Below are 57,671 nucleotides of genomic sequence, written 5' to 3'. Positions count from 1 at the left end.
GGCGCGGACGTACTGCCGTTCGTCCGCGCAGATCCGGCAGAGCCCGGCCGGCGGTGCTTCGGTGTCCGGGTGCTCGACCCCGCACGTTCCGCAAATCCAGATGGTCATGCGCTCAGCCTCATCCCTCCACCATGCTGGAGGTCAAGAGGAGGGGAACGCCCGCAGCCAATGCTCGGCGGCGTCGACCATGTCCTGCCGGATGTGCTGAAGCCACTGACTGGTCGCGAGGAGCCGGGTGCCGACCAAGCTGTCCCCGCCGAACAGTTCCGCGCCTTGGCGGGTGAAATCGGCCCACTGGGCCATGCCTGCCATGCTGGCCAGCCAGGCCCGCTGCCACACGTGGTCGTCGATCAGGTAGCGCTCGCGCCGTCCGTCCCGCTCGCGCCGCAGCATCCCGCGTTCTTCCAGCCAGCCCACCGCTTTGGAGACCGACGCCGGGCTGACGCGCAGCCGGGCGGCGAGCTCGGTCGCGGTGCGGCTGCCCGACTCGGCGGTGAACAGGCAGATCAGCACCCGCGCCATCATCGACGGCATCCCGGTCTGGGTGGCCATCGTCGCGAAGCGCTCCTCGAAGTCGCTCCGGGTCCGCGGGTCAGCCGCCGCCCGGACCGGCGGTGCGGGCAGCGAAGCGGGGACGCGGCGCCGCGCCCGGCGGCGGGCGGCCTGCTCGGCGCGGTCGGCCCGGTAGTCGTGCGCGCCGCCGTTGCGGGCGACCTCGCGGATCACCGTCGACTTCGGCCTGCCCAGCCGCCGCCCGATCTCGGCGTAGCTCAACCCGTCCGCCAACCCGGCCGCGACGCGCTGTCGTTCCGGGTAGCTCAACCTGCCGGCTGGCATCTGATCGTCTCCGCCCTCGATGCGTTCACCAGCAGGCTAGTGCATCGATAATGTGGCTCTGTCCTGCGGATATGCAGATTCTGCGTTTGCGAAACAGTGAAACATCGCCCTACCGTTTCCCGCAAGAGGTTCACCGGAAGGGAGCTGGCGATGACGAGGACACTGCCGACGGAACGGCAGGCCGGACAGCCGTTCGACCCGCCTGAGGGGCTGGCCGAACTGCGCGAGAAGAGCCCGCTCAGCCGGCTGGACTACCCGGACGGGCACACCGGATGGCTGGTGACCGGGCACGCGCTCGCCCGCGAGGTGCTGGCCGACCGCCGTTTCAGCGCCCGGGTCGAACTGCGGCACCTGCCGATCCCCGGCGCTCCGACGAGCGATCAGCCCGCGCCGCCGGGAATGTTCGGCAGCATGGACGCTCCCGAGCACACCCGCTACCGGAAACTGCTCGCGGGCCAGTTCACCGTCCGCCGGATGCGCCGGCTCACCGAGCGGATCCAGGCCGTCGCGGACGAATGCCTGAACGCGATGGCCGACCAGGGCAGCCCGGCCGACGTGGTCCCGGCACTGGCGCAGCCGCTGCCCGCGCACACGATCTGCGAACTGCTCGGGGTCCCCTATGCCGAACGGGACCGGTTCCAGCAGCAGGCGCTCACCCTGTTCCGCCTGGACAACACCCCCGAAGAAACCGGCGCAGCCTACGCCGCTGTCCTCGGCGTCATCGGCGAACTGGTGCGCGCCAAGCGAAAAGCCCCCACTGACGACTTGCTCAGCGACCTGACCGCCAGCGATCTCACCGACACCGAGCTGGTCAACGTCGGCTTCAGCCTGCTGGGGGCCGGCCTGGACACCACCACCAACATGCTCGCGCTGGGCGTCTTCGCCCTGCTCGAACACCCCGACCAGCTAGCGCTGCTGCGCGCCGAGCCGCAACTGGCCGACCAAGCGGTCGAAGAACTGTTGCGCTACCTGAGCATCATCCCGTTCACCGTGCGCACCGCGCTGGAAGACCTGGAACTCCACGGCGAACACGTGACCGCCGGCGAGTCGGTCACCATCTCCGTGCCCGCGGCCAACCACGATCCCGAGCACTTCCCCGCGCCGGACAAACTCGACCTGCGCCGCAAAGCGAGCGGGCACGTCGCGTTCGGCCACGGCATCCACCAATGCCTCGGCCAGCAGCTCGCACGCTTCCAGCTGCGGGTCGCGCTGCCCGCCCTGCTGGCCAAATTCCCGTCGCTGCGCCTGGCCGTGCCCGCTGAAGACATCGCGATGCGCACCGACATGCTCATCTACGGCGTGCACCAGCTGCCCGTCGCCTGGGAGGACTGAACCGTGCCGAAAGTCTGCTTGATCACCGGAGCCTCCGCCGGAATCGGCCGCGCCACCGCACTGAACCTGCTGCAGGCCGGGCACATCGTGTACGGAGCCGCGCGCCGCCTGTCCAAAATGGACGACCTCCGCGAGGCAGGCGGGCATCCGCTGGCCATGGACGCCCGGAACGAGACCGACCTGGCCCGCACCGTCCGCACGGTCCTGGACGAACAGGGCCGGATCGACGTCCTGGTCAACAACGCCGGAACCGTGCTGCACGGAGCCGCCGAAGACGTCCCGCTCGACGCCGCCCGGGACCAGTTCGAGGTCAACGTCTTCGCGCCGGCCAGGCTGGTCCAGTTCGTCCTGCCCGCCATGCGCGCACAAGGATCGGGCCGCATCGTCAACGTCTCCTCGATCGGCGGAGAGATCAGCCTGCCGCTCGGTTCCTGGTACTACGCCTCGAAACACGCGCTGGAGGCGTACTCCGACACGCTGCGCATGGAGGTCCGCCCGTTCGGCGTCGAGGTGGTGATCATCCAGCCGGGCATCATCAAGACCGAATTCGAAGACCAGACCGCCGCGCAGCTGCGGCAGTACTCCGGCCAGGGCCCGTACCGGGAAATGGCGGAGAAGATGGCGAGCCAATCGGAAACCGGCCTCGCGGACGGCGCGGACCCGTCCGTCGTCGCCGAGGCGATCCGGCAGGCGGTGGAAGCGGATCCGCCGGAGACTCGCTACGCGGTGGGGCTGCACGCCGAGAAACTGCTGGAGCTGAACCGGACTCTGCCGGACCGGGAGTTCGACGAGCTGGTCAGCCGCCCGATCCAATGACCGGTTGATGCCCGCGTGACCGCATCCGAAGGTCCGTGAGGGGAACCCTGAGGGAATCAGAGTCCGTGAGGGTTCCCCTCACGGACAACCCAACCCCGCACCCACAACGCCGCATTAAGTCCCTGGCATTGGCCGCCCGATCCGGTAGGGGAGACCCTCCTGATCAGCTGGCGGACAGCGCACGCGTGCGCCGGAGGCGGATGCTCCTGGCGGAAAGGTACCGGCGGCGGTCGGTGACCAGGATTGAGACGAGACCGCCGACCAGCAGCCACGCGGCGAGTTGGGCGATGCCGGTGGCCAGTCCGGTCCCGTCGGTGGCGGCGGCTCGCAACGCGAGTACCGCGCCGTGGGTGGGCAGGTAGTCGGCGAGTGCGTACAGCGGTCCCGGAAGTGTCGAGACGACACCGGTCGCTCCGGCCAGGACCAGCACCGCCAAGGAGGCGATCCGGCCGGCGCGGCCGAAGATCGCTGTCGCCGCTTGGTTGAGGGCGACGAACGCGGACGCGGCCAGCAGCGCGATCAGCAGGAATCCGACGGTGCCGCCGAGGCCGAGTTTGAGCACCGGGACTGCGATCGCGGTGATGGCGACGGCGGCGAGTCCGGCGGCGGTGGCGCCGGGGATGGCGGCGCGCAGGATGATCCGCCAGGTGGGTTCGCGGGCGGTGAGCACCGCGTCGGGAACGGCGCGGGTGATGAGGTAAGTGGCCAGCGCGAGCGCCCAGAGACCCAAAGCGGCGAACAGCGTGAGGGCAAGGGTTCCGGTCGGGGTCCCGTCGGCGGCCGAGGTGCTCGGGGCGGCGGCGACGGTCTTGAGGTGCGCGCGTTCGGCGTCGGTGTAGCTGGGGACTTGATCGCGGCCCTTGTCGAGCTGGGTGGCCAGCTCGTGGGCGCCGCGGTCGGCTTTTTTGGCGCCGTCGGCCAGCTGTCCGGTGCCGGAGGCGAGCTTGTGGGCGCCGGAGTTCGTTTGCCGGACACCGCTGTCGAGCTGGCGGGCGCCGTCCGCGGCGGACGCGATTCCGGCGGCGAGCTGTCCGGATTTATCGGCCAGCTGGGCATTTCCGTCGGCGACCTTCCGGGCTCCGTTGGCCAGAGCCTGGATGGAGTCGCGAGCCTTGACGGCGTTGGCCCGGACCGCGGCCTTGGCGCCGTCGATCTTCTGCGCGTCAGCGGTGAATCGGTCCGCGGTCCGGCCCAGGTCGCTGCAGAAAGCAGCCGAGCCGCCGTTGGCGGGGCACTGGTCGGCCAGCCGCCGGAACTGCTTCGCGGCGCTGTCCGCCGAGGGGAGGGCGTCGATGGCGGCGATGATCCGGTTGGCCAGCGGCACGACGACGGCGGCGAGTTGTTCGTTGCCGTCGGCGACCTGATCGGCTCCGGCGGCCAGTTGACGGGTCAGCGCGGGCAGTTGCGCGGTGTCCCGTTCGGCTTGGGTGAGCCCGGAGGACAGCTTCCCGGACCCGGCGGCGAGCTGCTGGGTCCCGGTGGCGAGCTGGCCGGCGCCGTCGTTGAGCTGACCGGCGGCCTCGGCGAGCTGCCGGTTCCCGTCGGCCAGCTGGGCCGCGCCGTCGGCTGCCTGCCCGACTTGCTTGTGCAGTGTCGTGAACCCGACGTACACGTTGTCCAGGTAGGTTTCCACGACTTGCTGGTTGAGGGTGTCCTGTGTGGCCTGGGCGATGTGCGTGGCCAGGCTGGGGTCGGTGACTCCGGCGGCGTCGGACGTCTGCACCTGCAGCCGCGCCTGCCGGGCTTCGAGCGGTTTGCCGGTGGCGCTGGAGGTGGCGCGGGCGGAGAAGTCCTTCGGGATCGTGACGGTGGCCGCGTAGCTGCCGTCGGCCAGGCCGGACGCGGCGTCGTCGGCGTCGGTGAGCACCCAGGTGTAGGAGGAATCCTCGCTGTGGGTCAGGTATCCGGCGAGCTGACGGCCGAGCGGAATGGGCTGGCCGTTGACCTGCACCGGTTCGTCGTTGTTCACCACGGCGGCCTTGGCGGTGCCGTGATTGGCGTCCGGCGTCCAGAACGCCCAGGTGAGCAAGCCGGTGACGATCAGCGGCACGGCGATCAGGCCGGCCCAGGTGCGCCAGGTCAGCGGCCCGGTGGCCAGTGCGCGGGCGGAGTTGGCGAACGGCTTCAGCATCAGCGGACCTCGGCGGGCTGGGCGGCGGTGAGACCGTGCAGGCGGGTGGCTCCGGCGGGCAGCAGGTCCCGGATGCGGTCGGGATCCTGGCAGGCGAGCACGAAGGTGGCGGCTTCGCCGGAGCGGGTGCGGCGATCGCCGAGCAGGGCCCGCACCCGGTCGCGGACGTCGGTGCGGAGCACGAGGTCGACGTCGTCGACGACGACCAGCCCGGCGTCGCTTTCCAGCGCGTCCGCGATCTGGCGGGCCGGGTCTTTCTCGTCGCGGCAGGGAACGACGGCGACGTCCCGGCGAAGGGCGTGCGCGTGCTGCGGCAGGACACGCCCGAGCACCTTCAGGTCGCCGGTGAACTTCGTGACCCGTCCCGCGAGCGTGTACAGCAAAGCTGTTTTCCCGCACGCGCCCGCGCCGTGCAGCACAAGGACTTCTCCGCGCTGGAGGTGCAGGTCGATTCCGGAGTAGACCGGAGCGCCCCGGTCGTCTTCGAGCCGGAGCGCTCGGGCGCTGACCGCCTCGGTGCTGCCTGGCGCGGGCCAGTCGGCCAAGCGCAGTTCGCGGACGAGCGCGTCGCCTTCCGCGTCGAACACCGGCAGGGCGCGGTCGAGCTTCGGAGGCAGTCCCCAGGCGCGGCGGCCCAGCAGCGCGAGGACCGCGGGCACCAGCGTCATGCGCACGATGAAGGCGTCGATGAACACGCCGACCGCGAGGCTGAACGCGATCGGCTTGATCGTGGCGCTGCCCTCGGGCACGAACGCGGCGAAGACGGCGAGCATGATCACCGCGGCCGCGACGACCACCCGCGACGCGGAAACGAACCCGGATTCGATGGCGTGGTGCGGATCGCCTTCGTGGACGTAGTCCTCGCGGATCCGCGAGACGAGGAAGACCTCGTAGTCCATGGCCAGTCCGAAAAGGACACCCATGAGGATGATCGGCAGGAAGCTGATCACGCTTCCGACGTGAGTCACATTGAGGACGTCCGCGAGATGTCCCTCCACGAACACGAACGACGTCGCGCCGAACGCCGCGGCGACCGACAGCAGGTAGCCCGCGGTCGCTTTGATCGGCACCCAGATCGAGCGGAACACCATGGCCAGCAGGATCAGCGAGAGACCGACCACCAGGATTCCGAACGGCACCAGCGCGTCGCCGAGCTGCGCGGACACGTCGATCCCGACCGCGGTGATCCCGGTGACCGCGGTCTGCGCGCCGTAGGCGTCCCGGAAGTGCGGCTCCATCCCGCGCAGCCGGGCGACCAGGTCGTCGGTCTGCACGGAGTCCGGCGCGGTCGCGGGGATGACCTGCACGATTCCGGTGTCGCCCTTGGGGTTCGGCGTGGCCAGCGGGACCGAGGCGACGCCGGGCACGTGCCGGATGTCCTCGGCGAGCTTGTTCATCAGCCCGATCGGGTCGGTGCTGGTGATGATGTCCGCCGTGACGATCAGCGGACCGTTGTAGCCGGGCCCGAAATGCTCGCTGACGACGTCGTAGGTGTCGCGCGCGGGGCTGCCGTGCTCCTCGGTTCCGCTGTCCGGCAACGCCAGGCGCAACGACATCGCCGGGATCGCGCAGACCGCCAGACCGGCCACCACGACCAGCACGGTGACCAGCGGCGCCTTGGTCGCGAGCCGGACCCACCCGCGCGCGATCTGCGGCTTCTGGCGCCGCCGGGTCCGCCGCCGTGGTTTCTTGACCCGCGGCCGCAACCGCTTGCCGGCAAAGGACATCAGCGCGGGCACCAGCGTGACGGCGATCGCGACGGCCAGCGCGACCGCGACGGCGGCGGCAATGCCCATGGTGGTCAGGAACGGAATGCCCGCGACCGCCAGCCCGAGCAGCGCGATGACCACGGTGAGCCCGGCGAAGATCACGGCCGACCCGGCGGTGGCCGTGGCCCGGGCGATCGACTCCTCGGCGTCGAGGCCCTCCGCCAGCTGGTCGCGATGGCGGGAGAGCAGGAACAAGGCGTAGTCGATCCCGACGGCGAGCCCGATCATCACCGCCAGCATCGGCGCGGTCGAGGAGATCGGGGTGACCAGCGTGGCCAGGAAGATCAGGCCGCCCGCGACGCCGACCCCGAGGACCGCCGTGGCCAGCGGCATCGCCGCGGCGATCAGCGACCGGAACATCAGCACCAGCACCAGCAACGCGATGACCAGGCCGATGCCCTCGGTCGGGCTGAGCTTCGGGACCCGGTCGGAAAACGCGTCGCCGCCGGTGTGGACCTCCGTGCCGGTGGTCTTCGCGAGGTCGGCGGCGATCGCGGCGACCTGCGTCTTGGTGGCCGGGTCGACCTCGGCGATCTGCACCTTCAGCGGCACCGCGATGAGCGCGGCCCGCTCGTCCTTCGACACCGCGCCGTTGACGCCCTTGTCGAACGGGTTCACGACCGTGGCGACCTGGTCCAGCTTCCCGATCCGGTCCACCGCTTGGGCGACCGCGGCCCGGATCTGCGGGGTATCGGCCTTCGCGCCCTCCGGCGCCACGAGCACCAGCTGCGCGGACGTGCCGCTGACCTCCGGAAAGACGCGGCCGAGGTGGTCGAGCGCGTCCTGGGACTCCGAGCCCGGAATGGCGAAGGCGTCGTCGGTGCCCTGGTTGGCCAGGAGCGCCGCCCCGCCGGCCGCGGCCAGGATCACGACCCACAGCGCCACCACGAGCACGCGCGCCCGGGCGGCGGCGCGGCCCAGCCGGTAGAGGAAGGACGACACGGGCGCTCCCAACGTCGGATACAAGGTGTATCGTAATGCAGTGTGCATCCGATGCAACGTGTATCCGATCACCTGGTCGGGGGAGCTGCGGAGATAGGGTGAGCGACATGGCGACCACCGGCGCGAGCCTGGAAACCCCGAAGAGAATGACCCGCCGGCGTGCGGAAACGCGGCGGCGAGTCATGGCCGCCGCCTACGAGGTGTTCACCGAGACGGGCATCCGGGACGCCCCCGTCGAACTGATCTGCGAACGGGCCGGCTTCACCCGCGGCGCCTTCTACTCGAACTTCGCCAGCAAGGAAGAACTGTTCCTCGCGATCTACGAGGTAGAGATGCAGGAACGCGCCGACCGGCTGCGCGCGGCCGTCGACAAGGCAGTCGCCGCGGCCGATCTCGCCTCGCCGGACACCGCCGACCGCGTGATGCGCAGCGTCGGCGCCCTCTTCATGGAGTCGGTCACCGCAGACGAGACGTGGTACCTGCTCAACGCCGAGTTCCGCGCCCAGGCTCTCCGCCGTCCAGACCTGCGCGCCCCGACCGCGGCCGCCGATCTCCGCTTCCAGGACGCACTGGCCGAAATCCTGCAGAACATGCTGGGGCGGCTGGACCTGCGACTGGCGGTCGACGCGCGCAGCGCCGTGGTCACCGTCGTGGCGCTGTACACGGCCATGCTCGAACGCTCGCTCCTCGACGATGTGCCCGCCGAGGCGGACAGCCGCTATCTGACGGACGTGCTCCCTCGGCTGTTGACCGCGTTGACCACTGCGGGCCGGTGACCCTAGGACTCGACGGCCTGCGCTAGCCGGGGCAACTCGCGCAAGCCGTTGGCCCGCTCGATCTGAAGCCGGTCGCCGGCGGTGAACGTCTGGTCGAGTTCGGGCTGCGGATCTCCGGAACCGGTGAGGGTCAGCTGGGAGAACGGCCAGTCGCTGCCGAAGACGACGCGGGATTGCTGCCCGGCCGCGAGCACGCTGCGCAGGTCTGTTGCCGCGGGGCTCAACGCGGTGTCGTAGAAGAAAGTCCTGACCAGTTCGGCGATGTCGAACGCCGACGGCCGCGGCACGCCGGGCGGGAACAACTCGGCGGCTCCGGTTTTCGAGAGCACGCCCAAGCGGTGGGTCAGGAAAGGGACAGTGCCGCCCGCGTGCGCCAGCTGGAACCTGATGCGGGGGTATCGGCGCATCGTTCCGGTGTACATCAGCATCGTCGCGGCGCGGGTGGTGTCGAAGGTGAACTCGTAGAGGAAGTCCGGGAGAGGAAGCTCTGGCTTCGCGTCCCGGGAAACGGAGGCGGGGTGGACGAAAACGTACGCCTGGCGCCGGTCGAGAGCGGCCATCAACGGCTCGAAGCGCGGGTCGCCGAGATATACGCCGTCGTATGAGGACAGCAACACGACGCCGTCGAGCTTCAGCACGGTCAGCGCGTATTCGAGTTCGGCGATCGACGCTGCCACGTCAGGCATGGGGAGCACCGCGAAGCCGCCGAAGCGAGTCGGGTGGGACTTGAACAAGCCTGCGGCGTAGGTGTTGCAGTACCGGGCCATGTCCCGCGCCTCCGCGCCGCGGAGGAAGGAAACGCCGGGGTCCGAAATGGACAGTGCTTGGGCGGCGATCCCGTAGCGGCTCATGAAGTCCAGTGCCGACTCCGGAGACCAGTCGGGAGTGGGGTAGCCGCCGATGGTGAAGTAGCCGTGGCTCAGCAGGGCAGCCCGGTAGTCGGGCGGCAGGAAGTGCGCGTGCAAGTCGATCCGATAGGCACCGGACGGCATCGCGGCCGCCGTGCCGAACAAACCAGCGCTGGCCAGGGCGGCGGCAGCGCCGACAGCCCGGCGCCGGGTGAACTTTCGGTTCATGGGGGAGGTCCTTCCCAGTGCAGCGGGCGATCAGTGCCGGAGTCGGGCGGGCGGCGGGGAAAGCGCGGCGTCCGCGTAGACGAAGCCGTCCGGCCGCAGAGCCAAGGTGTGTGCCTGATGCGTCCGCATCCAGGCGAGGAGGGTGCCGTCGAGGTCGACCACGGCTCCGTTTTCCGGCTGTGCTCCGGGAGGCAGGACCGTCAGGCGAACGGCCGCGGTCCACGCCGGGTCCGGGCTGGCGGCGCGGGTGCTCAGCACCGTCCACTTGCCCGCGAGGACGTCGTCGAGCCTGCTGCGGGCGCCGTCGCTGTCGAGCACCCACGGCTGGGGCACTTTGCGGCCGACAGCGGGGGTTCCGCTGCCGAGGAATCCGCGTGGGTAGCGCGCCGCGGGCACCCAGGACACCTTGACGAGGAGACGCCGGACCAGCGATAGCCGGGCCATCGGGCGCATCAGGGTGTCGCGGATCCGGCAGACCGGGCGGCGGCGTTCGGTGATGATCCGGCCCACCAGCACGGCGCGGCGCGTCACCTCGCGTACGTGCGGTTTGCGTTCGGTCTCGTAGGAATCCAGCACGGTTTCGGGCAGCTCGCCGCGGATGACGGCGGCGAGCTTCCAGCACAGGTTGGCCGCGTCGCGGACGCCGGCGGCCATGCCCTGGCCGATCCACGGCGGCATGGCGTGGGCCGCGTCGCCGGCGAGGAAGACGCGGCTGGCGCGCCAGCGGGCGGCGGCGCGCACGTGGTGGCTGTAGACCACCGCCCGCAGCACGGTCACCTCCTCGCGGGTGATGCCTTGGCGGGCCAGCAGGCGCCACACGGCCGCGTCGGTGACGAGTTCGTTTTCGTCCTCGCCGGGAAGGACGGGGAATTCCCAGCGGTGGTGGCCCAGCGGGGTGGGGCAGTCCACCGCCGGGCGGAGCGGATCGCAGTGGAAGCGCAGCCGGTCGTGCCCGGGCCACTCGCGATGGACCTCGGTGTCGATGACCACCCAGCGGGTTTCGGAGGTGCGGCCGTCGAAGCCGATGCCGAGCTGGCCGCGAGTGGGGCTCGAACCGCCGTCCGCGGCGACGACCCAGGAAGCGCGCACCCGTTTGACGTGCTCGCCGCCGTCCTCCGCCAGCAGCAGTTCGGCGCCGCTGGCGTCTTGGCGCACGCGCAGGCACTCATGGGCCAGCAGCAGATCGACGTTCGGGAACCGGGCGACGCCCTTGCGCAGCGTGTCTTCCACGGCCGGTTGGTAGAGGAACAGCTGCGGGGGATAGCCGTGGCCCGCCGGGTCGAAGGAAGCGGACAGGAACGGCTGCCCTCGATGATCGACGAACTCGATCGGCAACTCGGCCAGCATGTCTCGCCGCAGCTCGTCGGCCAGGCCGATCTGTTGCCAGATGCGCAGTACTTCCTCGTCGGTGGAGATGGCGCGGGCGCGGGGGTAGACCTCGGCGTCGCGTTCGACGACGACCACCTTCAATCCTTGCGCACCAAGCAGGTTGGCGGCAGTGACCCCGGTGGGCCCGTACCCGATGACGGCCACGTCGTAGCGGGGGATTTCGGACACTTCCTGGTGCCTCCTCGGCTGGGGATGTCAGCGACGGGAACCCAGCGCGGCGGAGGACAGCGCCGGGACGGTCTCCTCCTGCTCGCGCAGCGACCGGACCGCGGCTTGGAAACGCGCCATGAGGGCGGCGACGCCTGCGCCGACCGGGGTGTGTCCCCAGAGCGAAATGCCTTGGTAGGTCGCGGGTTCCCAGGTCTCCTCCCGTTCGGGGGTGACGACGACCGGGTTCCAGCCGACCTCGAGTTCGAACCCGGACGGAGTGACGCAGTAGTAGGACAGCTCGCGGTCGTTGGTGTGCTGGCCGACCGACCAGGCCATGGCGAAGCCGAGTTCGGTGACCCGGTGGAAGCCGGCGAGAAGGTCTTCGAGGGTGGCGATCTCGATGTTGACGTGCTGCACGGAGGTGCGGACCGGGTCGATGCGCAGCCCGGCGACGTCGGCGAGCGCGATGGAGTGGTGGCGCTGCCCGCTGCGCAGGAACCGGATGTTCAGCTTCGCCGGGCCGATGCGCTCGACGATCCGGTCCGACAGGCGCAGGTCCAGCAGGTTGTTCCAGTAGGTGTGCAGCTGCTCGGGCCGGGTGGTGGTGATCGCCAGATGCCCCATGCCGGAGCGGCCGGTGACGAACGCGGTGTTGCGCATCCGCAAGGGCGCGGCGGTCGTGCGGGCCCGGGTGAAGACCTCGGTGGCGATGCCTTTCGGGCCGGGGAACCGCCACAGCCGCTCGACCCCGCGCAGGGCGGCCTCCTCCGCGGAGCCTTCGGTGACGGGAAGACCGGCGGCGGTGACCCGTCCCAGCACGACCTCGAAGGTTTCGTGGTCGTCGATTTCCCAGCCGGCGGCCGTGACGTCCTCGGCCGGGCCGCGCTGGACGAGGAACCGGCATTCGCGGTCGTCGAGGCGGAAACGCAGGGTGTCGCGGGTGAGTTCGTCGACGTGCAGGCCGATCGCGTCGGCCCCGAAACGGTTCCAGTCGGTCAGCCGCCGCGACTCGACGACGAGGTACCCCAGCCGCGCGGCACCGAAGACGTCCGGGCGGCTGGGAGTGTCCACAGTGTCCACAGTGGTCACTTCGCCGCCCCCAGCCAGTCGAGCAGCAGCCGGTTGAACCGCGGGGCCTGCTCGTATTGGGCCCAGTGGCCGGTGCGGGCGAACAGGTGCAGGTCGCAGTGCGGCATGGTGCGCGCCAGCCACGGCCCGCCGGACGGGCGGTTGACCTTGTCGTGGGCGCCCCACACGACCAGCGTGGGCACCTGGCAGCGCGCGAGCCGGTCGCGGTCGCGGGTGAAGTCCATGCGCCACAACGTGCGCAGCGCTCCGCGCCCGGACGGGCGGCGCAGCGGCGGGTTCGCTACCACCTCCGGGTCGATGCTGGCCTGGTAGCGCAGTTCAATCAGTTCTTCGGGCACTTCGGACGCGTCGAAGACCAAGTGGTCGCGGATGAACGACGTGATTTTCGCCCGGGAAGGGCCCTCGCCGCCGTAGTACCCCAGCAGTGCGTTCAACCCCTTGGTAGGCGGCCGACGCGTCGTGCCGATGCCGCCGGGCCCCATCAGCACGAGCGTCTCCACCCGGTCCGGCCGGTCGAGCGCCAGCCGCAGTGCCGCCGCCCCGCCGTAGGAGTTGCCCACCACGTGCGCCTTCTCCACGTCCAGCGCGTCGAGCAGGCCGCGCACGAAGATCGCAAGGTCGCCGAACGGGTCGGCGTGGTCCAACTCCTTCGCCGACCGTCCGTATCCGGGCATGTCCGGAACCAGCACCCGGTACCCGGCCGCGGCGAGCGCGTCGGCGTTGCGGGCGTAGTTGGACGCGCCGGTCGCGCCCGGGCCGCCGCCGTGGAGCAGGACCACCGGCGTCGCGTCAGCCGCGGCCGTGATCTCGGTGAGGAAGATGTCACGGGCACCCGCCCGGACGGTGCTTTCCTTGCGCCGCAACCGGTCTTCGGGCACGGCGGGCGATGGTGAGCCGGTCGGCGGCACGGGGCCTCCACGTGGAGTCGGGAACATTCCTGTAGTCATCGCTACAATTGGATCGATCGCTACGGTAAGTCGCGCCGACGGCGTGGTCAACCCCTTCCTGTAGTGACCGATACGGTAAGATGCGGGAGTGAACGCGAACGAACGAGGTACGCGACGCCGGCGGGCGAACGGCGAGGAGTCGCGTCGCAAGATCCTCGACGCGACTGTCGAAGTCGCCGGGGAACGCGGCTACGAGGGCGCCAGCATCGCCTTGGTGAGCAAGAAATGCGGGCTGCCGGCGAGTTCGATCTACTGGCATTTCAAGGACAAAGACGACCTGATCGCCGCGGTCATCGAGCGCAGCTTCGACAGCTGGCTCGCCGCGTTGACCCTGCCCGAAGAGGACGGAACGCCGATCGCGCGCGCCACCGGGCTGGCGCAGCAGGTCGCGAAGGCCTTGCTCGAAGCCCCGGACTTCCTGCGTCTTGGCCTCATGCTCACCCTCGAACGCCGTCCCGAAGAGCCCAGCGCGCGGACGATGTTCCTGCAAGTGCGCGAAGTCGCGCACGAACGCGTGGCGAGCATGTTCGCCGAATTCATGCCAGAGCTGGACTCCGCCTCCGTCGAACTGCTCACGACGTACGCCATGGCCGGTGCCGACGGGCTGTTCGTCGCGAAGGAAATCGGCGGCGACAGCGTGGACCTGCTGCGCCTGTTCGAACTGCACGCCCAGGCGGTGTTCGGCCTCGCCGCCCAGCTTCGCTGACCCGCCCCGAGAAAGGACGTCTCCGATGAGCCGTGCCCAGCGCATCGACACCCATCAGCACCTGGTGCCGCCCCGTTACGCGAAGTGGATGGGGGACAAGGGAATCCGCCCCGGAGGCGTCGACCTGCCCTCCTGGTCGCCTTCAGCCGCGCTGAAGTTCATGGACGGCCACGGGATCGCCACCGGGATTCTCTCCCTCTCGACCCCCGGCGTCTTCTTCGGAGACGTCCCGGAGGCCCGCCGCTGGGCCCGCGACGTCAACGAGTACACCGCCGAGGTCGTCGCCGACCGCCCAGACCGGTTCGGCTTCTTCGCCACCCTGACCCTGCCCGACGTCGAGGGCGCGCTCGCCGAAGCCGAGTACGCACTCGACACGCTGCACGCCGACGGAATCGTCCTGCTGGCCAACAACGACGGCCGCTACCTCGGCGACCCCGATTTCGAGCCGCTGCTGCAGTTCCTCCACGAACGCCAGACGCCGGTCTTCGTCCACCCCGGCGAACTGCCCGGCCCGGAGGTGCCCGGAATCCCCACCTTCACCGCGGACTTCCTGCTCGACACCACGCGCACCGCGATCAGCCTGATCCTGTCGGGATCGATGGAGAAGTACCCGGGGATCAAGTTCATCCTCGCCCACGCGGGCGGGTTCGTGCCCTACATCTCGTACCGCATCCTGCTCACGATGCTGAACACGAAGAACAAGGCACAGCAGGCGTGGGCGCTGCTCGACCAAAAGCACCAGGTCCCCAAGCAACTCGCGGTTCTGCGGCAGTTCTACTACGACATCGCGCTTTCGGCGTCGCCGTCGGCCTTGCCGAGCCTGCTGGAGGTAGCGGCCCCGGACCACATCACCTACGGCAGCGACTTCCCGTTCGCTCCCGCGGTCGCGGTCGGGTTCATGAACAAGACCTTCGAACGCCACCCGCTGGACGACGCTCTGCGGGCGGCGATCGACCGCGGGAACTCGGAGAAGTTGTTCCCCCGCCTCAACGGCTGACTGCTTCTCTCCGTTCACGGATCGGGAGGAGCAGCAGGACGCCCAGCAGCGGGCCGATCGCCAGCACGCCGAAGGCCAGGAACAGCGAGCCGGTCGCGCTGAACACGGCGCCGACGGCGACCGGGGCGAACACGCCGCCGAGTTGCCAGGCCGTGTTGGCGAGGCCGAAGGCACCGCCGACGAAGCGCGGGTCGGCGTACTGCGGGACGGTCGAGTTGGTCAGCACGGTGTAGCCGTACACGCCCAAACCGAGCAGCGGGGCGAGGATCAGCAGGACGGTGTAGTCGCGCACCAGGCCGAAGACGACCAGGATGAGCACGAAGTACCCGCTGAGAATCATCAGGTGCGCCTTGCGGGTGCCGCGCACGCGGTCGGACAGGAAGCCGACCAGCGGCTTCACGCCGATCGCGGTGGTGCTGACGATGACCATGACCAGCGCGGCCTTCCCCGCGGAGAGCCCGAGAGACTTGACCATCAGGGAGTTGCCCCAGGCCAGGAACCCGAGGGTGGCCCACTGCATGCCGAGCCCGGCGGCCGCGAGCGACATCAGGTTGCGGTTCCTCAGCATCGCCGCGAAGCCGAGGCGTCCGCCCGGTGCGGGGTTCTCGACGGGCTCTACCGCGACGGGCGGGTCGTTGCGCAGCAGGACCCAGCAGACCACGCCGACCACGACGGTGAGCACGCCGAACAGGTAGTAGACCCCGTTCCAGTCCAGCTTCGCCATCAGCGCCGGGATCGAGGCGTTGGCGAGCACGCTGCCGAACGCGGTCGCGGTGATGTACAGCCCGAACGCGGTCCCGCGCTCGCGCGGCGGGAACCAGCGGCTGAGCAGTTTCGTGAAGGACGCGACGTCGGCGCCGCTGACCAGCCCGATGAGGACCTGGATCGCGATCCCCACGCCGAGGCTGTGCACCGTGCCGAAGGCGAACGTCAGCACTCCAGCGAGGACAAGGGAAATCCCGACGGCGAGGCGGCCGCCGATCAGGTCCGCGACGATTCCGCCGGGGATGTTGGTGACCACATACCCGATGGACATCGCGGTCGCGAAGATCCCCAGCTGGGCCACCGACAGCCCGATCGAGTGCGAAGCGTCGACCGCGACCACCGACCAGGCAGTGCGGTTGAGATAGATGAGGGTGTAGGCCAGCCAGCACACGGCGAGGATCACCCACCGGTAGCGGGACGCCTTCGCGATCAGGGGCACTGCGGTGTCCGATGTAGACGTTATCGCATCCATTGTGGACCTCCTTGTCCAGTAACGGGAAGCATCAGTGCAGCAAGCCCCACTCGCGGAGCTGGGCGGCGTTGTGGTGCAGGGTCGCGACGGGCGGGCGGTCCAGGCTCATGTCCTCGACCGAGACCCAGCCGGGGTAGCCGCGTTGGCCGATGAGGCCGAGCACGCGGGGGACGTCGACTTCGCCGTCCTCGAGCGGAGTCCAGGCGGCTTGCCAGCCGCCGCCTGGCGAGCGGAAGTGCGCGGCGTTCTTCAGGTGCACGTGCCCGAGATAGCCGCCGAGCAGGTCGAGTGCGATCTCGTGCGCCTCGTAGCCTTCGAAGACGAGATTGCCGAGGTCGTAGATGACACCGACGTGCGCGGGGTCGAAGCGCGAGACCACCCGGTGGGCGAGCGAGGCGCTGGGGCAGATGGTGTTGTGGTGGATCTCCAGCAGCGCGCGGATGCCGGCGTCGCGCGCGGCGGTCTCGACTTCCCCGAAGAACGCGACGGTGTGCTCGAACAGGTCCGAATAGGACTTTCCCGTCCGGGAGATTCGCGGTGCCTGCAACCGGATCTGCGGAGCGTCGGCAGCGTTGGCCAGGTCGCACGCGAGCCGGAGCATCTCGATGTCGCCGACCTCGATATAAGGGGCAAGGCCGATCACCTCGAGTCCTGCCGCGCGCGTGTCGCGAGCGACCGCCTCGGCGGCCGGCACGTCCAGCGGGAGAGTGGCGCGGTGGCTGACCAGGTACGGGTGCGCGGGCTTGGGGTCGCGGATGCTCCCGGGGCGCGGCTCGACCCGCCATTCGATCCCGCCGAACCCCGCGGCGCTGACCTGAGCGATGCATTCAGGGATGTCCACTGTGGGCAGACAGATCGTCGCGACGCCGAACTTCACGGCTGGGCCGCGTGTTCGACGGCGAGCGGGGTCTGGGGGAGCGGGGCGAGCTGCGCGCCGCCGCAGACGTGCAGGACCTCGCCGGTGATGAACGACGCCGCGGGCGAGGCCAGGAAAGCGACGGCTTCGGCGACGTCGCGGGGTTCCGCCATCCGCGGCATCGGCGTGATGGCCTGGTACTCCGCGGTGAGCCGCCGGAGCTGTTCCGCGTCGCGGTCGTAGGCGGTGAAGTCGGACAGAATGAAGCTCGGCGCGACCGCGTTCGCCGTCACGTTGTACTTCGCGAGTTCAGTGGCAAGGGAGCGGGTCAACCCGACGAGCCCGGCTTTCATGGTGGTGTAGGCGACCGGCCCGCCGGAAACCCAGTTGCGCGAGGCGATGTTGACCACCGCGCCGCTGTGCTGCGTCTTGAAGAACTCCAGTGCCCTGCTGACAAGGAACGCCGGGCCGCGCAGGTTCACTTCGCTCATGAGGTCCCAGTCGTCCGGGGACAGCCCGGCGAGCGTGGAGCGGCGGTTCACGGCCGCGTTGTTGACGATGACGTCGATCCGGCCGAAACGCCTTCCCACGTCCGTGATCAGATCCTCGATCGACTCGACGGACCCGAGGTCCGCGGCGATGCCGACCGCGGGCGGATCGAACCGGGCGCGCAGGCCGGCGGCGGTCGCGTCCGCCGCGTCCGCCTTGACGTCGGCCACCACGACGGCGACGCCGTCTTCGAGCAGGCGTTCGGCGATGGCGGCGCCCAGTTTTCCCGCGGCTCCGGTGACAATCGCGACACGGCGGGGTTCAGTCATGGTGTGCTTCCTTCTTTTCCGTCCAGGACAAGGAATTCGGCGATCGCGGCCACTACGTCGCCGGGGTGCTCGTAGTGCGTCCAATGCCCGCCCGGCAGGACTTTGACCATGGCGTCGGAGAGGAACTCGCGAGCCAGGCGGGCGCGTTCGTCGTTCCGGTAAATCGCGAGCAGCGGTACGGGAAAACCGGCGAAGAACTCCTTCGCCTGCGACAGGAAATGCAACGCCTCCGTACCGAAAGCGAAGTCGATGAACAGGTCGCGGACGGCTTCAGGCGCGGCCGCGACCAGGTCTCCGGTGCCGGGAAGCACGGGGCTCGGTCCGTGGCTCGCGAAGTGTTCGCGGGCGACCGCAACGGGATCCTCGCGCCGGAGCCGCTCGGCGACTCCTTCGATGCGGGCCCGGTCCTCGTCAGGAAGCCCGAACGCCGGGTCGATCGCGACCAGCCCGGCCACCGATTCCGGCTCCTGCCGGGAAAGGAAGGCCGCCACCTCGCTGCCCGCGGAGTGGGCGACCAGCACCACGCGGCCGAGACCGAGCCGGTCCGCCAGCGCGCGGACGTCCGCCGCCACGTGCGGCAGCCGCATGTCCGGCCCCGGCTCGGACTCGCCGTGCCCGCGCAGGTCCACGAGCACGACCGGCGCGATCCGTTGCAGGCCGGGCAGAACGGGCTGCCAGTCCGAGCGCGAGCGCGCCCAGCCGTGGACGAGCACGAACGTGAACGGCGCCCCCTCCGGCCCGGGCAGCCGCTCGAATGCCACCTCGACGGTCATCGCGTCCCTCTCCGGTCGTCTTCTCGCTGGGATGATCCTGTGTGACCAGCGGTTATAGATCAAATGCCGATCGTCCGACCCCGCCATGCCCGGGAGGCATATGCTCGGTGCATGCTGGAGCTGCGCCACCTCGACTACTTCCGCGCTGTCGCCGAGTACGGCTCCATCTCGCGCGCCGCGGCGGCCCTGCACCTCACCCAGCCGACGCTGAGCAGGCAGATCGCCCAGCTGGAGAAGAAGCTCGGGCATCAGCTCCTGCGGCGCACCGCGACCGGCACCGAACTGACCGCGGCCGGCGAGGGCCTGCGCGACCACCTGCTGTCCGTCTTCGAGCTGGTCGACCGGGTCCCCGAGGTTCTCCAGGCGGCGGCAGGCGCCCGGCATCTCGTCCACTTGGGAGTCCCGTCCGGGATCCCCGCGGGCTGGATCGAGGCCTACCTGAACGCGGTGCGCGAAGCCGCGCCGGAGATCCATTTCGCGATCGTCGAAGCGACCAGCGAGGAGCAGCGCCGGCTGCTGCTCAACGGCTTGCTGGACCTGAGCCTCGTGCACACCCAGCCGCCCGAACTGCACAAGGAACTCCTTTTCCGGCAACGGCTCGGCTGCGTTTTCCGCGAGGGCACCGGGCCACAGGACCGGGAGCAGCTCGACGTCACCGACCTCGGCGGACTGCGTGTCATGGCCCATTCCGCCAAGGGCGAAGAGGTCAGCCTGCGCACCGCGGCAACCGCGACCGGAACCGATGTCGACTGGCTGTTCCGCGCGTTCTCCGAGCACAGCGAACTGATCGCCACCAGCTCAGGGGTCGACACGGTGCTCATCGGCGCGACGTCCGCGCGGAAGTGGTTCCCCGCGTGGCGATGGATTCCGTTGCACGCGGAGCGTCCCGAGCACTGGATGCGGACGTGGGCCGCCTGGGCCGGCAACGACCTGAAGCACGGCGACGTGCTGCTGGGCTGTCTGCGGGACACCGCCCGGCGCTACCGGGACGACCCCACTTACGAGTTCAGCGGCTGATGCCTAGCCCGAAACCCTCCCGGCCGTCGCGCAGCAGTCACGAGGCGCCAAGCCCCGGATGCCGGGCGAGCAGTTCGTCGAGCCTGCCGCCGACGTCGGCGCAGTTCTGCCGGACCACCGAAAGGAAAGCGGCCAGCACCGGCGAGGAATCGGTCACCCGGAAGGACATCTGCAGATCCGGCAGCCGGAACCGCGGCTCGACGGCGCAGAACCGGATGTCCTTGCGCGCGATCAGCCGCATCCGCTCCGGACCGAGACCGACCCCCGCCGAACAGGCGGCGAGCCCGGCGATCGTGTGGATGTCGCGTGCCAGCGTGGCACCGTCGAGGGCGGCCGGCTCGAACACCGATCGGAGATAGGAACCCGCCGCGTCCGCGCTGGCCACGAGCGGCTCGCGGGCGAGTTGCGCGACGTCGACCGACTGTTGCCCGGCGAAGGGATGTCCTGCCGCGACCACGGCCACTAGATGGTCGGCGCCGATGGGCACGGTGACCAGGTGCTCCGCGCCGGCGCCACGGGGGCTGCCCCGTCCCACCGCCACATCCAGTTCGCCCGCGAGCAGCGCCGCGGATCCGGCGGAACTGTCCAGCTCCTGCAACGTCATCCGCACCTCCGGATGCGTCCGCCGGAACCGGCCGATCACCCCCGGCAACGGGTCGAGCAGCGCGGACCCGATGAACCCGAGCCGCAGCCTCCCGGTCTCCCCGCGCGCCGCGCGGCCCGCGTCGACGAGCGCGAGGCTCATCTCGGCAAGCGCGCCGCGCGCCCTGGCGAGGAACGCATCCCCAGCGGCCGTGGGAAAAACGCCGCGCGCGGTGCGGTCGAAAAGCCGCTCGCCGACCTCCCGCTCAAGCGCCGCGATCTGCGTCGACAACGGCGGCTGGGCAATGCCCAATGACGCGGCGGCGCGGCCGAAGTGCTGATGCTCGGCGAGGGCCAGGGCGTACCGGAGGTGACGAGCTTCCACGGCGTCATGATACGTAGAAAGTATCGAGAAGGCATTCTTGAGATATCGCGATGGATAACACGGCGCGGCGGGTGTGCTCTGGGAAGGTCCGTGATCGACGCTCCCGAAGGACCTCCAGTGACTCGACCTTCCTCGTCCGAGACCGTCCTCCTGCTCGTGCACGGTGCCTGGCATTCCGCCCTGCACTGGACGCCGACGCAGCGCGCGCTCGCGCGGCACGGCCTCGCCAGCGTCGCCGTGGATCTGCCCGGGAGCGGGCTCGGCGCGCCCGCCCCCAGCGGGTATTTCCTGCCCGGCCAGCCCGGTTTCGCCAGCGAAAGGTCAGCCCTGCACGACGTCACCATGCAGGACAGCACCGACGTCGTGCTCGACGCGCTCGTCAGCGCCCGCACCCGGTACCGGAACGTCGTCCTGGTCGCCCACAGCGCGGGCGGCTCGGCCGCGTCCGCCGCCGCGGAGCAGGCGCCGGAACTCGTCGACCGGCTCGTCTATCTGTCCGCGTTCGTGCCCGCGGGCCGGCCCCGGTTCGCCGACTACATCGCGGCGAAGGAGAACGCGGGCGCGGTCCAGGTCCCGCCCGTCGGCGATCCGGCCGAACTCGGCGCGATCCGGATCAACCCGCTTTCCCCCGACCCGGCCGTCACCGACGTCATCCGCCGGGCGTTCCTCGGCGATCTCCCCGCGGGCAGCCCGGAATCGTGGCGGCAGTTCCTGCACCCCGACCTCCCGTTCGCGAACTACACCACGCCGATCCCGGTCACCGCGGCGCGCTGGGGACGGATCGCCCGCTCCTATGTCCGGCTGACCGACGACCTGGCTCTGCCGCCCGCCACCCAGGACCTGATCATCGCCGAGGCAGACCAGCTGACGCCGGAGAACCCGTTCCGCGTGCACTCCCTGCCCGGCGGCCATTCCCCGTTCGTGACCCGGCCGGCCGAGCTGGCGACGACGTTCGCCGCGGTCGCCCTGGACCGGTCCCGCCAATGAGCTTGGTGCGTCTTTCGCCGCCGCCCCAACGACTTCTGCTGCCGGTCGTCCTCTCCGGCACCTTCGTCCAGCTGTTCAGCGTCACGGTCATGCAGGTGGGCGTGGTCGACGTTCAACGGGACCTGCGCGCCGGGCCCGCGGAGACCCAGCTGGTTCTCGCCGCCTACACCCTCACCTACGCGTGCTCGCTGCTCGTTTCCGCGAGACTGGGCGAAAAATACGGCTACCGCGGGATGTTCGTCACCGGAATGGCGTTGTTCACCGCCGCCTCGATCGGGGCCGCCGCCGCACCGGACGCGTGGACGCTGATCGCCGGACGCGCCCTGCAAGGCTTCGGCAGCGGTCTGATGGCACCCCAGATCCTGTCGCTCATCCAGTCGGCCGTGCCCGCGAACCGCCGTCCCGCCGCGCTGAGCGCCTTCGGCGCGACGATGGCGGCAGCCTCACTGGCCGGCCCAGTACTCGGCGGCGTGCTAACCCAGCTCAACCCGCTAGGCCTGGGCTGGCGGGCAGCCATGCTGCTGGTCGTCCCCGTCGGGATCACCGCCCTCCTGCTCTCGCCCACCCTGCCCTCCGCCCGCGACGACCACGAACCCCAGCGCGTCGATCCGATCGGCGCGACGCTGAGCCTGCTGGGCTTCGCGCTGCTGGTGTTCCCCCTGACCATGGGCCGCGAGACCGGCTGGCCACCGTGGACCTGGGCAAGCCTGGCACTGGCAGTGGCGTCGCTGACGGGCTTCGCGGTTTCCCAGCGCAGGTCGGCGGAACCGCTGGTCCGACCGTCCACATTGGCCGAACCCGTGACGAGGTGGGGACTGGTCGTCGTGCTGGTTTTCAACGCGGGCGTCCCGTCTTTCACCATGCTGCTGTCGATGCACCTGCAGGGCGCCAAGGGTTGGAGTCCACTTCAGACTGGCCTGAGCCTCACTCCCTACGCCGTAGGAGCACTGGCCGGAAGCCGCCTCGCCAGCAGCCGCTTCGGCCCTCGTGCGCTCGCCGCCTCCTCGCTCGCGATGGCACTGGTGTCCGCCGCCGTCCCGGTGCTCATCGACCACGACGACCTGCTGTGGCTGTACTGGCTCGCGCTGTGCGCCGGCGGGCTCGCCTTCGGGGTGTTCACCGCGTCGGCGTTCACTCAGGTCATCGCCAAGGTGCGCCCCGAGGCGGCGCCCTCGGTTTCCGGACTGCTTCCCACCGCACAACAACTGGGCGGAACGCTGGGCGTCACGTTCGCCGGCATTGCCTACACCGCACCGGCGGCGAGTTCGGGGGAGGCGTTATGGCACGCGATGATGTACGAGGCGGCGGTTTTCGCATTCGCTGCGGTGTGGGCGTTCGGGGGCCGTCGAGTGGGGGCGGCTGATGGGCGAAAACAAGAAGATTCGGGGTGCCCCCGGGGCGGTTCGGACGACATCTGCCTCGGGAGAAACGGCCTTTGATCTGCGGGTTTCCGCCGTGGTGGGGATGGCGATCCGCCGTCGGCGTGACGAGTGCGGTACAGGAGCGAATGGACCGGCATCTGTCGGAGGGCGGAGCCGGACCGGGTGGAAAAGCCGTGGGTCGTCTCGACGCGGTCGCCGAACTCGCCGCTCTCGCCCTGGCGGTCCTCGACCCGCCCTCGTGCTGAGCAGCGCCTCGTCCAGCCGGCGGACCCGCTGACTGTCACTGCGGGCGCAGGGAAACCCAGGGTCCGGTAGCCTGACGAGTGCTGTTCACGAAGTGAACAGCCAGATCAAGCTCACCGGCGGAGGCTTCGTGACCAAACCGACGCGATCCCGCGAGACTCGCGCCGACCAGGCGGACATCCAGGCGGTGAGCCGGGTCAGCCAGATCCTGTCGCTGTTCGACCCGGCCACGCCCGAGGTCACCGCGGTCGAGGTCGCCGAACGGCTCGGGCTCAACCGCACCACGGCTTACCGCTACTGCACGTCCCTGGTCGCGGCGGGGCTGCTGGAGCGCAGCGCAGGCGGCGGCTATTCGCCCGGCGGTCTGCTGTTGCAGCTCGGAGCGTTCGCGATCGGTCATCGGCGCGTGGTGAACCTCGCGCCCCGGCACATGCAAGCGCTCTCGCGTGCGACGCAAACCAGCGCGGTGCTGAGCCTCTGGGGGCTGACCGGGCCGGTGGTGTCGCGGGTCGAGGAAACGGTGTCCACGATCGTCGTCGTGTCCGTGCGGGTCGGCAGCCATTTGCCGCTCGACACCGCGCAGAGCAAGGTGTTCCTCGCCTATCACTCCGATCAGCTGTCGATGGAACGGCTGATCGGCACCCTCTCGGGCACGGCGCGCGACGAACTGCGCGCCGAGGTCGACCGGGTTCGCGAGGCGGGCTATTGCTCGGCGATGAGCACGCCGGGCATCGTCGCGGTGGCCGCGCCGGTTTTCGACGAGTACGGGATTTGCGCGAGCCTGGCCATCGTCGGTCCGGACAACACGCTGTCGATGTCGGACGACGCGCCCGAACTGCGCGTCGTCGTCGACACCGCCCGGGAGCTCACGCAGGAGCTGGGCGGGCACTACCGGCCGGACGACCGCCAGCGCGCGGTGTAAGGAAGCCAGGCGGGCGAGGGCAGCGGCATGATCTCGGCGTACTCGCGGGCCCCGGCGACCGCGCTGCCGACGAACTCGCCGAAGTCCTTTCCGCCGAGGCCTTCGCTGACGCCCGCGACCAGTTCGCGCAGCGCCGCGGGCCCGCCGATCCAGAGCGCGGTGACGACCTCGACCGCTTGCGCGCCCGACGCCAGGAACCGCAGCACGTCGGCGGCGGTCCGGGCGCCGTTGGTGCCGATCAGCGGCGCGTCCAAGGCCCGGAAGGCTTTGCTGACCCAGTACAAGCTCATCGGGAGGCAGCCGGGGGAGCCCCACGCTCCCCATGAGCCGAGCGCGGCATCACCGTCCACAGTGGGCAGAAACCCGGGGTACCGGCCGACGAGCCCGACGGCGTCGGCTCCGGCGGAGCGCGCCGCGCGGGCCAGCGCGACGACGTCCGAGGCCTGTCCGGGCAGCTTCACGAACAGCGGCACATCGACGGCGGCGCGGACCGTCCGCACCGCGTCGCGCACCGCGTCCGCTTCGGTCAGTTGGCGCACCGCGTGCGCCTCGCGTCCGTGCGGGGCTCCGATGTTGAGTTCCACCGCGGGCACCGCGGCCGCCATCGCCCGTCCGATCCGGGCCGCCTCGGCCGGATCGCCGAGGGTGATGCTGCCGAGCACCGGACATCCGCGCGGTGCGCCGTGGGCGACGGCGGCGGCCAGGGTTTCGAGCCAGTCGGCCAGTTCGACCTGCGCGAGCCCGGAACGGTTCAGCAGCCCGTCCCGCCGTCCGGGCGGACCGGCGCGGACGTCCCCGTCCGGGGAGACGAACGCGTAGCCGGCGATGTCCAGCTGCCGCCGCGCCGCGGCGCTTTCGTTCACTGATTTCGCCACGACCGCGCCGGCGCCCGCGTCGATGCAGGCGGTGAGCCCGTCGAGCGTCATGGTGAGCTCGGACGAGCCGACCCACACCGGGTTGGCCGAAGCGAGTCCTCCGACGTCCATTCAGGACAGTGCCGGGATCGTGCGGTCGTCGGCCATGTCGACGTCCTTGGTTTCCGGGCCGAGGAATCCGCCGAGGCTGATCAGCGCGCCCGCCACGACCAGCAGCACGGCCGGGGCCAGGTGCGCGGGCAGGACGCCGTCGAACCGCTGGAGGTAGAACTGGTAGAACGCGGGCGCGATGAGCGCGAGGCTGTAGCCGACGCCGTACCCGGTCGACCGGATGCTCGCCGGGAACCGCTCGGTCAGGTACGCCGCGATCGGCCCGAACGTGCCCACGGTGAACACCCCGATCACGACGCCGAAGCCGAGCGCGGCGCCGAAACCGCCGTGCGACACCATCAACAGGGTGTAGGCCCCGGAGCCGACGACGACCACCGCCAGGCCGTAGCCGATGTAGAACGGCCGCCGCCCGATGCGTTGCGACAGCAGGCCGAACAGCGGGTAGGAGATCGCGGCGGACGCGTTGATCACGAGCATGGTGAGCGTGACCTCCTTGCTGGACAGCATGAGGTGCGCTTTCAGCTGCGCCGGCGTCACGGCGGCCTCCACGTTCGTCGCCAGCCAGGTGCCGGTCATCAGCACGAACACCTGGCCCAGTGCGCGCGGGTACTTCACCAGCAGCCGCACGAGCGGCAGTTTGTGCTTCTCGCCGGTCAGCTGGACCGGCGGTTCGTGCACCTGCTTGAGGTAGTAGCGGAACAGCACGACCGCCAGCAGCCCGCCCACGGCGAACGGCACTCGCCAGCCCCACTGCACGTAAGCACTGTGCAACCCGGTCGCCGGCAGCAGTTCCAGCATGAGCAGGGTGAGCGCGGCGATCACCGCGTAGGCCGCGGGCGAGGTCGAGGTGATCACCGAGGCGTAGAGGCCGCGTTTGTGCTTCGGGCTCCACTCCATCGCCAGCGGCACCGCGGTGGTGTACTCGCCGCCGAGGAAGATCCCGTCGACGAACCGCAGCGCGATGAGCAGGCCGACCGACCACATCCCGATCTGCTCGTGCCCGGGCATGCAGGCGGTCAGCAGCGTGGTGACGCCGAACCCGCCGACCGCGACCAGCGTCGTCCGTTTACGCCCGACGGTGTCCGCGAAGTGGCCGAAGATCACCGCGCCGAGCGGGCGGCCGATCAGCGTCGAGGCGAACACCAGCGAGGCCAGCAGCGCCGTCGTGCTCGCGCTCAGATTCGCCGCCTGGAAGTACGCCGTAGCCGGAGCCAGCACGACGATCGGCAGGTAGATGTCGAACTGGTCGACGAAGTAGGCGAGCGTCCCGCCGCGGACGGCGGCGCGCACCTTGGCGAGGTCGGGGGTGTGCGGCGCGCCGGCGGGGACGGCGGTTTCCGCGGAGCTGGGCGGTGTGGACATCGGTGTCCTCCGGGCGGCTCGATCAATTCGAACTTAGTGTTCACAAAGTGAACCCAAAGGCACTCTAGGACGGGCGACTGCGGAGCACAAGCGTGGTCATGGGGTTGACATGTGGTCTTATAGTGAAATCCGACTTCATAATGCGAACGAAGGGTGCCTCATGAGCTCGCGTCCCGCTCTCGCCGCCGTTCTCGACGGACTGGTCGACCTGCACGTCCACTCCGGCCCCAGCCCGTTCCCCCGGCGGTTCGACCACGTCGAGGCCGCGGCGGACGGCGCCCGGATCGGGATGCGCGCGATGGTCGCCAAATCCCACCACCACAACACGCAGATGGACGTCCTGGCGATGAAGGGCAGGCTCGAAGGCGTCCAGGCCCGGGTCTTCGGCGGGATCGCGCTCAACAGCACGGTCGGCGGGCTCAACGCGCACGCCGTGCGGATGTGCCTGCGCATGGGCGGCAAGGTCGTCTGGTTCCCGACCATTTCGTCCGGCAGGCACATCGACTGCCATCCCGAGGACGGCGCCTTCCCGACCACCACGGTGCCGCTCACCCTGGAGCGGATCGACATCGTCGACGGCGACGGGCGGCTCAAGCCGGCGGCACTGGAGATCCTCGACGAGATCAAGGACCAGCGGGCGGTGCTCAACGGCGGCCACATGTATCCGGAGTACATCCGCACGCTGTTCCAGGAAGCGCACGAGCGCGGTCTCGAGCGGATGGTCGTGAGCCACCCGGATTTCGTCATCGGCGCCGACCTCGACCTCTGCCGGGAGCTGATCGGGCTCGGCGCGTTCATCGAGCACGAGGTCGGCATGTACGACCCCGAAGGCACCCAGAAATGGGACCCGAAGCACCTGCTGGCCTGGATCGAGCGGCTCGGCCCCGAGCACGTGGTGCTGGCGTCGGACTTCGGGCAGAAGTCGAACCCGAAGCCGGTCGACGCGTGGCTGCGGGTGAGCGAGGCGCTGCTCGACCTCGGCCTGCCGGAGAAGGACCTGCGTCGCGTGGTGCGCGACAACCCGGCTTACCTGCTGAACCTCGACGACTGACCGGAAAGCTCGAATCCGCTGCGCTGGAAGGACGATTCCGTGTACGACAAGGACGATCCCCGCTCGGCCCTCGCGACCGCGGACCGGCCGGACGCCGGCGGCGGCATCGCCGCCGCCCAATACCTCGACCTGACCGCCACGCCGATCGTGCGGGCGCAGAACGTCGTGCTCATCCACACCGACGCCCGTGCGGGCGACGACCTCGACAACGGCACGCTCGAAGGCGAACTCGCCGTCGTCGTGACCGGGGCCTCGCCCGCGTTCACCGTGCGCACCGGCTCCGGAGCGACCACAGTGGACACTCCGGGGCTGGTCGTCGTGCCGCCCGGCGCGTCCCGGATCAGCGTGCACGGCGACGGACCGCTCGTCCGCCTGGTCGAAGCGACCGAGCCCGCCTGGCGCGCCCGCGCGGCCAACGCCGGCGCGTACGCGCGGGATCACGAGCGCGTCGCACTCCTGCGGCGGTGGCCCGCACCCGCGGGCGAGCCGCGCGTGCGGGTGTACCCGCTGTCGGACGTGCCGGACGATCCGAAGCGGTTCGGCCGGATCTTCCGCACCCGCTCGTTCATGGTGAACTTCCTGCCGCCGCAAGACGGACCGCGCGACCCGCGCCGGCTCTCACCGCACCACCATGACGACTTCGAACAGCTTTCCCTTGCCGTGCAAGGGGAGTACGTGCACCACATCCGCACGCCGTGGCTGCCCGACCGGACCGGCTGGCGCGAGGACGAGCACGTGCGGATCGGCAGCCCGTCGGTGACGGTCATCCCGCCGCCGGCCGTGCACACGTCCGAGGCCGCCGGCCCGGGCGTGAACCAGCTGATCGACATCTTCAGCCCGCCGCGGCAGGACTTCTCGGAGAAACCGGGCTGGGTCCTGAACGCCGACGACTACCCGATGCCGTGAGCGCCGCGCGACGCACGGGCGGCGGCCTGTTCGGCCGTCCGGCGGCTCCGGTGGGCACGTGGCTGAAGATCGCGTCCGGCGAGCCCGTCGAGATCATGGCGTACGCGGGGTTCGATTTCGTCGTCGTCGACCTGGAACACGCGCCGCTCGACCTGCAGACCGCGTACCGGCTGATCAACGCGGCCGCCGCGCTGGGCATGACGCCGCTGGTGCGGGTGCCGGACAAGACGCCGTCGACGATCCAGAAGATCCTCGACGCGGGCGCGATGGGCATCCTCGTCCCGCACGTCGACACCGTCGACGAAGCGGCCGCGATCGGCCGCGCATGCCGGTTCCCGCCGCACGGCGTCCGCGGCGCCGGCGGCACCAGCCGGGCCGGGGCGTGGGGACTGCGCCCGAACGCGGAGTACCTCGCGTCCGGAAACGACGACGTGCTCTGCATTCCGCAACTGGAAAGCGCGGAGGCGATCAAGGCGGCGCCCGAGATGCTCGCACTGGACACAGTGGACGCGGTGTTCGTCGGCGCGGCGGATCTCTCGATGTCGATGGGAGCCACGCCGGCCTCGCCCGAGGTGCTGGAACTGGTCGCGTCCGCGATCGAGGCCGCGCACGCCGCGGGGAAGCGGTGCGGCCTGGCGTTCGGCGGAGTCCCGGAGCGGGCCGCGAGCGCAGTGCGGGACGGCTGCGATTTCGTCGTGCTGAGCAACGACACGACGATGCTGGCCGAAGCCGCGCGCGGGCTCGTCGCCGGGTTCCGGGAGGCAGGCGGGTGAGCCTCGTCCTGCCGCGCACCGCGCTGTCGATCGCCGAACCGGACAGCCTCGACCACGACGGGGTCGTGCGTTTCGTCCGCGCGCTCGAGGAATACGGCCACCGCATGGTCTGGCTCCCCGAGGTCGCCGGGCGCGAGGCGTTCACCACCGCGGCGCTGGTGCTGGCGTCGACGGACCGGCTGATCGTCGGGAACGGGGTCGCGCGGGCATTGGAGCGCGTGCCGAAATCCGCGGGCTCCGCGGCGCGCGACCTCGCCGCCGGGTACCCCGGCCGGTACGTGCTCGGTCTCGGCGTCAGCGGCGCGGTCCGCGAGCGCGGCACCGGGCCGCTGCCGTTCCTGCGCGGTTACCTCGACGGGATCGACCAGGTCGCCGGCGACGTGCCGCGGGTGCTCGGCGCCTACTCGGAGGGGATCACGAAACTGGCCGCGCGACGGGCGGACGGGCTGATCACCTTCCTCGTCCCGCCCGAGCACACCCGGTGGGCACGGAAAACGGTCGGCCCGGACCTGTTCCTCTCCGTCGTCCAGTGGGCGGTCGCGGGGCGCGACCGGGCCGCGGCGCGGGACGTCGCCCGCGAACGGCTCGCCTACTACCTGACGCTGCCGCACCAGATCGCGAAACTGACCAGGCTGGGCTTCACCGGAGCCGACCTCGCCCCGCCCGGATCCGACCGGCTGGTCGACGCGCTCGTCGCGTGCGGGACCCCGGAGCGGATCCGGGAATCCGTACAGGCCCAGTACGACGCGGGCGCCACCCAGGTCGCGCTCACCCTCGTCGGGCCGCTCGACGACGCGAAGCTCGCCGCTTACCGCGCACTCGCAGAGGAGAATTGATGCGCACGGCCGACAAAGTCATCATCACCACGGCGATCACCGGTTCGGTGAACGTCCCGTCCCAAAGCCCGCACTTGCCCTTGTCCGCCGACGAAGTGGCCGACGCGGCGATCCAAGCCGTCGAGGCCGGTTCCGCCGTCGTGCACCTGCACGCGCGCGAACCCGACGGGCGTCCCACCGCGGACCCGGAGGTGTTCGAGAAGATCGTCGGGCGCATCGCCGAGCAGACCGACGCCGTCGTGAACATCACCACCGGCGGCGCGTCGTCGATGACGATGGACGAGCGGCTGGCCGCCGCGCGCCGGCTGAAGCCCGAACTGGCGTCGATGAACATGGGGTCGATGAACTTCGTCTACTCGGGGATCGCGGACAAGGTGACCGAATGGCGCCACGAATGGGAAGAACCGTATGTGCGCAACACGTATTCGCATCCGTTCGTGAACACGTTCGACCGGATCGAGGACACCCTGCGCACCCTCGGCGAGGCGGGCACCCGCTTCGAGTACGAGTGCTACGACATCGGGCACCTGTATTCGCTGGCGTACTTCGCCGATCTCGGTCTGGCGAAGCCGCCGTTGCTGATCCAGGGCGTGTTCGGGGTGCTCGGCGGCATCGGCGCGGACCACGCGAACCTCGAGCACATGGTGCGCGTCGCCGACAAGCTCTTCGGCGACGACTACTGTTTCTCGGCCTTCGCCGCCGGACGGGACCAGATGGCGTTCGGCACGCACAGCGCGTGGCTCGGCGGCCACGTGCGGGTCGGGCTGGAGGACAGCCTCTGGATCGGCAAGGGAACGCTGGCGCGAAGCAACGCCGAGCAGGTCCGCAAGATCCGGGCGGTCGTGGAGGATCTCGGCAAGCCGATCGCGAGCCCGGCCGACGCCCGCGCGCTGCTGGGGCTGCGCGGAGGCCGGGCATGAGCCTGCTGACCGGGAAGGCGGTGCTGGTCGTCGGGGCCAGTTCGGGCATCGGCGCGGACGCCGCGCGCGGGTTCGCCGCCGACGGCGCCTCGGTGATGCTGGTCGCGCGCACCGCGGAACCCCTTGCCGCACTGGCGGAAGACCTCGCCGCCGGCGGTTGCGACGTCGGCTGGACGACCGGCGACGTCTCGTCCGCGGACAGCGTGGCCGCCTTCGTCGCCGCGACGGTCGCGCGGTTCGGCAGGCTGGACGGCGCCTTCAACAACGCCGCGGCGGGCCAGTCGGGCAGGCTGGACGAAGTGTCCGAAGAGGACTTCGACCGCATCATGGCGGTGAACGTCAAGGGAACCTGGCTGTGCCTGCGCGAGGAGATCCGGGCGATGGAACCGCGAGCGGCCGGTTCGATCGTCAACGTGAGCAGCATCGGCGGGGTGCGCGGCAGTTCGGGCATGGGCGCCTATCAGGCGACGAAACACGCGGTGATCGGCTTGACCCGCACTGCCGCGCACGATTTCGGGCCGCTCGGCATCCGCGTCAACGTGCTCGCTCCCGGCCCGACGGAATCCCCGATGCTGGACGACCTCCGCCGGACGATGCCCGGCGGGGTCGCGGCGAGAATCGCGGCCACCCCGCTCCGGAAAGCCGGGACGGGAGCCGAGGTCGGCTCGGCGGCGGCTTTCCTGCTGAGCGACCGGGCGAGCCACCTCAGCGGCGTGGTGCTCCCGGTGGACGGCGGATTCACGGCGTGACCGGGCCCGGCCCGGGGCGGCGGCGCTACGGCGTGTGGTCCGCCGCACGCAGGTGTTCGGCGAGACTGCTGTGCCGGAACTGGTACATCCCGCCGACCTGGCGAAGGATGCCGCGCGCGTGCGCCTCCCGGAGAAGCCCCACCAGCCGCAGCGGCGCCCAGCAGGGCGTGTTCGAGTGCGTCCGCCTCGCCCGTCAAGTGCGGCCGCGAGGCAGAGCAAACATGCGTCGGAAGGGGAAGCTGGGTTCTTCTCGCCGGCGTTTGTGCCGGGCGCAACGACCCGGCGCTCCTGCGCCGGACTGAGAGCTACGGGCACAGGACTAGACCTGCCGACTACGGTTTGGGAAGCCATACTGCGACTTCGGCAAGGGCGTCGAGCACTTCGTCGTCGACGTGGCCTCCGATGGTCTCCGTTTCAGCGATGATCACCTTGGTGCCGTCGCGGTGAGATTGATAGTGGTGGCCGGTGAAGTGAATCCCGGCGAGGCCGAGCAGCGCGCCGGCGAGTGGAGTGATGTCGCCGCTGCCCTGAACCGCTTCGAGGTTTTCGAAGGCGTCTGCGTCGGTGCGGTTCGCGAAACTGGTCCACGCCACGGAGATGACTGCGGAATTCCCCGCGGTGTCGCCGACGGCCAGAAGTATCCGGTCCAGTGATTTGCATGGGGCGCGGAGGAAGAAGTCGCGTACCTGGCCGGTGGATGCTGCGACGCATTTCAGGTCTCGCTTCACGGTCTTCTTCAGCGCCCGCATGCCCATGCGGTTCAGTGCTTCGTCGGCTTTGCCGGAACGTGCGGATTTCTTGCTTTCGTTCGTGCGTTTGCCGAGATCCTTCGCGTTCGCTGAACTGGCGGAGGTGGTGCCGGTTTCCGTTGCCGTCCCGCCTGCGCCCAGTACTCCGCTGGTTCCGCCGGCGAGCACGAGGGCGACGGCGGCCGCGGCGACGAGCCGGCCTGTGCCAGGGCCCGGGTCTGAGCCACCTCCTGCACCGCCGATACGTCGGTCCACGCCCAGCCCCCAAAGCCGTGTCATCACTGCAGGTGAGACGAGGCTACGGACAGCCATCAGTTGTTGCTGCCGCCGAACGGGCGACGTCCCGACGGCGGGAGGCAGTGAACGCGGCGTAGGTCGCGAAACCGATCTTGGCACCTTCGACGTCGAGAACCAGTGGTTCGATTCGGGGAGCCACCGTGTCCGGCTCTCGGAACTCAAACGCGTCGTACAGCGCCATCTGGGGCCCGGTGATGCGCGGCATCGCGGCAAACGCTCCTGGCAGATCTGGATTCTCGCTGTGCGAAGGAGTCGCCAAACACTGGACCGTGCTGCGCCTGAAGGCGCTCTCGGCGTCCAGCTGGGCCGGACATCGGAGACGGCCGACCTTCCCGGAAAGCTCCCGGCGTTACCATCTGCGCGTGGGCGACAACGTGTCGAATGAATCGACGGAGCTGCTTTCGGTGCGCGAGGAGCAGCGGAGGATGACGCGGCAGCGGATCATCACCGCGGCGCGGCAGGTGTTCGAGGAGCGCGGGTACGGCCAGGCTGCGATCGGCGACATCGCCAAGGCGGCGAAGGTCAACCGGGCGACGTTCTACCTGCACTTCACGAACAAGGCCGAGGTTTTCACCGAGGTCTACCGCGCGGTCCGCGAAGACCAGAGCGCGCAGTACTGGTCGCTGCTCGGGCGGGCGCTCGCCGAGGGCAAGGCGGCGAGCGTGCGCGCCTGGCTCGACGGGGCGCTGTCCTGGTGGGAGAGCCAGGCGGCGCTGCTGCCCGCGATCCACGAGGCGATGGCCAGCGATCTCGAGGTCGCGGCCCGGTGGAAGGACCAGATCGACCAGCTGGCCGGCGGACTGGAGGAGTACCTCGTCCAGTTCCCGCCGGCGCGGCGCGAGGAGCGGCGGCTGCGGGTCGAACTGCTGATGGTGCAGCTCGACCAGGTGTGTTTCCGCGCGATCGTGCAGAAGGTGTTCGTCATCGAACGGGACCAGCTGCTCGACGTGGTGACCGGGCTGTGGGTCGACGCGCTGGGGCTGAAACGCGCCTGACCGGCTTAGATCAACAACTTGATGCTTGACTCGACATAGTGTCGTCCTTATTCTTCCGGGGAGACCCGGCGGCAGCCCTGTGCCGTCCGGATCGCGGTTCTCTCCGGCTGTCGAGGCGTCGCCAGGGAAGGCGTCGGACACCGCCCACCTGTCAACGATGACTCGGGAGCGTCCACTATGTCCTCTGGCGTCACCGCTCCGTCCCCGGCGCTGATGCGGCGCGTGGTTTTCGCGTCCGCGATCGGCAATACCGTCGAGACTTACGATTACGCGGTCTACGGCTTTCTGACGGTCGTGCTGTCCAAACTCTTCTTTCCCGCGCAACAGCCCGGCGTCGCGTTGCTGTCGGCTTTCGCGGTGTTCGGCGTCGCGTTCGTGGTGCGGCCGCTGGGTTCGCTGCTGTTCGGTTCGATCGCGGACCGGATCGGGCGCAAGCCCGCGCTGGTGGCGACGGTCGCGCTGATGGCGGGAAGCACGGCGGCCATCGGCGTGCTGCCGCCGGTGGCGTCGATCGGCGTGTGGGCGCCGATCCTGCTGGTGCTGTTCCGGTTGCTGCAGGGGCTCGCGGCGGGCGGCGAGTACGGCACGGCGATGACTTACGCCGCCGAGTTCACGCCGCGCGGCAAACGCGGGGCGATGACCAGTCGCGTGCAGGTCGGCAGCGTGGCGAGCCTGTTGCTGGCCGCGGGTGCGGTGCTGTTGCTGAGCACGTTGCTGACGTCGGCGGCGATGGCGAGCTGGGGCTGGCGGATTCCGTTCCTGCTGGCCTTGCCGCTTGGCCTTGTCGGGCTCTACATCCGGTCCCAGCTGGACGAATCTCCGGAGTTCCGGGCGCTGGAGAACCGCACGCAGGTTCCGGCTTCGCCGGTCAAGGAGTCGTTCACCGCGCATTGGCGGCTCATCGTGCTGATCTTCGGGATCGCCGCGTTCCAGCAGGTCGGCTACTACGTCGCGTTCACCTACGCGCAGACTTACCTGATCCGCCTCGGGTTCTCGCAGTCGCAGGCCACGCTGGCGACGGTGGTCAGCATTGCCGTGGCGGTGGTGCTGGTCGCGGCGGGCGGGCCGCTGTCGGATCGCTGGGGCCGATGGCCGATGCTGCTCGGGTTGTCCGCGGGCACCTTCGTGCTGGCTTATCCGCTGTTCCTCGGCCTGTCCTCGGCGAAGAGTCTTGGCGCGGCCATCGGGATGACGGTGCTGCTCGGCGTGCTGCCCGCGTTGTATACGGCGGTGGCTCCGGCGGCCTATGTGGAGGTTCTTCCGGCGCGGGTGCGGGCGACGGTGTTCGCGGTCGGGTTCGCGCTGGCGGCGACGTTGCTGGGCGGACCGGCGCTGTATGTCAGCCAGACTCTCGTGCAGGTCACCGGCGACAACCGCGCGCCTGCGCTGTTCCTGATGTTCGGCGCGCTGCTGAGCCTGGTCGCGGCGTTGTTCGTGCGGCGGGCGACCATGCGGGTGGCGGATTCGGAGCTTGCCCCGGCGGTCCGCGAGCGGGTCTGAGGTGCTCGCCGATCTCGCTGAGCAGCTCGAAACGGTGACACCGCGGATCATCGGCGTCCTGATCGACCAGGCCGGTACCTGTCTCCTCGATGCGCTGGCCTGTGCCTGCGGCGGGCGCGACCTGCCGTGGGCCAGGCAGGCCAGGGCGATCGCGGGCGGCGGAGACGACGCGGCGATCTGGGCCACCGGCGGTCGGCGGAGCGGATTGGCGGACGCGGTGTTCGCGAATTCCGTTGCCTGTCACGCGTTGCTGCACGAGGACACGCATGCGGAAAGCCGGGTGCATCCCGGGACGGTGGTGGTTCCGGCGGCGCTGGCGGTCGGGGAACGGCTTCGTGCGCCGTTGTCGGAGGTGCTGCGGGCGATCGTCCTTGGCTACGAAGCCATCGCGCAGGTCTCGGCGGCGGTGCTCACCGACGAGTTCGGCGCGCGCGGGTGGCGGGCCAGCAGTGTCTTCGGTCCCTTTGGCGCGGCGGCCGCTGCCGCGCATGTGCTGGGATTGGACCGGGTGACGGCCGTGCACGCGCTTGGCCTGGCTGCCAGCTCGGCGGCGGGCTTGTGCCAGTGGGCGCAGGACGGGACGACCGAGGTGTTCTTCCAGAATGCGGGAGCCGCGCGTGCTGGCGTAGTCGCGGCGTTGCTCGCGCGGGAAGGCGCTACCGGTGCGGCGTCGGCGGTCGACGGGGTTTTCGGCCTGCGCCAGGCTTTCGGCGGTGCCCGGGACGAATCCGGACCGCCGGAGGTGCGGCTGGACCGGATGGCGATCTCGGCGACATTCTTCAAAGCGCATCCCTCGTGCGCATTGACGCAAGAGCCGATCGACGCAGCGATTTCCCTTGCCGCGCAGGGGGTCGAACCCGAGCAGGTCGTCGAAGCCACGGTGCACACTTCCGGGGTGGCGGCGGGCTATCCGGGCTGCGACAACGCAACCGTCCTGGACGCTCCGATTTCCCGGCAGATGAGCTTGCAATTCGCGGTGGCGGCCGCGCTGACCGACGGTGGACTCCGCCCGCACCGCTACTCCGGGGCGCTCGACCCCGGGATTGTGAACCTGGCAGCCCGGATCTCCGTGGTGGTGGATCCGGTCGCCGACAAGGCTTTTCCCGCGCGCCGGGACGCGCGGGTGACGGCTCGGCTCGCCGACGGCCGCGTCGTCTCGGCGGACAGCCGGGAGCAGGTGCAGCTGTCCGCCGCCGACGTGATCGGGAAGTTCCGTTCCTACGCGGGGCCGGTGCTGGGCGCTCGGGCCGAGGCCGTCCTGCGCGCGGTTCGCTTGCCCGGCACCGATTCCGCGCGGTTCGCCGCCCTTTTCCACTGACTCGACGATCTGTCGCTTGACTCGACACTATGTCGTGTCTAATCTGGCTCGCAGGCCGAGAGCCGTTCCACGGAAGGACAATGACGTTGCGTTCCGAAGTCACGTTTCAGATCGGGTGCGACATCGGCGGTACGTTCACCGACGTCGTCGCGCTCGCCTCGGACGGACAGTCCTTTGCGGACAAGTCCGACACCGTCCCGGACGACCTGGCCGCCGGATTGCTTGCCGCGCTGGAGAATCTCGCCGGCCGCGTCGGGCTGCCGCTCACTGAGCTGCTCGCCGAGACCACCCGCTTCGTCAACGGCACGACGGTGGTGACGAACGCGGTCGCCGAACTGCGCGGCGCGAAGGTCGGCCTGATCACCACCCAGGGTTTCGGCGACAACCTGCTGATCGCGCGTTCGGCCCGCAACGCGCACCGCGATCACCACAAGCAGCTCAGCCTTCCGCAGATCGTCGCCCGCGAGCACGTCGTCGAGGTGGCCGAGCGGATCGACCGCAAGGGCCGGGTGGTCGTGCCGCTGACCGAACAGCGGGCACGCGCGGCGGTGGAAACGCTCGTGGCCGCCGGGGTCGATTCGATCGCCGTCTCCCTGTTGTGGGGCTTCGCGAACGCGGAGCACGAGGAACTGCTCGCCTCGATCGTCGAAGCCGAGCATCCGGAGCTGTTCCTGAGCGTCGCGTCGCGGCTGCATCCGGTGATCCGCGAATACGAGCGGACGATGACCACGGTGCTCAACGCGTTCACCGGGATCCGGGTCGCCGAGTACACCGAGCGGATCGAGCGCGAACTCGCGGCGCGCGGCCTGCGCGAGCCGGTCGCGTTCATGCAGGGCTTCGGCGGCACGGCGAGCGCGGCGGAGGCCAGGGCCCGGCCGATCACGCTCATCGACTCCGGCCCGGCGGGCGGGGTGATCGGGGCGCGGGCGCTGGCCGGGCGGCTCGGCCTGAAGGACATCGTGACCGCCGACATGGGCGGCACCTCGTTCGACGTTTCGGTGCTGCGCGACGCCACCCCGAACGTCACCCGGCGGGTGATGCTGGGGGAGCGGTTCCTGACCGCGCTGTCCAAGATCGACGTGCTGCCGATCGGCACCGGCGGCGGGAGCGTCGCGTGGCTGGACGCGCGGGGCGTGCCGCAGGTCGGGCCGCACAGCGCGGGGGCCGAGCCGGGGCCGATCTGCTACGGCAAGGGCGGCACGCGGCCGACGGTGACCGACGCGTCGGCGGTGCTCGGGCTGCTGGCCTCCGGGTCCTTTTTGGACGGACGGCGGGCGCTCGACACGGACAGCGCGCACGAGGCGATCGGGCGCGAGATCGGGAAGCCGCTGGGGGTGGACGCGGTCCAGGCCGCGGCGGCGGTGCACCGGATGGTGGTCGCGGACATGGGCAACGCGGTCCGCGCGGTCACCGTGGAGCGCGGGCACGATCCGCGCCGGTTCGCGATGGTGGCTTTCGGCGGCGCGCTCGGGCTGTTCGCCGCGGACATCGCGCGTTCGGTCGGCATCCGGCAGATCGTGATCCCGGCCGAGGCGGCGGTGTTTTCCGCGCGTGGCCTTCTTTCCAGCGACGACGTGCGCGCCCGCGCGCGGTCGGTGATGTGGCAGGGCGGGGGCGCGGAGGCGGTGCTGGCCGCGCTCCAGGGGCTGGACGCGGAACTGGTCGAGGCGCTGCACGCGGCGGGCTATCCGGACGACCGGATCGACGTCCGCTGGGAAGGCGACTTCAAATTCCTCGGCCAGCAATGGGAACTGCGGGTGCCGATCCCGCGCCGCGCGGATCTCGGCGAGGCGGAGCTGGCCGCGATCCAGGACGGTTTCGCCGCGCGCTACGAGGAGGAGTACGGAGAGGGCACGGCCTGGGTGGGCAGCCCGGTGGTGCTGATGTCGGTGCGGGTCACTGCCACCGGCCGGGTGGACCTCATCGAACCGGCCCGCCGGGAGCCGGGGGAGCGCGAGGTCGAGCCGGCCGGGCGAAGGCGGATCCAGCGGGCAGGCACCGGAGAGTCCGAAGTGGACGTCCACGATGCCCGGCGGCTGAACGCCGGGGCGCGGATTTCCGGCCCGGCGCTGATCGAGCACTCGCTGACCACCGTCGCGCTGCCCGAGGGCTGGGAACTGCGCGTGGACGACTGGGGCAACTACCTGCTGGCCGACACCGCGGAGGAGACCGCATGACCGCCGTCAGCGCGACCGGGCTGGACCCGGTGGACGTCGAGATTCTCGCCAAGGCACTGGACAACGTCGCCGCCGAGATGGGCACGGTGATGATGCGCGCCTCCGGCAGCCCGGCGATCGCCGAGGCGGTGGACTTCTCCACGTTCATCGCCGACGCCGAGGGCGACATCATCAGCTACGCCGGCTACATCACGATGTACCTGGGCGCGGCCCGGCAGGCGGTCCGGCACTTGCTCGCTACGTATCCGCGGGCGGAGATCCGGCCGGGGGACCTGTTCCTCTGCAACGACCCGTTCACCACCGGCAACGCGCACGCGGTCGACGTCGGCGTGGTGCGGCCGATCTTCGCCGGCGAGGAGCTGGTGGCGTGGTGCTGGGCCGAGGCGCACGTCAACGACTTCGGCGGCGCCGCGCCGGGCGGGATGGACCCGACGGCGACCGAGGTCTACGGCGAGGCCCTGCGGCTGCCCGGGGTGAAGATCGTCGACCAGGGGCGTCCGGTCGAGGACGTGTGGCGGATCATCGAGACGAACATCCGGGTGCCGGAGCTGGTGCTCAACGACATCCGGTGCTTCGTCGCGGCCTGCCACCGCTGCGACGAACGGCTGCAGTCTCTCGTCGGGCAGTACGGCGCGGACACGTTCCGCCGGTACGTCGAAGCCGCCAAGGACCTGGCCGAGCAGGCGGTGCGGCGCCGGATCGCGGACCTGCCGAAGGGCACGTTCACCGCCGAGGAATTCGCGGAGCACAACGGGCACGCCGACGAGCTGTACCCGATCCGCTGCACGCTCACCGTCAGCGAGGACGCGCTGCGGTTCGACCTGACCGAGTCCGCGCCGCAGACCGACGGTTTCATCAACGTCAGCGCGGCGACCACGCTCGGCGCGGTCGTTTCGCCGCTGCTGATCACCCTGCTGCCGGATCTGCCGATCAACCAGGGCACGCTGCGCCCGATCGAGGTGGTCACGGAGCCGGGCACGATTTGCGACGCGCGGATGCCCGCGCCGATGGGGGCCGGGCACATCGAGACCGGGTTCCGGATCGGGAAGGTGGTCACCAGGCTGCTCGCCGATCTCCAGGCGGGCAGCGAGAACGCCTTCGTCCGCGACCACGTGACGGCTCCGTGGCAGGACTCGTGGAGCGCCAGTTTCTTCTACGCGCCCGACGAATCCGGCCGACTGGTGCCGTTCCCGGACATGAACGGCGGCGGCAGCGGCGCGGGCGCTCAGCCGATCGCGGACGGCATGGACGTCAGCGGCGTGCTCGCCCAGCCGCAGAACAGCATCCCGGACATCGAGATCAACGAACTCGCCTACCCGGTGCTGTATTTGTGGCGCAAGCTCAACCCGAACTCCGGCGGTCCGGGCCGCACCCGGGGCGGCGCGGGCATCGATCTCGCCTTCACGCCGTGGTATACGCCGGGCGGCCAGGAACACGTCATGGCGGCCTGCTGGCAGGTCCCGCCGTGCGGGGTGTTCGGCGGCTATCCAGGTTCCGCCAGCGGATCGGCGCTGGTGACCGGCGCGCGGGCGGACGAAGCGTTCGGCCGGGGCGAGGTTCCGCGCGGGATCGATGACCTCGCGGCCGCGCCGAAACCGTTGCAGGGCAAGCAGTTCGGTCTTTCGGTGGGCACCGGCGACGTGGTGGTGCTGCGGGTCGGCGGCGGTGGCGGGTACGGGGATCCGCTGGAGCGCGGCCCGGACCTGGTCGCGGCGGATGTGCGCGCGGGCGTGGTGACGGCGGACGCGGCGCGGGTTTCCTACGGCGTCGTGCTCGATCCGGCGGGCGACCCCGAGGTCGCCGAGACCAGCCGGGAAAGGGAGCGAATCCGCGCCGGCAGGCGGGAATGGCCCCGGGAAGACGGCTTGGCGGTGCGTCGAAGCCCGGCGCACGAACGGCTCGCCGAACGCGGCCAGTGGTGCCAGCCGAGGCCGGGGGTCGAACTCGTGGAGTTCGCCGACCCGGAGACCGGAACGCTGCTGCGCGCCGATGTGGTCGTGCACCCGGACGCCCGATGACGGGCCACAACGAAAGGCGGAACGACGTGGTTGCCCCGGATACTTTCCCGGACGCGCTGGCGGCGCTGGCGAAGCTGTTTCCCGGCGAGGAGGCGGTGGTCGCGCCCGAGGCACGGCTGACCTTCGCCGAGTTCGCCCGGCGCTGCGACGACCTGGCGGGCGCGTTCCGCGCGGCGGGGCTGCGGCCGGGGGAGCGGGTGGGGATCCTGCTGCCGAACGGGCTGCGCTGGCTGGTCACGATGCTCGGCGCGCAGCGGGCCGGGCTGGTCGCGGTCCCGGTCAACACCTGGTACCGCTCGGCCGAGCTGGCGCATCTGGTGGGCACCGCCGAACTGCGCCTGGTGGTGACCGAGGAGCGGGTGTTCGGCAAGGACATGCTCGCCGAACTCGCCGCCGCCGGGCACGGCGAGGTTTTCGCAGCGGGGGCCCGGACCGGCGGCTACCTCGGCGCGTTGTGCTGGCCGTCCGCCGAACCGTTCCCGCCCGGTCTCGAACCCGCCCCGGCGCCCGAACACGGCGCGGGGCCGGACGACTTCGCGATGATCCTCTACACCAGCGGCAGCACGGCGTTGCCGAAAGCGGTGCCGCTGGAACACGGCAAACTGCTGCGCAACGGCCACGAAATGGGCGAGCGGATGCACGTCGGGCCCGGCGACCGGCTGTGGTTCGCGATGCCGTTGTTCTTCGGTTACGGGGCCTGCAACGCGCTTCCGGTGGCGTTGAGCCACGGCCTGACGCTGTGCATCGAGGAGAAGGTCGACGGGGACGCGTCGCTGGCGTTCATCGAGCGCGAGCGGTGCACCGTCTCTTACGGACTCGCGACGGCGGTCCGGGCGCTGCTCGCCGCGCCGAGTTTCGGCACCCGCGACATTTCGTCGCTGCGCACCGGGCCGGTCGGCTTCAACGCCGAGGACAAGCGGCTGGCGATCGAAGGGCTCGGCATCACCGAGGCGTGCAGCGCCTACGGGCTCACCGAGTCCTACGGCTTCGTGACCATGACCGACGCGAGCGACCTGCCGGAGGTCAAGCTGCACACCCAGGGCAGGCGGCTGCCGACCCAGGAGATCCGCATCGTGGACAAGTCCGGGGCCGAGTGCGCGCCCGGGGCCGTCGGCGAGATCGAGGTGCGGGGCTGCGTGATCGACGGCTACCTCAGCGGGGCGGACGTGAGCGGCGGCACGCATTCGGCCGGCGGCTGGTTCCGCACCGGCGATCTCGGGTCGATCGACGGCGACGGGCGGCTCAGCTTCGGCGGCCGGTGGAAGGAAATGCTCAAGATCAAGGGCATCAACGTCGCGCCGGTGGAGATCGAGGGCATCCTCGGCGAGCACGCCGAGGTCGACCAGGCCTACGTCTTCGGGCTGTCCACCCCGGACGGCGACCAGGAGATGGCCTGCGTGGTCGTGCCGGACGGGCGCGGCGGCGCGACGCGACCCGGGCTGGCGGACCGGCTCCGGGAGTACGTCCGGAGCCGCGCGGCCAGCTACAAGGTGCCCGCCCGGGTCGTGGTGCTGGATTCGGCCGCGGTGCCGCAGACCCACACCGGGAAGGTCAGCAAGCTCAAGCTGCGCGAGATGCTGGAGGCGGCCGGATGACCGGGCGGCGCACCCCGGCGTTCGCCGCCCTGCCGACGCTCCCGGACCGGGACGAGCGCCACGCCTGGGACGTGTGGGGCCGCGCGGACGAAATCGGCACGCTCAACCTGATCGGGCCGCGGCAGCGGCTCGCCGCGGCGAAGACAGTGCGCAGCGGGCAGATGATCTCGCTCAACCTGCCGCTGAACGAACCCGACCCCGGACTGTTCGACGAACGCGACGTGTTCCGGCACGTCGTGGAGGACACCGCGGCCGGGCACGACGACCGGCTGGACGGGTTCTACCCGCAGGGTTCCTCGCAGTGGGACGGGCTGCGGCACATCAAGGCCGGACGGCACGGCTACTGGGGCGGCCGGAGCGAGACCGACCTGGCGACCGGCGACGCGCTGGGCGTCGACCGGTGGGCCGAGCACGGTTTCGGCGGTCGTGGCGTGCTGGTCGACGTCGCCGGTCACCTGGCCGCCCGGGGCACGCCGCTCGCGCCCGACGAGCCGGTGGAGATCACCGCCGCGCTGATTGAAGAAACGGCCGCCGCGCAAGGAACGGTCTTCGCGTCCGGGGACATCCTCGTGGTCCGCACCGGCTGGACGGAGTGGTACCGGCGGCTGCCCGCGCGGGACCGGGCCGCGATGCGCGGGACGATCGGCTCCGGTTTCGCCTGCCCTGGCCTGGAATCGGCGCGGGAGATGGCGGGCTATCTCTGGGACCGGGAGTTCGCGGCGGTCGCGGTGGACAACGTCGGGGTCGAGGTCTTCCCGGTGAACCGCGCCAAGGGCTTCCTGCACCGGCGGCTGATCGCGCTGCAGGGCATGCCGCTGGGCGAACTGTGGCTGCTGGACCGGCTCGCCGAAGCGTGCGCGGAGCGGGGGAGCCACGAGTTCCTGCTCGTCTCCGGCGTGCTTCCGCTGCCGCGCGGGGTCGGCAGCCCGGCCTGCGCGCACGCGATTCTCTGACGCTTTCGAGAAAGGAACGACCATGCCGCTAGGACCGGTACGCCAGGTGGCGATAGTCGGGATCGGCATCACCGAGCTGTCGAGGAAATCCGCGCGCAGCGGTCTCGACCTGGCCGCCGAGGCGCTGCGGCTCGGGCTGGACGACGCCGGGCTGGCCGCCGGCGACGTGGACGGCCTGTTCACGAACGTCGGCTACCCGCTGTCGATCGACTACGACCGGATGGCGGAGGCGTTCGGGCTCCGGATCCGGGCCGCCGTGCAGACCTGGAGCCACGGCCGGTTCGTCGGCCCCGCGCTGCAGGCCGCCGCGCAGGCGGTGGCGCTCGGCACGACGGAGGTGGCCGCCTGCCTGGCCGGGGTGTCGTTCTCCGGACTGGGCATGGTCGGCGGCGCGGGCGACGCGGAGGGCCTGCGCCAGGGCGGCGGGTCGCACGGGGAACTGCCGCACTACGGCATGACCGCTCCCGGAGCGGGGGCCGCGATGGCGTTCCGCCGTTACTGCGAGCGCTACGGCGCGGACCCGGCGCTGATCTCCGCGGTCCCGAGGGCGATGCGCCGGCACGCCCGGCTCAACCCGAACGCGCAGATGACCAAACCGCTCGGCCAGGCGGACTACGACGCGCAGCCCTACATCGTGGAACCCTTGCGCCGCCCGGATTTCGCCCTCCTCAGCGACGGCGGCGCCTGCCTGCTGGTGACCACTGTGGAGCGAGCGCGCGATCTGCGCCAGCCCGCGGTGATCGTTTCCGGCATGCAGGGGCTGCGCGCCGGGCGGGACGAGTTCATCTTCGCGCCGCCCGGGCTGGGCGTGTTCACCCAGGGCGAGGAGCGCCGCGCCGAGGACCACCCGGTCTACGCGATGGCGGGGCTGTCCGGGCCGGGCGACGTCGACTCGCTGCAGCTCTACGACGCCTTCTCGCCCAACGTGGTGTTCGTGCTGGAGCGCTTCGGTTTCACCGGCGAAGGCGAGGCGCTCGACTGGCTGCAGGACGGCCGGATCGAACTCGGCGGCGAACTGCCGGTCAACACGGCGGGCGGCTTGCTGTCCGAGGCGCACCTCTGCGGCTGGGGGCATATGGCCGAGGCCGTGCGCCAGATCCGCGGTCAGGCCGGTGATCGCCAGGTGGCCGGATGCGAGGTCGTCCAGTGGGCGACTCCGTTCGGCGATTCGACTGTCTTCACGAAGGACCGGTGAGCACGATGACCTCTGCCCGACCTCTTCCGCTGCGCTACCCCGAGGACGTCGAGCACCTCGACGGCGCGGCTCGCGGAGAGCTCCGCATCCCGGTGTGCGGCTCGTGCGGCCACGCGTTCTGGCCGCCGTCTCCGGTGTGCCCGCGCGATTTCCGCCGGGACGTCGAGTGGACGACCGACGCCGGGACCGGCCGGGTGCACAGCTGGGTCCGGTTCCACAAGCGGTACTTCGACGGCGACGACGTGCCCTACGTCGTGGTGCAGGTGCGGCTCGACAGCGGTCCGAACCTCACGACGACGTGGACCGGCGACGGCGACCCGGTGCCCGGCGAACCGGTCGCGGTGTCGTTCCGCGAGGCAGGCGACGGGGCGTGGCTGCCGGAATTCGGGCCGGGGGAGCGCGCGTGAACCAGTCCCGTGAACTCGCGGCCCGGATCGGGCCGGTCGGCGTGTGGCTGTCCGTGCTGGCCGAGATTCCCGCTGCCGACGCCGCGAAGGCCGCGCGAGTCGTCGAAGACCTCGGCTACGGCGCACTGTGGATCGGGGAGTCCCCGGCGCACAAGGAAATCTTCACCAACGCCGCCTTGCTGCTCGCCGCGACCACGCGGCTGACCGTGGCCACCGGGGTTGCCACTATCTGGGCCCGGGACGCGGTCGCGGCCGAAGGTTCGGCGCAGACCCTCGGCGAGGCCTTTCCCGGACGGTTCGTGCTCGGCCTCGGGGCCAGCCACGCCGAGGCCGGGCGCGGACAGGGCCACGACCGGCCGTTGACCGCGCTGCGCGAGTACCTCGACGCGCTCGACCTCGATCGGTACCAGGGACCGCGCGCGGAACGCCCGGTGCCGCGCGTCCTGGCGGCGCTGCGGCCCCGGATGCAGGAGCTGGCCCGCGACCGGAGCGCCGGGATGCACTCGTTCTTCGTGCCGCCCGCGCACACGGCGGAAGCCCGCGACCGGCTCGGCCCGGAACCGCTGCTCGTGCCCGAACAAGCGGTGGTCGTCGACGCGGACGCCGCTCGGGCCCGTGGGATCGCGCGAGCACACATCGCGACCCGGCTCGCGCTGCGCAACTACGTGAACCACTTGCGCGCCTTGGGTTTCGATGACGCCGACTTCGCCGACGGCGGCAGCGACCGGCTCGTGGACGCGCTGGTCGTGCGCGGCGACGCGCGGCAGGTGGCGGCTCGCGTGCGTGAACACCTCGACGCGGGAGCTGACCACGTGGCGATCCATCCGTTGACCCAGACCCCCGGTGCGGAGTCCATTGTGGACCAGCTCCGGGCGCTCGCCGCAGAGGGAGGGCTCCCGTCGTGACCGAGGACCGTTACCGCGCGGCCGAAGGACAGTTCCAGCTCACCGGCGTCCAGGCGCTCGCCCGGCTGCCGCTCGACGTCCGCCGCGCTGACCGGCGCGCGGGGCTGCGCACGGCGGCGTTCGTGTCCGGCTACGAGGGGTCCCCGCTCGGCGGGTACGACCTCGAACTGGGCAGACAGGCCGAGCTGCTGGCCGAGCACGACATCGTATTCCGGCCGGGCGTCAACGAGGAGCTGGCCGCCACCGCGGTGCAGGGCGCGCAGCTGGCGGCCAAGTCGGAGAACCGGCGGGTCGACGGCGTGACCGGTTACTGGTACGGCAAGTCCCCGGGGCTGGACCGCGCCTCGGATGCGTTGCGGCACAACAACCTCATGGGCACTCATCGGCTCGGCGGGGCGCTGGCGCTGGTCGGCGACGACCCGGGCGCGAAGTCCTCGACGGTGCCCGGGAGTTCCGAGCTGCTGCTGGCCGACCTCGGCATGCCGACGCTGTATCCGGCCGATCCGCAGGAGGTCCTCGACCTCGGGCAGCACGCGGTGGCGATGTCGCGCGCCTGCGGCCTGTGGGTCGGCTTCAAGATCGCCACCAACGTCGCGGACGGGACCGGCACCGTGCGGGTCGGACCGGGCCGGTTCCGCTCCGCCGCACCGGATCCGGTGGTCGGCGGGCGGCCGTTCGCCCATGAGATGACCGCCCGGATGCTGCAGCCGGACCTCGGCAGGCTGGAACGCAGCCGCGACGGCGCCCGCCTCGAACTCGCCCGCCGCTACGCCGCGGCCAACGGGCTGAACACGATTCTCGGCGGCGGCGAGGCCCGGATCGGGATCGTCGCCGCGGGCAAGACCTGCCACGATCTCCGTCAGGCGCTGGAGATCCTGGGCCTGGACGAACCTGAGCTGGAACGCCGCGGCGTGCGGCTGCTGCGGCTCGCGATGGTGCACCCGCTCGATCCGGAGATCGTCGCCCGGTTCGCCGCCGGACTGCGCGAAATCATCGTGGTGGAAGAGAAACGCTCCTTCGTCGAGTCCGCGGTCAAGGATCTGCTCTACGGCCGTGCCGACACTCCGGCCGTCACCGGAAAACGCGGTCCCGACGGCACGGCGCTGGTCCCGGCGGACGGAGAGCTGGACCCGGACCGCATCGCCGCGGCGCTCGCGGTCCGGCTGCGCGCGCACGGCGGCTTCCCGTCCGTCGAATCCTGGCAGGCCCCGCGCCGCACGATCGCGCTCCCGCTCGCCGCGCGCACGCCGTACTTCTGCTCGGGCTGCCCGCACAACTCGTCCACCAAGACCCCGCAGGGTTCGCTGGTCGGCGCCGGGATCGGCTGCCACAGCCTGGTGCTGATGACCGGCCGCGAGGACTACGGCGACATCACCGGGCTGACCCAGATGGGCGGCGAAGGCACGCAGTGGGTCGGCATGGCCCCGTTCGTCGGCAACGACCATCTGGTGCAGAACCTCGGCGACGGGACGTTCCACCACTCGGGCAGCCTGGCCGTGCGCGCGGCCGTCGCGGCCGGGGTGAACATCACCTACAAGCTGCTGTACAACTCGGCGGTCGCGATGACCGGCGGGCAGCAGCCGGCCGGAGTGCTGACCGTGCCCCGGGTGATCGCGGCGATGCGGGCCGAGGGCGTGCGGCGGATCATCGTCACCACCGAGGACCCGGCGCGGTACCGGCGCGTCCGGCTGGGCCGCGGCGTCCGGGTCTGGCACCGCGACCGGCTGGCCGAAGCCCAGGAGGCGCTCGCCCGCGTTCCCGGCGTGACGATGCTGATCCACGACCAGGAATGCGCGACCGAACTGCGCCGCAAGCGCAAGCGCGGGCTCGCCCCGGAACCGCCGCAGCACGCGGTGATCAACGAACGGGTCTGCGAGGGCTGCGGCGACTGCGGCGAGAAGTCGAACTGCCTTTCGGTGCAGCCGGCCGACACGGAGTTCGGCCGCAAGACCCGGATCGACCAGTCGTCCTGCAACAAGGATTTCTCGTGCCTGGAAGGGGATTGCCCGTCGTTCCTGACCGTGCTTCCGGGCAAGAGCGCGGGGAAGCGGCCGCTTGCCGAACCTCTGGCGGACCCCTTGCCGGAACCGAAGCGGACGGTTTCCGCCGAGCGGTACACGGTGCGGGTGACCGGGGTCGGCGGCTCGGGCGTGGTCACGCTCTCGCAGATCCTGGCGACGGCGGCGAACATCGCCGGGCTGCCGGTCCGGTCGCTGGACCAGACCGGGCTCGCGCAGAAGGGCGGCGCGGTGGTCTCCGACGTCAAGCTCGGCGCCGCGCACGCGAACAAGGCCAGCGACGGTGAATGCGACCTCTACCTCGGCGCGGACGTGCTCGTCGCCGCCGATCCCAGGCACCTCGCGGTCGCCGGTCCGCGCCGCACCGCGGTCGTGGTCTCCACGTCGAAGGTCCCGACCGGGGCGATGGTCGCCGACACCAGCGTCACCTTCCCCGAGGAAACCGCGCTGCTCGACCGGCTGCGCGAAGCCGCCGAAACCGTGACCGCGCTGGACGCCCGGGAGCTGGCCGAGACGTTGTTCGGCCAGGACCAGTACGCCAACCTCCTGCTCACCGGGGTGGCCTACCAGCGCGGAGCGCTGCCCGTTCCGGCGGAAGCGATCGAAGAAGCCATTTCCCGCAACGGGGTGCGCGTCGAGACCAACGTGCAGGCGTTCCGCCGGGGCAGGCAGTGGGTGGCTGACCGGGCGGCGCTGGAGACGGTGATCGCCGCGTTGCGCGGGGACCCCGAGCCGGAGCCTGCGCTCGCGCCGGAAGCCCGCGAACTCGTGGCGACCGTCGGCGACAGCGCGGAACTCACGCGCCTGCTGCGGATCCGGGTGCCTGACCTGATCGCGTACCAGAACCTCGCGTACGCGCGCCGCTATGTGGAGCAGGTCGAGCGGGTGCGTCGGGCCGAGGCCAGTGCGGTCCCGGGTTCGACGGCGCTCACCGAAGCGGTGGCACGGAATCTGTACAAGCTGATGGCCTACAAGGACGAGTACGAGGTCGCACGGCTTTCGCTGGATCCGGTGCAGGAACGCCTGGTCCGCGCGCGGTTCGGCGCGGACGCCCGCATCGCGTACCGGCTGCATCCGCCGGTGCTCAAGGCCCTCGGCATGCGCCGCAAGGTCGAACTGGGACCGTGGTTCAAGCCGGTCTTCCGCGTGCTGGCGGCGGGGCGGCGGCTGCGCGGGACGCGGCTGGATCCGTTCGGCCGCACCGAAATCCGGCGGCTGGAACGCGACCTGGTCGCCGAGTACGAGCGAGTGCTCGCCGAACTGACCGGGCGGCTGGACGCGGAAAACCACGCGCTGGCGGTGGAAACGGCGTTGCTGCCCGATCTGGTGCGCGGCTACGAGGACGTCAAGCTCCGTACTGTCGCGGACTACCGGAGCACGCTCGCCGAGCGGATGGCCGAGTTCCGTGCGGCGAAGGCCGGTGCGCCGTGCTGAACGAACTGCGCCGGGCCCTGCCCGCTGGCCGGGTGCTGACTGACCCCGATGTCCTCGCCGCGTACGCACATGACGAAGCCGCGTGGGCTCCGCACGAGCTGCCGCTGGCGGTCGTGCGGGCGCACACTGCCGAGGAGATTCAGCAGACGGTGCAGGTGTGTCTGCGACACCGGGTCCCGATCGTGCCGCGCGGCGCTGGCACGGGCCTGTCCGGCGGCGCGAACGCGATCGCCGGCGGGATCGTGCTGTCCACCGAGCGGATGACCGCGATCCGCGAGATCAACGCCGCCGAACGGCTCGCCGTGGTCGAACCGGGTGTCGTGAACGAGACTTTGCGGTCGGCGTGCGCGGAACACGGCCTCTGGTACCCGCCGGACCCGGCGAGCGCTCCGTGGTCGACCATCGGCGGCAACGTCGCCACCAACGCCGGCGGGCTGTGCTGCGTCAAGTACGGCGTCACCCGCGACTACGTGCTCGGGATGGAGGTCGTCACCGGGACCGGGGAACTGGTGCGGCTCGGCCGCCGGACGGCGAAAGGCGTCGCCGGGTACGACCTCGCCGGGCTGATGGTCGGGTCGGAAGGCACCCTCGGCGTCGTCACCGAGGTCACCGTGCGGCTGCGCGGCGCGCGGGCCGCCGAACGCACGGTCGCCGGGTATTTCCCCAGCCTGTCGGCGGCCGGAGACGCGGTCGCGGCGGTCGGGGCGTCCGGGGTCGTGCCCTCCGCGCTGGAGCTGATCGACCGGCACACCCTCGCCGCGGTGGACGCCTGGAAGAACATGGGGCTTTCCGCCGAGGCCGAGGCGGTGCTGCTCGGCCGCACCGACACCCCCGGCGAGCACGAGGCCGAGGTGCTGGCGAAGTGCTTCACCGAGGCCGGGGCGACCTGGGCCGCCGCATCGTCCGATGTGGACGAAGCGGAGGCGCTGTTCGCCGCGCGCCGGCTGGCGTACCCCGCGCTCGAACGGCTCGGCCCGGTGCTCACCGAGGACGTGTGCGTGCCCCGCGCCGCGGTGCCGGAAATGCTGCGGCGGATCGAAAGCATCGGCGCCCGCCACGACGTGCGGATCGCCAACGTCGCGCACGCCGGGGACGGCAACCTGCATCCGGTGCTCGTCGTCCCGGACGGCGGGCGGGAACGGGCCCAAGCCGCGTTCGAGGAGATCCTCGACGAGGCGCTCTCGCTCGGCGGGACGGTCACCGGGGAACACGGCGTCGGCCTGCTCAAACGCGGCGGGCTGACCCGGGAACTCAGCGCGCCGGTGCTGGCGATGCACGCGGCGGTCAAGCAGGCACTCGATCCGCACGGAATCCTCAACCCGGGCAAGGTGATCGCGTCGTGCGCGCCGCCGTCCTGAGCCGTCCGGAGGAGCTGGCGGTCGCCGAGGTGGACTGCCCTCGGCCTGGTGCTGGCGAGGTCCTGGTCGAGGTCGCGGCGTGCGGGGTGTGCGGGCACGACCAGGCCGACTACGCCGGGCTGCTGAGCCTCCCGCTGCCCGCGGTGCTCGGCCACGAGATCGCCGGAACCGTCGTGGCCGGCGGATCCCGGTTCGCGGCAGGGGACCGGGTCGCCGCGAAGCAGTTCGGCACCTGCGGCCGCTGCGAACCGTGCGGGACCGGCGACGAGCTGCGCTGCCCGCACCGGGCGTTTCTCTATGGCGGTTTCGCCGAGTACGCCGTCCTACCGGAGTCTGCGCTGTTGCCGGTGCCGCCTGAGGTTTCGCTGCCCGAGGCCGCGGTGGCCGCCTGCGCGGTCGGCACCGGGCTGCAGGCGTTGCGCCGGGTCGCGCGGGTGAAGCCGGGAGAGACCGTCCTGGTCACCGGTGCCGGTGGCGGGCTGGGCCTGCACGCCGTCCAGGTCGCGGCCGCGCTCGGGGCCCGGGTGCTCGCGCTCACCGGTGATCCGGCCAAAACCGAGCAGCTGACAAAGGCCGGCGCCGCCCACGTAGTACTCACGGGCGACGGTGTGTGGCAGGACATTCTCGACGCGACCGACGGCCGTGGCGCGGACGTCGTGCTCGACAACACGGGCCATCAACCGGTGTTCCGCCAAGCTTTCCGCGCGCTCGCCCACGCGGGCCGGTATGTGCTGACCGGGCAGGTCAGCGGGGAGCCGATCCGGGTCCACCCGGCTTTCGTGTTCGAGAAGGAGGCCGTCATCACCGGCTCGGGATCCACGCTCATGACCACCTTCGCCGACGCCTTGGCCTTGGTCGCCGAGGGCCGAGTGCGGCCGGTGGTGACTCCCTACCCGCTCGAAGACGCGGCACGCGCCTTCACCGACCGGATCACCGGCCGCGCCGTGCTCATCCCCTCTGGAGGACAGCCATGACGAGACCGCTGACGGGCACCCATGTCGTCGAGTGCGCGAGTTTCGTTGCCGGGCCGACCGGCGGCATGACCCTGGCGCAGTTGGGAGCGGACGTGGTCCGCATCGACCCGATCGGCGGTGGCAGCGACTACCTCCGCTGGCCGGTCGCGCCGACGGGCGAGAGCTACTACTGGGCCTCCCTCAACAAGGGCAAGCGTTCTGTAGCGGTCGACCTGCGCGATCCCGAAGGCCGCGAACTCGTCCTCGCGCTGGCGACGGCTCCGGGCCGCGATCGCGGAGTGCTGATCGACAACGCGGTCGGCCGGCCGTGGCTGGCGAACGAACGCCTCACGGCCCGCCGAGCCGATCTGGTCCACGTGCGCGTTCAGGGTTATCCGGACGGGCGGCCCGCGGTCGACTACACGGTCAACGCGGAGGCCGGGGTCCCCGGGATCACCGGCAGCGGCGACTGGGCCGCCCCGGTGAACCACGTGCTGCCCGCGTGGGATCTCGTCACCGGCCTGAGCGTCGCGACCGGGGTGCTCGCCGCGCTGCACCGGCGCGGCCGGACCGGCGAAGGGTCCTATGTGGAGCTCGCGCTGTCCGAGGTGGCGCTCGCCGGGGTCGCGAATCTGGGCTGGCTGTCGGAAGCCGCCGACCGGCGTGGGGAACGGCCGCGGCACGGCAACCACGTCTACGGCAGTTTCGGCGTCGACTTCGCCTGCCGGGACGACGCGCGCGTGATGGTCGTGGCGCTGACCGACGGCCAGTGGCGCGCCCTGCAGTCGGCGACCGGGACCGCGGAGGTGTTCACCGCACTGGAACAGGCCTTGCACGCAGACCTGCGCGACGAGTCCGAGCGATACCGCCTGCGCGAGACCATCGCGGCGATCCTCCGGCCGTGGTTCGCCGCCCGGGACCTCGACGAGGTGGGCAAGGAACTCGACGCCGCACGGGTTCTGTGGGGCCGTTATCGCGGCATGGCCGACATCGTGGCCGAACACCGCGAGCAAGCCCATGACGTGCTCGCCGACCTGCGGCTGCCCAGCGGCGGATCCGCCGTCACCGCACGGTCCCCGCTGCGCTTCGCCGGCGAACGCGGTCCCGCCGGCGACTGCCCGGTGCTCGGCGGCGACACCGATTCCGTACTGGCCGAGGTACTCGGCCTCACCGCCGCCGAACTCGGCGGCCTGCACGACCGGCGGGTCATCGCCGCGCCGGAAAACCCGTACAAGGAGGTACGTTGACCATCGACCCGAGCACTGACCTCGACCGGACCCGGTTCTTCATCGACGGTGCCTGGACCGAGCCGCAGGGCACCGAAACCCACCTCGCCCTGGAAGCGGCCACCGAGAAACCGCTGGGTCGCGCAGCTTTGGGCACCGAGGCTGACATCGACGCCGCCGTCCGCGCCGCCCGCCGTGCGCTCGACGAGGGTCCGTGGGGCCGTACGACGGCGGTGGAACGCGCGGCGACGATGCGCCGGTTCGCCGCCGCGCTGGCGGTCCGCGCCACGGACACCGCCACGTTGGTCAGCCGGGAAAACGGCATGCCGATCGGGCTGTCGAACGCCTTCAACGGGGAGGCTCCGGCGGGCCTGCTCACTATGTACGCGGACCAGATCGAGTCGACGCCGCTGGAGGAGATCCGGCCGAGCGCGTCCGGATCGACGGTCGTGCGCCGCGCTCCGGTGGGCGTGGTCGCGGCGATCACGCCGTGGAACTACCCGCAGGTGCTCGCGATGATGAAGATCGCCCCGGCGCTGGCGGCGGGCTGCACCGTAGTGCTCAAGCCGTCCCCGGAAACCGCACTCGACGGCTACGTTCTCGCCGACGCCGCCGCGGAGGCCGGGCTGCCGCCGGGCGTGCTCAACATCGTAGTGGCGGGCCGGGAAGCCGGTGCCGCGCTGGTGTCGCATCCGCTGGTGGACAAGGTCGCGTTCACCGGGTCCACCGCGGCCGGCCGGGCGATCGGCGCGGAATGCGGGCGGCTGATCCGCCGGTGCACGCTGGAGCTGGGCGGGAAATCGGCGGCCATCGTGCTCGACGACGCGGACCTGGACACCTTCGTCGCCGGCCTCGACAATGCCTGCTTCCAGAACAACGGCCAGACCTGCACGGTCCAGTCGCGCATCCTCGCGCCGCGGTCGCGCTACGCCGAGGTGGTCGACGCGGTCGCCCAGTTCGCCCGCGAAATGGTGCTCGGCGACCCGCTCGACCCGGCCGTCACCTGCGGCCCGATGGCCAGCGCTGCCCAGCTCGACCGGGTGCTCGGCTACCTCGAACTGGGGCGCGCCTCGGACGCCCGGCTGGTGGCGGGCGGCGGCCGTCCCGCCGGGCTTTCGCGCGGATGGTTCGTGGAACCGACGGTGTTCGCCGACGTGGACAACCGCGAGCGGATCGCGCAGGAGGAGATCTTCGGCCCGGTCGTCACCATCACCCCGTACGAGGACGAGGACGACGCGGTCCGCCTCGCCAACGACAGCGAATACGGCCTCGGCGGCTCAGTCTGGACCGCCGACGAGGATCGCGGTCTCGCGCTCGCCCGCCGGGTGCGGACCGGGACGATCGGCCTGAACTACTACCTCCAGGACCTCGGCGCGCCGTTCGGCGGGATGAAGGGCAGCGGCGTCGGCCGCGAACTCGGGCCCGAGGCGCTCGGCAGCTACCTCGAATACCAGTCCGTCTACGCCAGCGCCGCCCAGCTTTGAGAGCAGCCCCGGGGCCGCCGCGCGGCCCCGGGACCGACCGCGGAGGAGAACCCGTGCTCACCGCCCGACGCCTGCGCCCTGTCGCGCTCGCCCTCGCGCTTGTCTTGCCCCTGACCGCCGTCCCCGACGCGGCTGCCGCCACCCGCTACCGAGTCCAGCGGCTGGTCGACGGCACCGCCCTGCACTCCCCGAACGGCATCGCCCTCGCGCCGGACGGCCGGCTGCTCACCGCCAGCCTCGCCAGCGAAACCATCTCCACCGTGGACCCGCGCACCGGGCGGACCCACCGCCTCGTCGGCCCGCGCGACGGCCGTTCCGACGACCTCGCGATCGCCCCGTCCGGCGAAATCCTGTGGACCGACCCGGTCGGCGGCGTCGTGAAGGGCCGCGCCCCGGACGGCCGGATCCGCACGGTCGCCCGCGATCTGCCCGGCGTCAACTCCATCGCGTTCGACCGTTCCGGCACGCATCTCTACGTCGGGCAGCTGACTTTCGCCGACGCGCTGTGGGAAATCGACCCCGCCGGCCAGGCCGCGCCGCGACTCGTCGCCCGGGACCCCGGCGGGCTCAACGCTTTCGCGTTCGGCCCGGACGGGATGATCTACGCGCCGCGGTCGAAGCACGGGGAAGTGGCCCGCGTCGATCCGCGGACCGGGGCGATTTCGGTGCTCGCCCAAGGGTTCCGCCAGCCGGTGTCGGTCCGGTTCGACGCGAAGAACCGGCTCTACGTCCTCGACGGAGCGACCGGCCAGCTGGTCCGGATCGACCCGGCCGGTGCCAAGCACACAGTGGCGACACTGCCCGCCGCCGACGACAACATGATCATCGCTCCCGACGGCCACGCCTATGTCAGCAACATGGCCGACAGTTCCGTCTCGCGCGTCAACCTCGACACCGGTGCCGTCTCGGTCGTCACCTCCAGCAAGCTCGCCTTCCCCGCGGACATCGCCTCCGACGGACGGACGCTCTACCTCGCGGACGCGACCGCGCTGCGCACGGTGGATTCGCGCACCGGAGCAGTCGGCGAAATCCAGCGTCGGCTGTCGTCATCACTGGAGTTTCCGTCCGGGATCAGCGTCACCGCCGCGCATTTCGTGCTCACCTCGGAGTTGATCGGGTCGGTCCAGGTGGTCGACCGCGCGACCGGGAAGGTCGTCCGCGAGGTCCACGGCCTCGACAACCCCGCGGACGCCGTCGAGCTGGCCGACGGCAGCCTGGTGATTTCCGAGCCCGCGCAAGGCCGATTGCTGCACGCTGTCGGCGAGACGGTGCTCCCGCTCGCGGAAAACGTAGGCGCGCCAACGGGTCTAGCCGTCACCCGACGCGGGACCGTCCTGGCCGCCGACGCTGGCGGCCGCCTGTTCGAGGTTGCGCCAGCCTCCGGGAAAGTCGTCGAACGGGCCGCCGGGCTCGGGGGACTGCGGGCGGTCGCGGTGCGGCCGGATGGGTCGGCAGTCGTGCTCGATGTCATTGGTCGGCGCGTAGTTTCGGTGCAGCACAATGGAAAGCGCGAGGTGCTCGCTCGCGGCCTCGACGTCGGGTACCTGCGCGTGCCGTACGCCCGGTCCGGCGGGCTCACGGTCGGCCCGGACGGGACGGTCTACGTCGCGGCGGACCGGGACAACGCGGTCGACGCGATCCGGAAGACTCGCGGATGACCAGGCGCGCTTTCCGATTCGGCGTCAACCTGCTCACGCCGTCGTCGCGCGCCGAGTGGCAGGCGCGGTGCCGCCAGGCGGAGGACCTCGGCTACGACGTCATCGCCGTAGCCGACCACCTCGGCATGCTCGCCCCGCTGCCCGCGCTCGTTTCGGCGGCCGAGGCCACCACCCGGCCGCGGCTCGCGGTTTTCGTGCTCAACGCCGGGTTCTACAACCCGGCCCTGCTGGCCCGGGACCTCGCAGGCACGGACGCGCTGCTGGACGGACGGCTGGAAATCGCGCTCGGCACGGGCTACGTGAAGGCTGAATTCGACCGCGCCGGAATCCCGTGGCGGAGCGCGCCCGAGCGGGTGGACCACCTGGAGCACACCGTGCGGGAAGTGCGGCGGTTGCTCGCCGACCCGCAGCACCGGCCGCGACCGGCCGCGCAGCCGCCGATGTGCGTCGCGGGCAATGGGGACCGCGTGTTGCGGCTGGCCGCCGAGCACGCCGACATCGTCGCGTTCAGCGGAGCCGCGCCCGGGCAACACCCCGGCATGCTCCGGTTCCTCGGCCCGGACGCGCTCGCCGAGCGGGTCGAGCACGTGCGGCAAGCGGCCCCGTGCCGGTTCGGCGATCTCGAACTGAACCTGCTCGTCCACGCCGTCGCCCTCGACGGCGATCGCCGGGCCGCGGTCGCCCGGCTGCCCCGGTTCGAGCCGCCCCTCTCCGATCTGGACCGGGTGCCCACTGTCCTTTCCGGACCTCCGGCGGAGATCGCGGAAACCCTTCACCAGCACCGGGAGACGTACGGCTTCTCCTACGTCACGGTGCCCGAACCGGCGATGCGCGAGTTCGCTCGCGTCATCGCCGTACTGAGGAGCTGACCCGATGGCGCGTTTGGCCCGGACTGCGGGTTTGACCGATGTGCAGCAGGAGATTCTGTCCACGGTGCGGTCGTTCGTGGACAAGGAGATCATCCCGCACGCGCAGGCTTTGGAGCACGCGGACGAGTACCCGGCGGAGATCGTCGAGGGGATGAAGGAGATGGGCCTGTTCGGGCTCACCATCCCGGAGGAGTACGGCGGTCTCGGTGAATCGCTGCTGACCTACGCGTTGGTGGTGGAGGAGATCGCGCGGGGCTGGATGAGCGTGTCCGGGGTGATCAACACGCATTTCATCGTGGCGCACATGATCAAGCAGCATGGTACGGACGAGCAGAAGCAGCATTTCCTGCCGCGGATGGCGACTGGCGAGGTGCGCGGGTCGTTCTCGATGTCGGAGCCGGATCTGGGTTCGGATGTGGCGGCGATCAAGACCCGCGCCAAGCGCGAGGGCGACGACTATGTGATCGACGGCGCGAAGATGTGGCTGACCAACGGCGGTTCCTCGAACTTGATCGCGTTGTTGGTGAAGACGGACGAGGGCGCGGAGAAGGCGCATCAGAACCTGACGACGTTCCTGGTGGAGAAGCCGTCGGGGTTCGGCGAGGTGCTTCCGGGGCTGACGATTCCGGGCAAGATCGACAAAATGGGCTACAAGGGCGTGGACACCACGGAGGCGGTGTTCGACGGTTTCAAGATCGGTGCGGACAAGGTGCTGGGTGGCGCGCCGGGCAAGGGTTTCTCGTTCATGATGGACGGGGTCGAGGTCGGCCGGGTGAATGTGGCGGCGCGGGCGTGCGGGATCGCGATCCGGGCGTTCGAG

Annotated in this window: 50 protein-coding genes (1 of these 50 running past the window's edge); 33 read left to right on the top strand and 17 right to left on the bottom strand. The window is 70.9% G+C overall.

Annotated features, from left to right (window positions below; all coding sequences use genetic code 11):
- Both ACFSVL_RS23240 and ACFSVL_RS23235 read right to left on the bottom strand, forming a co-directional pair.
- On the bottom strand, positions 1 to 108 hold the start of the coding sequence (locus ACFSVL_RS23240) for a hydrolase (protein WP_378307465.1). The gene continues 711 nt to the left of window position 1, outside the view; the window shows 108 of its 819 coding nt (coding positions 1-108); it begins with the start codon at positions 106 to 108; its stop codon lies off the left edge, out of view.
- Positions 109 to 141: 33 nt separating this feature from the next.
- Entirely contained in the window at positions 142 to 837 is a 696-nt protein-coding gene (locus tag ACFSVL_RS23235; protein ID WP_378307463.1) for a helix-turn-helix domain-containing protein, read from the bottom strand.
- Positions 838 to 987: 150 nt separating this feature from the next.
- Here ACFSVL_RS23235 and ACFSVL_RS23230 point away from each other — a divergent pair, with 150 nt between their 5' ends.
- On the top strand, positions 988 to 2,169 hold the full coding sequence (locus ACFSVL_RS23230) for a cytochrome P450 (protein ID WP_378307461.1): 1,182 nt from the start codon (positions 988 to 990) through the stop codon (positions 2,167 to 2,169).
- A gap of 3 nt (positions 2,170 to 2,172) precedes the next feature.
- The gene (locus ACFSVL_RS23225) at positions 2,173 to 2,985 is read left to right on the top strand and encodes an oxidoreductase (RefSeq protein WP_378307459.1); all 813 of its coding nucleotides are present in this window, start codon (positions 2,173 to 2,175) and stop codon (positions 2,983 to 2,985) included.
- Positions 2,986 to 3,148: 163 nt separating this feature from the next.
- Here ACFSVL_RS23225 and ACFSVL_RS23220 read toward each other — a convergent pair whose 3' ends face one another.
- Positions 3,149 to 5,116: a YhgE/Pip family protein gene (locus ACFSVL_RS23220; RefSeq protein WP_378307457.1), complete on the bottom strand. Its 1,968-nt coding sequence runs from the start codon at positions 5,114 to 5,116 to the stop codon at positions 3,149 to 3,151.
- A complete protein-coding gene (locus ACFSVL_RS23215) occupies positions 5,116 to 7,827 on the bottom strand; it encodes an MMPL family transporter (RefSeq protein WP_378307455.1) in 2,712 nt (903 codons plus the stop codon). The genes ACFSVL_RS23220 and ACFSVL_RS23215 overlap by 1 nt, the downstream gene beginning before the upstream one ends.
- 107 nt (positions 7,828 to 7,934) lie before the next feature.
- Between ACFSVL_RS23215 and ACFSVL_RS23210 the strand changes: the two genes are divergently transcribed.
- A complete protein-coding gene (locus ACFSVL_RS23210; RefSeq protein ID WP_378307453.1) occupies positions 7,935 to 8,603 on the top strand; it encodes a TetR/AcrR family transcriptional regulator in 669 nt (222 codons plus the stop codon).
- Between the two features lie 2 nt (positions 8,604 to 8,605).
- Here the strand turns inward: ACFSVL_RS23210 and ACFSVL_RS23205 are convergent, their stop codons facing one another.
- The 4 genes from ACFSVL_RS23205 to ACFSVL_RS23190 are packed head-to-tail and all read right to left on the bottom strand — an operon-like array spanning position 8,606 to position 13,185.
- Positions 8,606 to 9,679: an amidohydrolase family protein gene (locus ACFSVL_RS23205; RefSeq protein ID WP_378307451.1), complete on the bottom strand. Its 1,074-nt coding sequence runs from the start codon at positions 9,677 to 9,679 to the stop codon at positions 8,606 to 8,608.
- 30 nt (positions 9,680 to 9,709) lie between these two features.
- A complete protein-coding gene (locus tag ACFSVL_RS23200) occupies positions 9,710 to 11,236 on the bottom strand; it encodes a bifunctional 3-(3-hydroxy-phenyl)propionate/3-hydroxycinnamic acid hydroxylase (RefSeq protein WP_378307449.1) in 1,527 nt (508 codons plus the stop codon).
- Positions 11,237 to 11,263: 27 nt separating this feature from the next.
- Positions 11,264 to 12,307, bottom strand: a complete 1,044-nt coding sequence (locus tag ACFSVL_RS23195) for a VOC family protein (protein ID WP_378307447.1) — start codon at positions 12,305 to 12,307, stop codon at positions 11,264 to 11,266.
- Complete coding sequence (locus tag ACFSVL_RS23190; RefSeq protein WP_378307445.1) at positions 12,304 to 13,185, bottom strand: alpha/beta fold hydrolase; 882 nt, start codon at positions 13,183 to 13,185, stop codon at positions 12,304 to 12,306. Before ACFSVL_RS23190 ends, ACFSVL_RS23195 begins: the two co-directional genes overlap by 4 nt.
- A 157-nt stretch (positions 13,186 to 13,342) precedes the next feature.
- On the opposite strand from ACFSVL_RS23190, the gene ACFSVL_RS23185 reads away from it, so the two are divergent.
- The gene (locus tag ACFSVL_RS23185; RefSeq protein ID WP_378307443.1) at positions 13,343 to 13,960 is read left to right on the top strand and encodes a TetR/AcrR family transcriptional regulator; all 618 of its coding nucleotides are present in this window, start codon (positions 13,343 to 13,345) and stop codon (positions 13,958 to 13,960) included.
- Positions 13,961 to 13,985: 25 nt separating this feature from the next.
- Positions 13,986 to 14,957 (top strand): amidohydrolase family protein, encoded by a 972-nt coding sequence (locus ACFSVL_RS23180; protein WP_378307441.1) that lies wholly within the window; start codon positions 13,986 to 13,988, stop codon positions 14,955 to 14,957.
- On the opposite strand, the gene ACFSVL_RS23175 is transcribed toward ACFSVL_RS23180, so the two are convergent.
- Genes ACFSVL_RS23175 through ACFSVL_RS23160 form a run of 4 tightly spaced genes read right to left on the bottom strand, consistent with a single transcriptional unit; the run spans position 14,947 to position 18,641 of the window.
- Positions 14,947 to 16,194, bottom strand: coding sequence for an MFS transporter (locus ACFSVL_RS23175; RefSeq protein ID WP_378307439.1), 1,248 nt, complete (start codon positions 16,192 to 16,194; stop codon positions 14,947 to 14,949). The two genes, ACFSVL_RS23180 and ACFSVL_RS23175, sit on opposite strands and share 11 nt — an antisense overlap.
- A 31-nt stretch (positions 16,195 to 16,225) precedes the next feature.
- Complete coding sequence (locus ACFSVL_RS23170; RefSeq protein WP_378307437.1) at positions 16,226 to 17,035, bottom strand: sugar phosphate isomerase/epimerase family protein; 810 nt, start codon at positions 17,033 to 17,035, stop codon at positions 16,226 to 16,228.
- Between the two features lie 32 nt (positions 17,036 to 17,067).
- Positions 17,068 to 17,868: an SDR family NAD(P)-dependent oxidoreductase gene (locus tag ACFSVL_RS23165; protein WP_378307435.1), complete on the bottom strand. Its 801-nt coding sequence runs from the start codon at positions 17,866 to 17,868 to the stop codon at positions 17,068 to 17,070.
- Positions 17,865 to 18,641 carry an alpha/beta fold hydrolase gene (locus ACFSVL_RS23160; RefSeq protein WP_378307433.1) on the bottom strand — a complete coding sequence of 259 codons (777 nt, stop codon included), beginning with the start codon at positions 18,639 to 18,641 and terminating at the stop codon, positions 17,865 to 17,867. The genes ACFSVL_RS23165 and ACFSVL_RS23160 overlap by 4 nt, the downstream gene beginning before the upstream one ends.
- Positions 18,642 to 18,752: 111 nt before the next feature.
- Between ACFSVL_RS23160 and ACFSVL_RS23155 the strand changes: the two genes are divergently transcribed.
- Positions 18,753 to 19,658 (top strand): LysR family transcriptional regulator, encoded by a 906-nt coding sequence (locus tag ACFSVL_RS23155; RefSeq protein WP_378307431.1) that lies wholly within the window; start codon positions 18,753 to 18,755, stop codon positions 19,656 to 19,658.
- A gap of 37 nt (positions 19,659 to 19,695) precedes the next feature.
- On the opposite strand, the gene ACFSVL_RS23150 is transcribed toward ACFSVL_RS23155, so the two are convergent.
- The gene (locus ACFSVL_RS23150) at positions 19,696 to 20,625 is read right to left on the bottom strand and encodes a LysR family transcriptional regulator (protein WP_378307429.1); all 930 of its coding nucleotides are present in this window, start codon (positions 20,623 to 20,625) and stop codon (positions 19,696 to 19,698) included.
- Between the two features lie 117 nt (positions 20,626 to 20,742).
- Between ACFSVL_RS23150 and ACFSVL_RS23145 the strand changes: the two genes are divergently transcribed.
- The 3 genes from ACFSVL_RS23145 (at position 20,743) to ACFSVL_RS23135 (ending at position 24,159) form a co-directional block, all read left to right on the top strand.
- Positions 20,743 to 21,612: an alpha/beta fold hydrolase gene (locus ACFSVL_RS23145; protein WP_378307427.1), complete on the top strand. Its 870-nt coding sequence runs from the start codon at positions 20,743 to 20,745 to the stop codon at positions 21,610 to 21,612.
- On the top strand, positions 21,609 to 23,051 hold the full coding sequence (locus tag ACFSVL_RS23140) for an MFS transporter (RefSeq protein ID WP_378307425.1): 1,443 nt from the start codon (positions 21,609 to 21,611) through the stop codon (positions 23,049 to 23,051). The genes ACFSVL_RS23145 and ACFSVL_RS23140 overlap by 4 nt, the downstream gene beginning before the upstream one ends.
- Before the next feature lie 280 nt (positions 23,052 to 23,331).
- On the top strand, positions 23,332 to 24,159 hold the full coding sequence (locus ACFSVL_RS23135) for an IclR family transcriptional regulator (RefSeq protein WP_378307423.1): 828 nt from the start codon (positions 23,332 to 23,334) through the stop codon (positions 24,157 to 24,159).
- Here the strand turns inward: ACFSVL_RS23135 and ACFSVL_RS23130 are convergent.
- On the bottom strand, positions 24,126 to 25,145 hold the full coding sequence (locus ACFSVL_RS23130) for a hypothetical protein (protein ID WP_378307422.1): 1,020 nt from the start codon (positions 25,143 to 25,145) through the stop codon (positions 24,126 to 24,128). The two genes, ACFSVL_RS23135 and ACFSVL_RS23130, sit on opposite strands and share 34 nt — an antisense overlap.
- Entirely contained in the window at positions 25,146 to 26,507 is a 1,362-nt protein-coding gene (locus tag ACFSVL_RS23125; protein ID WP_378307420.1) for an MFS transporter, read from the bottom strand.
- Positions 26,508 to 26,667: 160 nt separating this feature from the next.
- Between ACFSVL_RS23125 and ACFSVL_RS23120 the strand changes: the two genes are divergently transcribed.
- From ACFSVL_RS23120 to ACFSVL_RS23095, 6 genes are read left to right on the top strand one after another with little or no spacing between them, the layout of a single operon-like run.
- Positions 26,668 to 27,558 carry a DUF6282 family protein gene (locus tag ACFSVL_RS23120; RefSeq protein ID WP_378307418.1) on the top strand — a complete coding sequence of 297 codons (891 nt, stop codon included), beginning with the start codon at positions 26,668 to 26,670 and terminating at the stop codon, positions 27,556 to 27,558.
- A 39-nt stretch (positions 27,559 to 27,597) separates the two neighbouring features.
- Entirely contained in the window at positions 27,598 to 28,464 is an 867-nt protein-coding gene (locus ACFSVL_RS23115; protein WP_378307416.1) for a hypothetical protein, read from the top strand.
- Positions 28,461 to 29,237: an HpcH/HpaI aldolase family protein gene (locus tag ACFSVL_RS23110; protein WP_378307414.1), complete on the top strand. Its 777-nt coding sequence runs from the start codon at positions 28,461 to 28,463 to the stop codon at positions 29,235 to 29,237. Before ACFSVL_RS23115 ends, ACFSVL_RS23110 begins: the two co-directional genes overlap by 4 nt.
- The gene (locus ACFSVL_RS23105) at positions 29,234 to 30,073 is read left to right on the top strand and encodes an LLM class flavin-dependent oxidoreductase (protein ID WP_378307412.1); all 840 of its coding nucleotides are present in this window, start codon (positions 29,234 to 29,236) and stop codon (positions 30,071 to 30,073) included. The genes ACFSVL_RS23110 and ACFSVL_RS23105 overlap by 4 nt, the downstream gene beginning before the upstream one ends.
- On the top strand, positions 30,073 to 30,993 hold the full coding sequence (locus tag ACFSVL_RS23100) for a BKACE family enzyme (RefSeq protein ID WP_378307410.1): 921 nt from the start codon (positions 30,073 to 30,075) through the stop codon (positions 30,991 to 30,993). Before ACFSVL_RS23105 ends, ACFSVL_RS23100 begins: the two co-directional genes overlap by 1 nt.
- The gene (locus tag ACFSVL_RS23095) at positions 30,990 to 31,742 is read left to right on the top strand and encodes an SDR family NAD(P)-dependent oxidoreductase (protein ID WP_378307408.1); all 753 of its coding nucleotides are present in this window, start codon (positions 30,990 to 30,992) and stop codon (positions 31,740 to 31,742) included. The genes ACFSVL_RS23100 and ACFSVL_RS23095 overlap by 4 nt, the downstream gene beginning before the upstream one ends.
- A 332-nt stretch (positions 31,743 to 32,074) precedes the next feature.
- Here ACFSVL_RS23095 and ACFSVL_RS23090 read toward each other — a convergent pair whose 3' ends face one another.
- Positions 32,075 to 32,746 carry a hypothetical protein gene (locus ACFSVL_RS23090; RefSeq protein ID WP_378307406.1) on the bottom strand — a complete coding sequence of 224 codons (672 nt, stop codon included), beginning with the start codon at positions 32,744 to 32,746 and terminating at the stop codon, positions 32,075 to 32,077.
- Between the two features lie 43 nt (positions 32,747 to 32,789).
- Positions 32,790 to 32,993 (bottom strand): hypothetical protein, encoded by a 204-nt coding sequence (locus ACFSVL_RS23085; protein ID WP_378307404.1) that lies wholly within the window; start codon positions 32,991 to 32,993, stop codon positions 32,790 to 32,792.
- 157 nt (positions 32,994 to 33,150) lie between these two features.
- Between ACFSVL_RS23085 and ACFSVL_RS23080 the strand changes: the two genes are divergently transcribed.
- From ACFSVL_RS23080 to ACFSVL_RS22995, 18 genes are all read left to right on the top strand, one after another.
- The gene (locus ACFSVL_RS23080) at positions 33,151 to 33,783 is read left to right on the top strand and encodes a TetR/AcrR family transcriptional regulator (RefSeq protein ID WP_378307402.1); all 633 of its coding nucleotides are present in this window, start codon (positions 33,151 to 33,153) and stop codon (positions 33,781 to 33,783) included.
- 177 nt (positions 33,784 to 33,960) lie between these two features.
- Positions 33,961 to 35,283 (top strand): MFS transporter, encoded by a 1,323-nt coding sequence (locus ACFSVL_RS23075; RefSeq protein ID WP_378307400.1) that lies wholly within the window; start codon positions 33,961 to 33,963, stop codon positions 35,281 to 35,283.
- A complete protein-coding gene (locus ACFSVL_RS23070; RefSeq protein ID WP_378307398.1) occupies positions 35,255 to 36,601 on the top strand; it encodes an MmgE/PrpD family protein in 1,347 nt (448 codons plus the stop codon). Before ACFSVL_RS23075 ends, ACFSVL_RS23070 begins: the two co-directional genes overlap by 29 nt.
- 80 nt (positions 36,602 to 36,681) lie before the next feature.
- Positions 36,682 to 38,778, top strand: a complete 2,097-nt coding sequence (locus tag ACFSVL_RS23065) for a hydantoinase/oxoprolinase family protein (protein ID WP_378307397.1) — start codon at positions 36,682 to 36,684, stop codon at positions 38,776 to 38,778.
- Complete coding sequence (locus tag ACFSVL_RS23060; protein WP_378307395.1) at positions 38,775 to 40,796, top strand: hydantoinase B/oxoprolinase family protein; 2,022 nt, start codon at positions 38,775 to 38,777, stop codon at positions 40,794 to 40,796. Before ACFSVL_RS23065 ends, ACFSVL_RS23060 begins: the two co-directional genes overlap by 4 nt.
- A 26-nt stretch (positions 40,797 to 40,822) precedes the next feature.
- Positions 40,823 to 42,391, top strand: a complete 1,569-nt coding sequence (locus tag ACFSVL_RS23055) for a class I adenylate-forming enzyme family protein (RefSeq protein ID WP_378307393.1) — start codon at positions 40,823 to 40,825, stop codon at positions 42,389 to 42,391.
- Positions 42,388 to 43,344, top strand: a complete 957-nt coding sequence (locus ACFSVL_RS23050; RefSeq protein ID WP_378307391.1) for a cyclase family protein — start codon at positions 42,388 to 42,390, stop codon at positions 43,342 to 43,344. The genes ACFSVL_RS23055 and ACFSVL_RS23050 overlap by 4 nt, the downstream gene beginning before the upstream one ends.
- 22 nt (positions 43,345 to 43,366) lie before the next feature.
- A complete protein-coding gene (locus ACFSVL_RS23045; RefSeq protein WP_378307389.1) occupies positions 43,367 to 44,539 on the top strand; it encodes a thiolase family protein in 1,173 nt (390 codons plus the stop codon).
- Between the two features lie 5 nt (positions 44,540 to 44,544).
- Complete coding sequence (locus ACFSVL_RS23040) at positions 44,545 to 44,946, top strand: Zn-ribbon domain-containing OB-fold protein (protein ID WP_378307387.1); 402 nt, start codon at positions 44,545 to 44,547, stop codon at positions 44,944 to 44,946.
- On the top strand, positions 44,943 to 45,851 hold the full coding sequence (locus ACFSVL_RS23035) for a TIGR03620 family F420-dependent LLM class oxidoreductase (RefSeq protein WP_378307385.1): 909 nt from the start codon (positions 44,943 to 44,945) through the stop codon (positions 45,849 to 45,851). Before ACFSVL_RS23040 ends, ACFSVL_RS23035 begins: the two co-directional genes overlap by 4 nt.
- Positions 45,848 to 49,303: an indolepyruvate ferredoxin oxidoreductase family protein gene (locus ACFSVL_RS23030; RefSeq protein WP_378307383.1), complete on the top strand. Its 3,456-nt coding sequence runs from the start codon at positions 45,848 to 45,850 to the stop codon at positions 49,301 to 49,303. The genes ACFSVL_RS23035 and ACFSVL_RS23030 overlap by 4 nt, the downstream gene beginning before the upstream one ends.
- Positions 49,297 to 50,661: an FAD-binding oxidoreductase gene (locus tag ACFSVL_RS23025; RefSeq protein WP_378307381.1), complete on the top strand. Its 1,365-nt coding sequence runs from the start codon at positions 49,297 to 49,299 to the stop codon at positions 50,659 to 50,661. The genes ACFSVL_RS23030 and ACFSVL_RS23025 overlap by 7 nt, the downstream gene beginning before the upstream one ends.
- Entirely contained in the window at positions 50,643 to 51,635 is a 993-nt protein-coding gene (locus ACFSVL_RS23020) for an alcohol dehydrogenase catalytic domain-containing protein (protein ID WP_378307379.1), read from the top strand. Before ACFSVL_RS23025 ends, ACFSVL_RS23020 begins: the two co-directional genes overlap by 19 nt.
- On the top strand, positions 51,632 to 52,861 hold the full coding sequence (locus ACFSVL_RS23015) for a CoA transferase (protein WP_378307377.1): 1,230 nt from the start codon (positions 51,632 to 51,634) through the stop codon (positions 52,859 to 52,861). Before ACFSVL_RS23020 ends, ACFSVL_RS23015 begins: the two co-directional genes overlap by 4 nt.
- A complete protein-coding gene (locus ACFSVL_RS23010; protein WP_378307375.1) occupies positions 52,858 to 54,324 on the top strand; it encodes an aldehyde dehydrogenase in 1,467 nt (488 codons plus the stop codon). Before ACFSVL_RS23015 ends, ACFSVL_RS23010 begins: the two co-directional genes overlap by 4 nt.
- Before the next feature lie 53 nt (positions 54,325 to 54,377).
- Complete coding sequence (locus ACFSVL_RS23005; protein ID WP_378307373.1) at positions 54,378 to 55,982, top strand: hypothetical protein; 1,605 nt, start codon at positions 54,378 to 54,380, stop codon at positions 55,980 to 55,982.
- Positions 55,979 to 56,851, top strand: coding sequence for a TIGR03621 family F420-dependent LLM class oxidoreductase (locus ACFSVL_RS23000; RefSeq protein WP_378307371.1), 873 nt, complete (start codon positions 55,979 to 55,981; stop codon positions 56,849 to 56,851). Before ACFSVL_RS23005 ends, ACFSVL_RS23000 begins: the two co-directional genes overlap by 4 nt.
- Before the next feature lie 4 nt (positions 56,852 to 56,855).
- The coding region (locus ACFSVL_RS22995; protein WP_378307369.1) for an acyl-CoA dehydrogenase family protein at positions 56,856 to 57,671 on the top strand (816 nt) is incomplete at its 3' end.

The organism is Amycolatopsis silviterrae (assembly GCF_042684085.1).
Lineage (GTDB): Bacteria > Actinomycetota > Actinomycetes > Mycobacteriales > Pseudonocardiaceae > Amycolatopsis > Amycolatopsis silviterrae.
The sequence above is the reverse complement of the archived record's forward strand: the minus strand, read 5'-3'. Positions and strand labels throughout refer to the sequence as shown.

Coding starts and splice junctions, on each gene's coding strand:
- ACFSVL_RS23235 (WP_378307463.1), bottom strand. CDS start 837: ATGCCAGCCGGCAGGTTGAGCTACCCGGAACGACAGCGCGTCGCGGCC.
- ACFSVL_RS23230 (WP_378307461.1), top strand. CDS start 988: ATGACGAGGACACTGCCGACGGAACGGCAGGCCGGACAGCCGTTCGAC.
- ACFSVL_RS23220 (WP_378307457.1), bottom strand. CDS start 5,116: ATGCTGAAGCCGTTCGCCAACTCCGCCCGCGCACTGGCCACCGGGCCG.
- ACFSVL_RS23210 (WP_378307453.1), top strand. CDS start 7,935: ATGGCGACCACCGGCGCGAGCCTGGAAACCCCGAAGAGAATGACCCGC.
- ACFSVL_RS23205 (WP_378307451.1), bottom strand. CDS start 9,679: ATGAACCGAAAGTTCACCCGGCGCCGGGCTGTCGGCGCTGCCGCCGCC.
- ACFSVL_RS23180 (WP_378307441.1), top strand. CDS start 13,986: ATGAGCCGTGCCCAGCGCATCGACACCCATCAGCACCTGGTGCCGCCC.
- ACFSVL_RS23175 (WP_378307439.1), bottom strand. CDS start 16,194: ATGGATGCGATAACGTCTACATCGGACACCGCAGTGCCCCTGATCGCG.
- ACFSVL_RS23165 (WP_378307435.1), bottom strand. CDS start 17,868: ATGACTGAACCCCGCCGTGTCGCGATTGTCACCGGAGCCGCGGGAAAA.
- ACFSVL_RS23160 (WP_378307433.1), bottom strand. CDS start 18,641: ATGACCGTCGAGGTGGCATTCGAGCGGCTGCCCGGGCCGGAGGGGGCG.
- ACFSVL_RS23155 (WP_378307431.1), top strand. CDS start 18,753: ATGCTGGAGCTGCGCCACCTCGACTACTTCCGCGCTGTCGCCGAGTAC.
- ACFSVL_RS23140 (WP_378307425.1), top strand. CDS start 21,609: ATGAGCTTGGTGCGTCTTTCGCCGCCGCCCCAACGACTTCTGCTGCCG.
- ACFSVL_RS23130 (WP_378307422.1), bottom strand. CDS start 25,145: ATGGACGTCGGAGGACTCGCTTCGGCCAACCCGGTGTGGGTCGGCTCG.
- ACFSVL_RS23125 (WP_378307420.1), bottom strand. CDS start 26,507: ATGTCCACACCGCCCAGCTCCGCGGAAACCGCCGTCCCCGCCGGCGCG.
- ACFSVL_RS23120 (WP_378307418.1), top strand. CDS start 26,668: ATGAGCTCGCGTCCCGCTCTCGCCGCCGTTCTCGACGGACTGGTCGAC.
- ACFSVL_RS23100 (WP_378307410.1), top strand. CDS start 30,073: ATGCGCACGGCCGACAAAGTCATCATCACCACGGCGATCACCGGTTCG.
- ACFSVL_RS23095 (WP_378307408.1), top strand. CDS start 30,990: ATGAGCCTGCTGACCGGGAAGGCGGTGCTGGTCGTCGGGGCCAGTTCG.
- ACFSVL_RS23085 (WP_378307404.1), bottom strand. CDS start 32,993: ATGCCGCGCATCACCGGGCCCCAGATGGCGCTGTACGACGCGTTTGAG.
- ACFSVL_RS23075 (WP_378307400.1), top strand. CDS start 33,961: ATGTCCTCTGGCGTCACCGCTCCGTCCCCGGCGCTGATGCGGCGCGTG.
- ACFSVL_RS23065 (WP_378307397.1), top strand. CDS start 36,682: ATGACGTTGCGTTCCGAAGTCACGTTTCAGATCGGGTGCGACATCGGC.
- ACFSVL_RS23060 (WP_378307395.1), top strand. CDS start 38,775: ATGACCGCCGTCAGCGCGACCGGGCTGGACCCGGTGGACGTCGAGATT.
- ACFSVL_RS23050 (WP_378307391.1), top strand. CDS start 42,388: ATGACCGGGCGGCGCACCCCGGCGTTCGCCGCCCTGCCGACGCTCCCG.
- ACFSVL_RS23045 (WP_378307389.1), top strand. CDS start 43,367: ATGCCGCTAGGACCGGTACGCCAGGTGGCGATAGTCGGGATCGGCATC.
- ACFSVL_RS23040 (WP_378307387.1), top strand. CDS start 44,545: ATGACCTCTGCCCGACCTCTTCCGCTGCGCTACCCCGAGGACGTCGAG.
- ACFSVL_RS23015 (WP_378307377.1), top strand. CDS start 51,632: ATGACGAGACCGCTGACGGGCACCCATGTCGTCGAGTGCGCGAGTTTC.
- ACFSVL_RS23000 (WP_378307371.1), top strand. CDS start 55,979: ATGACCAGGCGCGCTTTCCGATTCGGCGTCAACCTGCTCACGCCGTCG.